Source organism: Chondromyces apiculatus DSM 436 (assembly GCF_000601485.1).
Taxonomy (GTDB): Bacteria; Myxococcota_A; Polyangia; order Polyangiales; family Polyangiaceae; genus Chondromyces; species Chondromyces apiculatus.
The window spans coordinates 1-57,671 of sequence record NZ_ASRX01000009.1; the positions used below are offsets into that span (position 1 = coordinate 1).

A 57,671-nucleotide genomic window follows, 5' to 3' on the forward strand; every position below is an offset into this window, starting at 1 on the left:
AGCGCTCGTCCTGCGTACCCTCGGTTCGTCCCGAGCCCTCGGCTCGGCATTCGAGCGACGTCACGGTGGGTACCCAGTACCTAGAGACCTGACCAGTTAAGCCGCAAGCAAGAGCTGCTGGTCAACTACCGCCACGTTGCTGAGCGCGGCGTGGCGTCGCAGGTCGAACAGGTTTTTGCGGGTGTTTCGATAACGAGCCCGGTCACCTTGGCGGTTATGTAGCTTCGCCAGTCCGTGCTCGACCACCACACGCTTGCGTAGCTCGGCACGTCCTTCAGGAGTTTTGGCCTGGGTGCGCAACTCGGCCAGGAACGGCTCGTTGGGATGGATCGTGAGGCTGCGACCTCGACCGCCTTGAGCCCGAGTGCACTGCACCCGCTTGGGACAGACCGAGCATGTGGACGGGGGAAAGCGCACGGTCCGACCGAGTTCGAGCGGTCTGACCACATCGTTCGGGCAGCGCACCATGCCGTTTTCGAGGTCCAGTGTGAATTCCCCCTTGGAAAACAGCTCGCCGTTACGCAGGGGAAACGGTTTGCAGTGCACACGCATCCCCTCCTTGCGACGCGTCTCGATCGCTTCATCGCCGAGATAGCCTCGGTCGATGTATAGCTCCTGCACTTCGGCCCCTTGTCGGGTGATATCCGCGAACAGCTCGACCGCAGCGAGGTGCTCAGGCCTGTTGGCAGGAGCGATGGCGACGGCACAGACAAGGCCTGGTGCATCGAGATCCACCGCGATGTGCCTCTTGTATCCGTCGATGCGTTTGCTCTTGCTCTTGCGGCCGTGACGCATGTCCGGCTCGCTGACGCTGATCCTACGATCCTTGGCGACTCCGCGTGCGATGCGATGCCCTCCGTCATCCGGGTCAGGCTCGGTATCTTGTGCGATGAGCTGCTCTACAAGCTCCCATTGCTCCTTGAGCGGAGGGTTGCCGAGCTGCTCTGACAGCTCTCCTTGAAGCCAGTCCCCAAGCGCACGGACTTGCACCAAGAGCTTCTCCAGTCCGAGCTTGCGTGCCTTCGGGTTGTCCCAATCGAGGTCGAGTCCTGTTTTGATGCTGGTCGCGGTGACGACCGGGATCCCAGCCTCTTGAGCCACTTCGGCGAAGGCTCGCCCCGTCATCTCCGCCGCTGTGCGCACCACATGTTTGGCCGCACGTCCGATCAGGTTGAAGGTGTCCTCCACCCGGCCTGCGCCCCACAGAGGGCTTGAATCGAAGGCAGCGCGAAGGTGTGTGGCGCTGAAGCCGCCAGTCTCTCGGGCCAGTTGCACTGTCTTATCGAACAGCTCGCGGTCCAGGTCATGGTCGATGAGACGCTGACGAAAATTGAAGAGCGTGCCCTGCGAAAAGATCGGCTCCGCGGAAGTGCTTGATCTTGCCTGGCTCTTAGCTGATCAAGTCTCTAGGACCGCGCCGACGTGCCCGCCAGGACAGCCGCAACCGCCCTCGACCGCGGCAACTTCGAGCGCCAGGGCGGCTTCACCCACATCAACAAGACCCTTCACCTCACGACACCCCGGCCCCGCTCCCGAAGATAGCGCTGGCGCTCTCGAACTGCGCCCGGCAGCCCGCGAAGGCCGCGCGCACCTCGTCGATCTGCCGGAACAGCCGCTGCACCATCGCGTCCACGCCCGTCACCGCGGCGGTCGCCACCAGCACCTCGTGGACCTGCTGCATCATCCCTTCGGCCTGCATGAACAGCGCCTCCAGCTCCGCGGCCATCGCCAGCCGCTCCTCGATGGGCATCGCCTCCCCGGCGAGGTAGGCGGGGAGCAGCTCCCCGATGCGCTCCTGCAGGGACGCCATGGTGTGCTCCGCCTCATCGAGCGCCACGTCGTGCGCATCACGGACACGGCCCATCGAACGTACCGACATGACCGGCAGTGTAGGCGAGACGCCACGCCGTGTTCGAGGGTGCCGTGACCTGCTGTTTGTCGAACTCCGCATCCCCCCTGCCCGGCCCGCGTCGAGCAGGAAGATCCGCTCCACAGGGCGCCCGCGTGCGAGGAGCTGAGGCGCCCTCTCCACCAGCACTACCCCGGCCAGGGAGCAGCCAAAGAGCGCTGGCGCGTCGGCGAACCCCGGCGGGCAGAGCAGCAAGGCCCACGCGCCCTCGGCGCCGAGGTCACGTCGCTGGGCGCAGGCGCCCTGTCCCGCGGGGTGGGTGCCACGCCGGAAACCGATGCCGCCGAGTCCATCGTCTGGAGACATGAAGGAGGAAACCGGAACTTCCGCCGCCCCCCGCGGGAGAGGTGCAGTCGGTTTCCGACGGTCCCATGTCCGCCGCGGGAATACGTGCGTCGCCTTCCTTCGCCGACGTCCTCCCGCCCGGGGAGGCCTGCGGCTGGAGCATCATCGTCCATGTTCCGGCGGGGAAGGAGTGCCGTCGGGAGGCTGCACCCGTTCCTCCCGCGGAGAGGAGGCGTCGGCGCCTCCGGAGGCCTCTCGCGCCCGGAACAACGTCCGTCGGACATCTCCTCCCGCACCTCTTCCCGCCGGGGCAGGGCGCCGTCGGCGACCCACCGTACCCTTTCTCGCGGTGGATGAAGGGCTGACGGCAACCCCCGTACCTCTTCCCGCGCGGGGCGAGGGAGCGTCGGCAACCCCCGTACCTCTTCCCGCAGCGGACAGGGCGCCGTCGGAAACCGACAGCACCCCTTCCACGCTCCACGGCGGTGCCCTCTCCTTCCGACAGCACCCCTTCCACGCCCCACGGCGACGCCCTCTCCTCCCGACAGCACCCCTTCCAGGCGTCACGGCGGCGCCCTCCTCGCCCACCTTCCAGCAGGCGCGCGTCGTGGCCTCCGATCTGGCGGAGATCTTGCCCACGGAGCGGCGGGCGGGTCTGGTGGTGCTCGGCGACGCGCAGGGGAGGCCACTCTTGGCCATCGTGGTCGAGGTGCAGATCGGGCGCGATCAGGACAAGAGCGGGCCCCAGTCGCGCGGCGCGAGGAGCAGAGCAGGCTTGGGGAACTGCTCGGCGGTGCAGCCGATGTCCGGCTAGACGGACGAGTAGTACCTCGGCGCGGCTCCTGAGCAGCAAGCGTGCTGGGGTCGCATGGTGCGCGGACACAGGAGCGCTGCGGAGCTGCGGAAAACAGGCGCCGTTCTCCGCGAAGGGCCGCAACAAGGGTCTCCAGTGTCATGGGCGCGTGACAGCGACATGTCACGTCGTCGAGTAAGAGTGCCGAACAAAACTTGGCCCAGTCTTCGCGGGGGGGAGTAGGCGGGGCGAGCGATGGCCAAGCCTCTCGTCCCCGACAGCTTGTGGGAACGCATTCAGCCTCTGCTCCCGAAGCCCAAGCCGAAGCCTCGCGGGGGCAGACCAGCCCTGGAGGACCGTGCCGTTCTCGCGGGCATCCTCTTCGTCTTGAAAACAGGGATCCAGTGGGAGGAGCTTCCGCAAGAGATGGGCTGTGGTTGTGGGATGACGTGCTGGAGGCGCCTGCGGGCCTGGCAGAACCAGGGGGTGTGGGCCAGAGCGACTTTGCGCGGACCTACCTGGCGAGGGGGAAGGTCGAGGCCAAGGGGCAGGCCGTGATCGCGGTCCTGGACTGGACGTCGAGGGTCTGGGTCGGGGGGGGCGGGCAGGCAGTGCGCTGTTCGGGATTGGCCAGGGGCGGTCGCGCGGGCGCTGCGGGCGATCTTTGCCCGGCGGGGATGCCCTTGGTGGACGGGAGCCGGGGTTCCGGGGAGCGGGGGACCCGAGACTGTCTCCTCGGCGCTCGGGATGGAGCTGGCAGGCTGTTTGCGAGGGCCCTGGGAACAGGCAGCGCTGGAAACGCTCCGGTGTGCAGAACGCAACCAGGCCTCTGCCAAGGCACGTCATGGCTCGGCTCATGCCAGGCCACCGGGCTGCCGTACTTCTGTCACGAAGAAGAAAGGTGAACTCCCATGAGCATGCTCGAAGACAACATGAACGTCGCGCTGAAGGGTGTGGACTATGCCAAGGACTCGGTGGAGCACACCGTCGCCAAGGGGGTCTCGGTGGCTCTCAAGGGCGTGACGGCGGCGGCCGGGGTCCTGGCGGCAGTCCGGCACTTCAGCGCAGATGACGGGCTGGCCTGGTTCGGGCTGGCGCGCCGCCGGAGCCCGCTCCAGTCGGTGGCGCTGGTCGGCGCTGGCGTGATCGCCGGCGTGGGCATCGGCGCGGGCCTCGGCCTGCTGTTCGCACCCCGTCCGGGTGCGGAGACGCGCCGGGCGCTGCGGCAGCAGTCGGAGAAGATCCAGGGCGACGCCAAGAACCTCCTCGCCCAGGCGAGCACCGAGGTGAAGGCGGTGGGCGAGACCGTTCAGCAGAACGTGCAGCAGTTCGCCGAGAAGGCCCGCGATGCCGTCAAGCCGCCCACGACCGCCACGACGGAGCGCAAGCTGAACAACTGAGGGCAAGGGCCCGAGCGCAGGCCGTGTCGCCACGGTCAGCGCCCGGGCCTTGATCCCTGAACAGCCTCGCCAGGGCCCGGGTCGTGTACGTCACGGTCCGGGCTCGGGCGTTTTGTGGGCCCCGTGCGGGTCGCGGGCGAGGGCCTGGCGTCGCTCGGCGAGCCAGGTGCGCGCGAGGGCCTCGACGCTGAAGAACGCGAGGGGCGCGGGACGTCCCTTGAAGAGGTCGATGGCGCGGATCATGCTCTGGAGCAGAAGCCGGACGACGAAGGAGGCGCCGATGACGGCCACGCCGCTGTTCGGAAGGGGCTTCAGGCCTTCGGCGAGGCGGTGGCGCGCGCAGCTCGGTAAATCGCCGAGGTGGGTCACGTCAACGAGGTAGAGCACCTCGTCGTTGCCTTCGCACGAGGCCGCGAGCCACCTGCAGAAGAGGGGCACTTCGTGCTCCATGACGTCGCCGTGGGTCCGAATGGTGATGAGATCCCGGGACTCGCAGAGGACCTCGTGCTGGTTGATGCGCATGGGGACTGCTGTCGGAGGCAGGCGGAGGGGGGCTGCGCGGCCCCCGAAAGCTAGCGGCTTCCGGGCGCGAAGGCGAGGTTTCGAGGGACTCGGTCCGGATCGCCTTGCGTCCGCTGCGCGGCGCTGGCAACGGCGGAAGGTGGGTACGAAGAAGCGTGCGGGCGCGATGTCTCTCCTGGTCGGTGACATCGGGGGGACGAACACGCGGCTGGCGCTCTACGACAGCACCGGCCGCAAGTCGCTCGCGGAGGCGGTGTTCCCCAGCCGGGAGCACCAGAGCTTCGAGGAGATCGCGCTCGCGTTCCTGGCGCGCAACAACGCGCCGCACCCGGGGGTGGCGGTGCTCGGGATCGCAGGGCCGATCAAGGATCGCATCGCGACGGTGACCAACCTGCCCTGGCGGCTCGCGGAGGGGGAGCTGGCGAAGCGGCTCAAGATCCGGCGGGTGTCGCTGGTGAACGATCTGGTGGTGAGCGCGCGGGGGTGCCTCTCGCTGCCGAAGAAGTCGATCGTGGCGCTGACCGAGAAGGCGCCGAAGGTGACGGGGAAGAACGTGGCGGTGATCGCCGCGGGGACGGGGCTCGGGGAGGCGCGGCTCCTCTGGGACGGGGAGCGGCACCTGGCGTTCCCGACCGAGGGGGGACATGGGGACTTCGCGCCGCGGACGCCGATCCAGGTGGAGCTATGGCAGTTCCTGTGCAGCAGGCACCCGGATCACGTGAGCTACGAGCGGGTGCTGTCGGGGGACGGGCTGGGGGCGCTGTTCGACTTCTTCGTGTCGCGCGGGGGGCGGGTGACGCGCGCGGTGGAGCGGCGGCTCGCGCAGGGAGACCGGAACGCGGCGATCACGGAGCTCGGGATCTCGAAGGCGTTCCGGCCGGCGGCGCGGGCGGTGGATCTGTTCGCGGAGATCTACGGGGCGGAGGCGGGGAACATGGCCCTGCGGGAGATGGCGGTGGGGGGCGTGTTCGTGGCGGGGAACATCGCGCGGCACATCGTCACGGAGCGGAAGGACGTGTTCCTGAATGCGTTCCGGCAGAAGGGGCGCTTCGTGCAGTTCATGAGCGACATCCCGGTGGCGGTGGTGACCGATCCGCTGGTGGGGGTGCGCGGGGCGCTGGCGTTCGCGCGGGATCTCGCCGAGGAGCTGCGCGAGGCGTAGGTCCTGCGTCCCCCCGCGCACGGGGACGGGGTCCGGGGTATAAGTGGGGCACGCGGTATGGAGAGCACGCGGCCGCAAGGGGTTGGGCCAGAGGCGGGCGTGAGCGTCCCCGCGGTGGGGGATGTCGTCGCCGGCAAGTACCGCGTGGAGCGGGTGCTCGGGCGAGGAGGGATGGGGATCGTCGTCGAGGCGGTCCACACCTCGCTCAAGCAGCGGGTGGCGATCAAGCTGCTCTTGCCGGCGGCGCTCGAGGCGCCCGGGGCGGTCACGCGCTTCCTGCACGAGGCGCAGGCGGCGGCGGCGCTGCGGAGCGAGCACGTGGCCCGGGTGATGGACGTGGGCACGCTCGGGTCGGGGCTGCCGTACCTGGTGATGGAGCACCTCTCGGGGACGGATCTGCAGGCGCTCATCGAGGGGCGCGGGGCGCTCAGCGTGGCGACGGCGATCGATCATCTGCTGCAGGCGTGCGAGGCGGTGGCGGAGGCGCACGCGCTCGGGATCGTTCACCGCGATCTGAAGCCGAGCAACCTGTTCCTCACCGTGAGTGCCTCGGGGGCGCCGCTGGTGAAGGTGCTCGACTTCGGCATCTCGCGGATGCTCGACAGCGAGGAGATCGAGGCGGTGCAGCCGCGGCTCACCATCACCGGGGTGGTGCTGGGGTCGCCCTGTTACATGTCGCCAGAGCAGGTGCGCAGCGTGAAGAACGTGGACGCACGCGCGGACCTGTGGGCGCTCGGGGTGTGCCTCTACCAGATGCTCACGGCGAGGCTCCCGTTCGAGGGGCCGACGATGTCGGCGCTGTTCGCGACCATCGCTGCGGACGCGCCGATCGGGCTGCGGGCGCGCCGGCCCGAGCTGCCCGAGGAGCTGGAGGTGATCGTGCTCCAGTGCCTGGAGAAGGACGTGGCGCGGCGGGTGCAGAGCGTCGCGGAGCTGGCCGAGGCGCTGGAGCCGTTCGGATCGGAGAGGTCGCGTGGCGCGGCGGAGCGGGTGGCGTGGATCCTGAAGGGCAGCGCGGGGCGGGCACGGGGCGGGAGCGGGGACGAGGGTCACGCCGGGGCCACGCGCGAGGGGGAGACGCTGGCGTTCGACGCGACGGAGGTGACGCCGCCGCCTCGGCGCAGAATGGCCGGTGATCAGGGAGACGGGACGGCGAACGGCGCGGCGAAGCGGACGGCAGAGGGGACGGCGAACGGCGCGGCGAAGCGGACGACGGGAGGGGCCTCCGCTGACCGCGACAGGGGGGCGGGCACGGTGGCCGCAGAGGCGCTGCTGCAGGCGTCGTCGGCGCGGCGCGAGGGGTCGGGCAGCACCGTGGTGTCGGGCGAGGCACCGGTGGACGAGGAGCACCGCAGCCTGGCCGCGTCGATGCGCGAGGTGCAGCCCCGGAGCGCGCGGCCGTGGGGGAGGTTCGTCGCGGGCGGGGCGGTGCTGATCGGCATGGCCGGGCTGGCGCTGTGGACCCTGGGGAGAACGCCGGTGCCGGCTGCGGAGGGGACAGGAGTCGCGCAGCACGGCACGTCGACCGCCGGGGCGCCGTCGCCAGCAGGGCAGCCCGAGGGTGTGCGCGCGGGGAGCGAGGCTTCCACGGGGGCGTTCCAGGAGAGCGCGGCGCCGGAGGGACAGCTTCCGGGGGCGGCGCCGTCGAGCACGACGCTCCCGGCAGCGGCAGGACAGGGGGATGCCACGGCGCTCCCGGGCGCGGCAGGACAGGACAGTGCCGCGGCTCCCTCGGCGGCAGCGCCTGGCGCGGGTGCCGCGTCGCACGCGCCCACGCCACGTCACGCGGCGCCGGGCGGCGATGGCACCCAGCGCGCCACACCGGCTGCGCCAGCGCCTTCCTCGCGCGCGGCACCTGGCGCGTCGGCCTCGGCCTCGGCCACGTCACCGCGCCTGCGCGAGCGCCGGTAGAATGCCGAACGTCGACGGCGCGCGCCGCTCTCCTGACCCGCCTTCGGCGCCTGAGTGGAGGTACGCGTCCCGAGGCTGGCTCCCCTGCCCTGCGCGGATGCGCTGGCCAGGCGCGCGGGCGCTGATCGTGGCGGCGGCGCTCTCGGGGGCGGCGCTCGCGCCCGGGGTGGCGCGCGGGGACGGGCTCGCCGACGAGGCCGAGATCCACTTCGATCTGGGGCGCGAGGCGTTCAAGCGGCGCGACTACCTGGCGGCACTCGATCACTTCCTGCACTCGAACCGGCTGGTCCCGAACCGCAACGTCACCTTCAACATCGCGCTCGCCTACGAGGAGCTGGGGCGGTTCGCGGACGCGCACCGCTACTACGTCGACGTGCGCGCGGCCGAGGACGATCCCGTCGTCGTCGCGGAGATCGACGAGGCCATCGGGCGCATCGCGCCGGAGGTGGCGGTGCTGCGGGTGGAGACGAGCCCGCCGGGGGCGACGCTCTACCTCGACCGGAGGGATCTCGGGTCGCGGGGGCAGTCGCCGCGGCCGCTCGGGCTCCCCGAGGGGCGCTACCGGGTGATCGCGGAGCTGCCAGGGTACGAGCCCGCCGAGATCGAGGGGGTGGAGGCGCGCCGGGGGCAGGTCGTGCCGGTGGTGCTGGAGCTGCGCCCCATCGTCGGCACGCTGGAGATCGCGGTGCGGGGGGCGCCGTCGGCTGCGGTGCGGGTCGACGACGAGGAGGCGACGCCCGCGTGCACGGCGCCCTGCGCGCTGAAGCTCTCGCCAGGGCGTCACCTGCTCCACGTGTCGCGCGAGGGGTTCCAGCCAGTGACCCGGGAGGTGAGCCTGGCCGCGCACGCGACTGCCACGCTCGCGGTGCGGCTGGAGGCGCTGAGCGGGTCGCTGCTGGTGCGCACCGACGAGCGGGACGCGCTGGTGGAGGTCGACGGGCGGCCCGCGGGGTTCACGCCCACGGTGATCCAGGGGGTGCTGGTCGGGAAGCGGCGGGTGCGGGTGAGCTTGCGGGGGTACGCGCCGGTGGAGCGCGAGGTGGAGGTGCGCGCGGGGCAGCAGTCGCGGCTCCTCGACATCCAGCTCGATCCGCAGCCCGAGGTAACCACGGCCTCGCGGTACGCGCAGAGCCTCGACGATGCGCCGGCCTCGATCAGCGTGGTCGATGGGCGGGAGATCCGGGCCTTCGGCTACCCCACGGTGGCGGAGGCGCTGCGAGGGGTGCGGGGGGTGTACCTCTCGAACGATCACGACGTGGTGTACGTGGGCGTGCGGGGGATCGGGGAGCCCATCGACTACAACACCCGGGTGCTGCTCCTGTCGGACCGGCATCCGCTCAACGACAACGTGATGAACAGCGCGTTCCTCGGCTCCGAGGGGCGAACGAACCTGCACGACGTGGAGCGCATCGAGGTGATCCGGGGGCCAGCCTCGGTGATCTACGGTACCGGCGCGTTTGCGGGGGTGGTGAACCTGGTGCCGCGCGGCAGGGATGAGCCGAGCCACGTGGAGGCGTCGATCGGGGCTTACGACGACCACACGGCGCAGGCGCGGGCTGCGGTGTACTACCGGCGCTCGGCGCGCTCAGGGGCGTGGCTGAGCGTGGCCGGGGCGCGCTCGGACGGCATCGATCAGCCAGTGGAGCTGCGGGAGCCTGGGAGCGGTCCGCGGGTGCGCATCGCGCACGGGGTGGACGCGTTCCGCAGCGGGACCCTGGCCGGTCGCGCCTGGGACGGGGCGCTCACGGCGCAGTGGCTGCTCACCACCCGGACGAAGCAGGTGCCCGCGGGGCTCGCCCACACGGTCTTCGACGATCCGCGGACGGTCTACGAGGACGTCCGGATGACCACCGAGCTGCGGTTCGAGCCGAAGATCGGGGACACGTTGCAGATCATGGCGCGCGCGCACGCGACGGGCATGACGTTCCAGGGGGACTTCGCGCACGACCCGATGCTCCTGGAAGACTACCGGGGGACGCGCTTCGGGCTGGAGCTGCGCGCGGCGTGGCTGCCGCACCCACGGCTGCGGCTCACGGTGGGCGCGGAGGGGCAGGCGAACACGCAGGCGAGCCTGCGGGGGCTCCACGAGGGGACGACGCTCGGCGAGGAGGCGTACCTGAACGTCAACCAGCCCTACACGTTCGGCGCGGGCTACGCGCTCGCGGAGGGCTCCCTCACCCGCTGGCTGAGCGCCTCCGGGGGGGCGCGGGTGGACCTCTACGATGCGGTGGGTCCGGTCCCCACCTTCCGAGGGGCGCTCATCGCCAGGCCGGCGCGGCAGAGCACCGTGAAGCTGATGGGGGGCACGGGGTTCCGGGCGCCGAGCATCTACGAGCAGTTCTACGACGACGGGGCGCAGCAGCGGCCGGCGGTGGATCCAGCGCGCGGGCTTTCGCTGTCCGCAGAGTCGGTCACCTCGGGGGAGGTGGAGGTGACGCAGCGATTCCTGGAGATCTGGGCGCTGACCGCCGCGGTGCACGGCAGCCACGTGTCGGACCTGATCAGGGCCGTGACCGACGCCGCGGGGACGGTGCGGTACGTGAACAGCGGGTCGGCGGTGCTCGCGGCGGGGGCGGAGGTGGAGCTGCGGCGGGAGTGGCGGCAAGGGCTCCTGGTCGGCGCGACCTACGGCTACCAGCTCGCCCGTTACCTGGGCCTGGACGAGGCGAGCGCGCGGCTGGTGAACGTGCCGGCTCACCTGGCTTCGTGCAGGGCCGTGGTGCCGGTGTTCGGCGATCTCGCCGCGGCGGGCGTGCGGGTCACGGTGGAGGCGCCGCGGCGGATCGCGGCGGAGAGCGAGGAGAGCACGCGCGCGGCGCTGCTCGCGGACCTCACCCTGTCAGGGACGATCAGGACCTTGCACGCGCGGTACGTGCTCGGGATCTACAACCTGCTCGACGCCAAGCACGACACGCCGGCATCGGAGACGTTCTTCTCGCTGACGAGCCGGCAGAACCGGCGGACGCTGCTCGTGGATCTGCTGGTGTCGCTGCCGTGAGGGGCAGGGTCGACGAGGGTGGGCGCTACGCGAGAGGCGCAGCGGCCGGCGCGATCCAGAGCCCTGCGATCTCGGCGACGTAGCCGGCAGGGTCGTGATGAGGCTGCATCACCAGGGGACCGGCTTCCGGTCGCGGAAGATGCCACCCTGGTGGCGGTGCTCGGGCGCGGTGGCGAGCCAGACGGGGGTGTCGGCGCCCTCCTCGACGGAGCGGTTGGCACTAGGGCCGCCCATGTCGGTGCGGACCCAGCCCGGGCAGACGGCGTTGCAGAGAATGCCGTGGCCAGCCGCGTCGAGCTCGCGGGCGAGGTGGTCGGTGAGGGCGTTGAGGCCGAGCTTGGAGACCACGTAGGCGGAGCTGGGCCAGCCCTCGGCGGCGTGCTTTCCGGCGGCCACGGCGTCGACGAAGCGGCGCATGTGGGCGACGATTTCGTCGCGGGTGAAGGGCTGGTGGAAGCGCTCCTTCAAGGCGGGGCCGAGCTTGTCGCGCTCGGCGAGGCCGCTGGAGACCATGACGATGCGCGCGCCAGGGCGGAGGAGCGGGAGGAGCGCCTCGGTGACGCGCAGGGGGCCGAAGAAGTTGGTCTCGATGGTGTCGCGGGCGATGTCGGCGTTGAAGCCCTGGCGCATGGCGCCGGCGTTGTTGACCAGGATGTCGAGGCCTCCCTGGGCGGCCCCGAGGCGCTCGGCGAGGGCACGGGCGCTGTCGTCGCGGGTGACGTCGAGCGGTTCGTGGGTGACCTGCCCACCCTCGGCAGTGAGCTTCTCGGCGGCCGCCTTGCCCGCAGCATCGTCGCGGCTGGTGAGGATCACCCGCACGCCCTTCTGGCCGAGCTGACGGGCCACCTCGAAGCCGATGCCACGGTTTCCTCCGGTGATCAGTGCGGTGCGTTGCATGCGCGTCCTCCGGCCGCGGAGGGTAGCGTCCGGCGAGGCGAGGGCAAGGTCCGGAGGGCTCAGGCCCGAGGGCGGGCGGTGTTCGTGCAGGAGCTGGAGCGCGGCTCTGGCACGCGCTCAGCTCACATCACGCGGCTCTGCGACCGCGCGAGAGGGGCTTGAGGGCGGGGATGTTGAAGGGGCCCTGACCCCGGGAAGAAGCGACAGGAGCGCGGGGCGTGGCGACAGCGGGAGTCTGAGGAGCCACGGAGCCCTGGGAGGCTGCGAGAGGCGGAGGCGCGGCGGGCATCCTGAAGGCGGTGGGCGCCTTGAAGGCGGCGGGTGCCTGAGGCGCGGCGGGCATCTTCGGCGCGGACGCCTGGGGCGCAGGACGAGCTTGAGGGGCGGGGTGAGGCTGGGGTGCGGAGAAGACCTGAGGCGCTGCGGGGACCCGAGGAAGCGAGAGCCTGGGGAGGGGCGTCGCCAGAGACGATGACGGCAGAGGGATGCTGTCGGGGGAGAAGGTAGCCTGGAGGCCGAGGGTCATGGTGAGGGTGACGGTGCCGACGCGCACGAGGGGATTGCCGCCCACGACCTCGACGTCCCGGATGAGGGGCAGCAAGGGGCGGAGGCCACGCTGCCAGGCCAGGCGGGCATCGGCGTCGTAGCTGCTCATGCCGGTGAGATCCCAGATGACGTGGTGCGGGCCGCTCGCGAGCTGGACGGCGAGGGCCACCATGGAGGCCTGGGCTTCGAGGGCGCTGAGCTTGCCGGAGAACGTGAGGATGACGGTGCGCCCGTCGGCCGTGCGGCGGATGGTCCAGGGCCGCTCGGGACTCTGGGGACCAGAGACCACGGCGGTGGGCGCCGGAGTCGGGGAGCGGCGCTGAGACGCAGGAGGGTCCCAGGGGTGAGGCTGGAGCGTGAGGGGAGCGGCGAGCGGAACGGAGGCTGGCTCGCCAGTCGTCCTGACAGCGCGCGCACGTCGGGCGAGCAACTCCCACATGGGACCTGGAGGAATCGATGAGGAAGAGCTCATGGCGGGGGCGGTTTCGGCACGAGGTGTACCAGACACCCCTGTGCAAGCTCTGCCCGGGGCGCGCTGCTTGGTGAGCCGTGACACGAGGACAACGCACGGAGGCGATGCGTCTGGTGAGGAAGCTTCCGCCGGGGAAGGAGGAGGTCGACGCCCGAGGTGAAGGTTTGCAGCTCCGAGGTACGAGCGTAGGAGGGCTGGTCCACGCGCGCACACGCGCGTCAGGTTCAGGCACGGGTGGGAGCTGTCAGGAGGTGACGGCGGCGGTCTGATCGAGGAGCCAGCAGAGGTGGCCCTTCACGCCAGAGGCGAGGCGGGCGGGGACTTCGTCGGTGGCGCCCGGGGTGCGCGCGGCCTGAAGAGGGGCGCGCTTCTGGGCTCCCTGGACAATCATCAGGGCGAAACGGGCCTCGTGGAGGACCGGGGCCGTGAGGGTGATCCGGGCTTCGTGGCCAGGGGTCCGCTCGGCGGGGATGGCGGCGACGAGGCGGTCGTTGATGGCGACGGCGCCGGTGCGGGGGAAGAGGGAGGCAATGTGGCCGTCGTCGCCGATGCCGAGGGTCATGGCGTCGAAGGCGACCGCCGTGGCGACGCCGAAGTGGGCGCGGAGGAGGGCCTCGTAGCGCGCAGCAGCGGCGTCGAGGTCGGAGCCCTCACCCTCCATGCGGTGGAAGCGGGCCTCGGGGACGGGGGCGAGGGCGAGGGCGCGGCGGGCAGCGCCGTAGTTGGAGCGGGCGTTGTCGGGAGGGACGGCGCGCTCGTCGACCCAGAACCACTCGATGACATCCCAGGGGAGGTCGTAGCTGGCGAGCTTGACGTAGGCGGGGACCGGGGTGCTGCCGCCGGAGAGGGCGACGCGGGCGATGCCCCGGGCGTTCACCGCGTCGGTGATGGCGCGGGCGAGAAGCTCGGCGCCGAAGTTCGCGAGCTCGTCGTCGCCCTTGGCGATGACGGTCTCTTCATGCTCGGGGCCGTGAGGGGTCTTGCTCATGCTGGGATCCTCCGCGGGGGTCTGTGGGGTGCTGCGATTGCCCGGGTCATGTGGCGCTCCAGACGGCAGCCGCAAGGGACGCGTCGCGCAGGACGCGGTCGCCCTCGGTGGCGTCGATGGCCTTGGTGAGGACCCAGGCTTCATCGCGGCGGCCGAGGCGATGGACGTGCTCGGCAGTGCGGGCGCCCGAGAGGGTCCAGCGGACGGCGCCCTGAGCCTGGGGAAGGCGGGCGCAGGCCAGGGTGAGGGGCTCACCATCCAGCGTGGCCTCGAAGCGGATGGCATCGAGGCGTCGGAAGGTGTCGACGGCGGCGGCCGTGGTGGCGCCTTCGTCGCGGCCCTCCGGGGAAGTGGCGGCGGCCTCGGGCGCGTCGGTCTTGCCGCTGGTCGCGGGGGGGCCCGCCGTCGTCCTGGCCTTGGTGTCGGCGGGGCGCGCGGGGCGCGCGGGGCGCGCGGGGCGCCGGGAAGGGTCGAGGCTGCAGGGCGGGGCGTCGTTGAGGACAATCTCGATGGGAGAGCCTGCAGCGTCCGTGGCGCGGTGGCGGGAGGTGAAGGTCCAGCCGAGACGCGAGGCGAGCCAGCCGAGGAAGAGGGCCGCCGGATCGGGGCCCGGGCCCTCGGTGCGGGCAATCTCGACGCGCCGGATGGTGCGCAGGGCGGCCGGGGCATGATCGAAGAGGCGGGCGGTGAGGTCACGCCAGGAGTGGGTGCGGATGAAGGCGCGATCGGCGAGGGGGCCGCGGCTCCGGCGCGCGAGGGCGGCGATGCGCGGGGCCGGGAGCTCGGCAGAGTCGACGATGAGACGATCGCAGGAAGCTGCGAGGGCGTCGGCGACCTCGGGCGGTGCGCCGGGGGCGATCTCGACGAGGAGGGGGACGTCGGAGAGGGCGAGGGCCGATACGACGGAGGGGGCGCGGCTCTCGGCGCCCGCACCGAAGCAGAGCTCGACGCGATCGCGGCAGATGATCACGCCCCCTTCACGCCGGCAGGTGGCGGACCAGGAGGCCTCGACCAGATCGGAGGGGATGCTCGGGTCGGCGGTGATCATGAACGAGCGGCCCGCGTGGGTCTCGGCGAGCGCCTCGGCCTGCTCTTCGAGGCGCTCGACCTCGGCGCGCTCACCGAGAGCGACGTAGGTCATGGTGGAGGCGCGGGTCTTGGCGATGGAGCTGCCGTCGGGGGCCTTGTCCGGGGTGGACCAGAAGGCGTTGAGCTCCGACTCGACGCGGGCGACCTCCTTGGCGATGGGGCCCGCGGCGCGCACGGGGGACGCCGCGAAGGGTGCATCCTGGGACGCGTTTGCAGGCGCGTTCGCCGACGCGTTCGCCGACGCGCTTGCCGAGGCGGTCACGGGCGCCTCCAGCCGCGCGGGGCGGCGAGGGCGTCAGCTTCCTCCGGGCCCCAGCTCCCCGCAGGGTAGGAGGCGACCTTGGCGTGCTCGCTGGCCCAGCCGGCGAAGATGGGGTCGATGAAGCGCCACTGGGCCTCCACCTCGTCGGAGCGGGTGAAGAGGGTGGCGTCGCCGCGGAGCACGTCGAGGAGGAGGCGCTCGTAAGCCTCGGGGGTGCTGGAGCCGAAGGCGGCGCCGTAGCGGAAGTCCATGGTGACGCCGCGGAGGGCCATGCCGCTGCCGGGGACCTTGGCCGCGAAGCGGAGGGAGATGCCCTCGTCGGGCTGGAGGCGCATCACGAGGGCGTTGGGCTGGGTGCCGTCCTGGCCGCGGAAGAGGCCGTGGGGGAGCGGCTTGAAGTGGAGCACGACCTCGGCGACGCGCTTGGCGAGGCGCTTGCCCGTGCGCAGGGTGAAGGGGACGCCGCTCCAGCGCCAGTTGTCCACGTGGGCCTTGAGGGCCACGTAGGTCTCGGTCTTGGAGTCCTTGGCGACGTCGGGCTCCTCGCGGTAGCCGGGGACGTGCTCGCCCCGGACCACGCCCGCGGCGTACTGGGCGCGCACGGTGTGATCGAGCACGGCCTTGCCGGTGATGGGGCGCAGGGCGCGCAGGACCTTGACCTTCTCGTCGCGCACGGCGTTCGCGTCCCAGGAGGACGGGGGCTCCATGGCGACGAGGGTGAGGAGCTGCAAGGCGTGGTTCTGGACGATGTCGCGGGTGATGCCGACCTGCTCGTAGAACTTGCCGCGGCCCTCGACGCCGATGTCCTCGGCCACCGTCAGCTCGACGCGATCGACGTGCTGGCGCGACCAGAGCGGCTCGAAGATGGTGTTGCCGAAGCGGAGGACGAGGAGGTTCTGGACCGTCTCTTTGCCGAGGTAGTGATCGATCCGGTAGATCTGCGACTCGGCGAGGTGACTGCCCAGCTCGCGGTTCAGGTCGTGGGCGCTCTCCAGATCCTCGCCGAAGGGCTTCTCGACGACGATGCGCTCGAAGTGGTCGCCGTTGCGACCTGCGCCCGCCGGGGTGACGAGGTTCGCCTCGCGCAGGCCGCGCACGATGCCTGGCACCTGGTCGGGGGAGACGGCGAGGTAGAAGACGCGGCTCTTGCCGGTGCCGCGCTCCTTGTCGAGCCGTTCCAGCTCGGCGCCGAGGGCCTTGTAGGTCTCCGGTTCGTCGAAGTTGCCCTGCACGTAGGAGATGCCACGCTCGAGCTCTCCCCAGGCCGCGTCGTCGATGGGGCGGCGACGGGAGAACTTGTTCACGGCCTCGCGCATGTCGTCCGCGAAGTCGGGCTTCGGGCGGCGCGCGACGCCGACCACGGCGAAGCCACCAGGGAGGAGGCGGCTCAGGGCGAGGTTGTAGACCGCCGGGAGGAGCTTCCGTCGGGTGAGGTCGCCGGAAGCGCCGAAGATGACGAGCGCGGCGGGGGCTGCGGTGCGCTCCTCGGGCATGCCCTCGCGCAAGGGGTTGGCCTCGGTCGGAGCCTCCCCCTGGCCCTCGGCGGGCTTCTTCTCCTTGCCCTCGCTCACGAGCCCGCGCTCCATTCGGTGTGGAGGTCGCCGTCGCGATCGAGGCGCTTGTAGGTGTGGGCGCCGAAGAAGTCGCGCTGGGCCTGGATCAGGTTCGCGGGGAGGCGCTCGCGGCGGATGGTGTCGTAGTACGAGAGCGAGGCGCTGGTGGCGAGGGTGGGAAGCCCCGCCTCGGCAGCGAGGGAGACGACCTTGCGCCAGCCCTCCTGGCGGCCCCTGAGGTCCTCGACGAGGGAGGGGTCGAGCAGGAGGTTCGGGAGCTGGGGGTCGCTCGCGAAGGCGGCCTTGATGCGGCTCAGGAGGCGGGCGCGGATGATGCAACCGTCCTGCCAGATGCGCGCGATCTCGGGGAGGTCGAGGTCCCACTTGCGCTCGATGGACGCGAGGCGGAGGAGGTTCATCCCCTGCGCGTAGCTGCAGAGCTTGGAGGCATAGAGGGCGTCGCGCACGGCGGCTACGAGCGCCTTGCGGTCGATGCCGCGGGCCTGCGCGACCGCGGCTGCCTTCGCGGGATCAGGACCAGGGAGGACCTTGGAGATGCGGACGCGGCCCTGCTTGTCGGAGGAGAGGACGCGGGCGTCGACGGCGCTGGCGACGGTGGGGATGGCCGCGGTGAGGGTCGCCGCGTCCTGCACGGTCCAGGTGCCGGTGCCCTTCATGGAGGAGGCGTCGAGGATGGCGTCGAGGAGCTGGCCTTGGCCCTCGGGATCCTTGACGGTGAAGATGTGGGCAGTGATCTGGACGAGGTACGACTCGAGCTCGCCCTGGTTCCAGGTGGAGAAGGTCTCGGCGAGTTCCTCGTTCGACAGGCCGCCGATGTTCTTGAGCACGTCGTAGGCTTCGGCGATGAGCTGCATGTCGCCGTACTCGATGCCGTTGTGGATCATCTTCACGTAGTGGCCGGCGCCGCCAGGGCCCATGTAGGCGACGCAGGGGCCGTCGGGGTGCTGGGCGGCGATCTTGGTGAGGATCGGAGCCAGCTCCTCGTAAGCGGCGCGCTCGCCGCCGGGCATCATGGAGGGGCCGTGCCGAGCCCCGGACTCGCCGCCGGAGACGCCCATGCCGAAGTAGCGAATGCCCGCCTCGCTGAGCTCGCGCTCGCGGCGCTCGGTGACGGAGAAGTGCTCGTTGCCGGCGTCGACGAGGATGTCGCCCTTCTCCAGGTGGGGCTTGAGCGCGGCGATGGTGTTCTCGACGCCGACGCCGGCCTTGACCAGCATCAGGATGCGCCGCGGGCGCTTGAGCGCGCGGGTGAACTCCTCGACGGTCTTGCAGGCTGCGACGGGCTTGTCGCCGGCCGCCGCCGCGAACTCCTTCACGGGGTCGGGGTGCCGGTTGTAGACGGCCAGGGAGAAGCCCTTGTCCGCGATGTTCAGTGCCAGGTTGCGGCCCATGACCCCGAGCCCGGCGACGCCGATATCCATTTCTTTCGTCATGCTTTGCGCCCTCACGGATGGCGGTACCACACGAGGGGCTCTGGCTCCACTTGGCGGCGGAATCGGGAGGCGAGGCGCTGGCGGGCGCTGGACGGGTGGGCGGAAGGGTGACTAGGCTACGCGGCGATGGCGGTCCCTCCGCTCCCCCGTGTGCGCGTTCCTCACCCGCATGTCCGCTGCGACAACCAGGTGCTCGCCGGCAGTCCGCACGTTGCCGGCTCGCGGGTGCCCGTGCGCAGGCTCTGGGCATGGCACCGCGGCGGGGCCTCGGTGGAGACGCTGCTGAAGCGCTACCCGAACCTGGGGGCGGCGCGGCTCCTCGACGCGCTGGCATTCGCGCACGACAACATGGATCTCATCGAGGCCGACCTGGCCAGGGAGCAGGCGCTCTTCGAGCAGCAGGGCGGTCCGACGGTGGGGGCGAGACCGCTCGCGCAGCTCGCGCTGCCTTTTTTCGAGGACGACGGCGCAGGGGGCGGCAATGCGGGCAGAGGGACCACTGCGGCGAAAGCGCCGGCGCGGGCTGCGCGCGCCGAGGTCCCGAGCACGACGGCGGCCAGCGAGGATGCAGCGTCCACGCCGTCGCGCGACGGGGGTCCCTCCACCGGGAAGGGCTCCGGGGGTCAGCGCGCACGCGGTGGCCGACGGTGACGAATGAGGTGATGCGCCCGTCACCGCGCACGCAGTGCGCGTTGCTCCTTTACAGCCTGCTGCACTTGGGGCATACGGCCGAGCGCTGGGACCTGACGCAGTGCGAGAGCCGCTCGGGGTGAGCGCTGGGGGAAATGGGCGCCGTGATGCCGCATTCCTCACGCTCTGGGCACGCGACAGGGTTCTTGGCTGGATTCGCTTGTGTGGGGTGCCCATCGGGCGCCGGAGGGTTTAGGCAGATGAGCGTCAATCGTTGGAAGTTGGTGGCCACTCCCGTCGTCATGGTCGGCCTGGCATCGCCCATGCTCGTGAACTGTGGTTCGCTGCCCGCGCTGCCGGGGCCCCTGGGCGACGTGGCCGCCGCCGCCGGTGGCTGTCCCGAGATGGAGAGCGGCAGCTTCGCCGATCTCAAGTTCCAGGGCGGCGCCGAGGTCGAGGGCAAGGTCAAGGGCTTCCTCGAGGCAGCGTTCTCGCTCGACAAGGTCATCACCGAGATGGAGGCCAGCCTGATCGCGTCGTGCGGCCAGCTCGGCAAGGACCTCGGCATGGGCGAGGAAGAGCTGAAGGCCGAGGCCGGCGGCGGCAAGGGCGCCGAGAAGGTGTGCACCGCGGTGAGCGCCAAGGTGAGCGCGATGCTCAAGGCGAACGCCGAGGCGCAGCTCGCCGTCGAGGTGGATCCCCCGAAGTGCTACGTGCCGATCGACTTCATGACGAAGTGCCTCGGCGACTGCGGCTCGCCGGTGACGGGCGGCAAGCTCGAGGCGAGCTGCAAGGGCGGCGAGATCGCCGGCAAGTGCGACGCGGAGTGCAAGGGCTCCTGCGCCGTCGAGGCGGGCGGGTCGTGCACCGGCACCTGCAAGGCGAGCTGCGAGGGCAAGTGCGACGCCGGCTTCAGCGGCACCTGCGGCGGCAAGTGCGACGGCAAGTGCGACGGCAAGAACTCGAAGGGCACCTGCGCGGGCAAGTGCGAGGGCAAGTGCGACGCGAGCGCCTCGGGCTCCTGCACCGGCACCTGCGACGGCAAGTGCTCGGGCTCCTGCGAGCTCAAGGCGGGCGCGAAGTGCGAGGGCACCTGCTCCGGCGGCTGCTCGGCGGAGATCAAGGAGCCGAAGTGCACGGGTGACTTCGAGCCCCCGAACGTCAGCATCGACTGCCAGCTGCAGTGCACCGCGAAGGGCGCGGCGGAGTTCACCTGCGACGCGCCGAACGTGCGCATCGTGGCCAAGGGCAAGGCGAGCGCCGATGCCCAGAAGCTCGTCGCGGCGCTGCAGACCACGCTCCCCGCGATCCTGAAGATCCAGCTCGGCACCGGCAAGAAGCTGGCCGCATCCGTGGCTGGCGTCGCCAAGGGCGCTGCGGAGATGAAGGACGTGGCGCTCAAGGCCGGCGGGAAAGCCATCGCCTGCATCGCGGTCGCGGCCGAGGCCTCGGTCAGCGCGTCGGCGTCGATCGACGTCAACGTCAAGGCGAGCGCAAGCGTCGGCGGCTCGGTGGGCGCGGGCGGCTGAGCCTCCCACGCGGATGAACGGGGCGACGCCAAGCGGCGCACCCTGAACGCGACGACGGCGGTCCTCCGGGGCCGCCGTTTTCGTTTTGGTGGTAAAGAGGGGCGCTTGTCCCGCCTGCGCGCCCTCATCGATCTCCGGAGGGGAGACGGTCCCATCGTCCTGCCCGCCGCAGGGGTGGCCTTCCTCGGCGTGGGGGCGATGTCGCTCGCGGGGATCGCGGCGGACACGCTCTTCGTGTCGGCCTTCGATCTGGGGCAGATCTCGCGCTTCTACGTGGTGACGTCCGGCGTGCGGTTCGCGGCGGCGCTGGGTTACGCGGCGCTGCTCCGCCGCTACGAGGGGCCACGGCTCGACGGGGCGCTCCTGCTGGTGACGGCGACGTCGATAGGCGTGGCCGCGCTGCTGAGCCAGCGGGCGACAGGGGCGCTGCTCTACGCGATCTGCGTGAGCCTGCTCGTGCTGCCACCGCTCCTGCCGCTGATCACCTTCCGGGCAGTGCTGGGAACGCTGGAGGCACGGCAGGCGCGCCGGCTCCTGCCGCTCGTGGCCGCGGCAGCGACGGTGGGCGTCATCGTGGCGAGCGCGGCGGTGCCGACGCTGGCGGGCCTGCTCGGGACGGCAGGGGTGCTCTACGCGGGCGGGGTGCTCGCGGTGCTGGCAGCGCCGCTGCCGTCGGTGCTGGCGGAGCGCGCGCCCGCGCGGCAGGAGCCCATCGAGCCGCCCGGGAAGCTGCTCCAGGCGCTCGCAGACGCGCGGCGCGATCTGATCGAGGCGCCCGTGGTGGGGGTGGTGCTGGCTGGGGTGCTGCTCGGGGCGATGGCGGCCAACCTGGTGGACTACGCCCTGAAGGCGGCGCTGAAGGCGCGCTACGGCCGCGAGGAGATGGCGGCGTTCCTGGGGACGTTCGGGGCCGCGGCGAACCTGTTCATCCTGCTCGCGCAGCTCTTCGGGTCGAGCCGGTTCACGGCGAGGTTCGGGGTGCGGGTGTCCCTGCAGGCGCTGTTCGCGACGCTGGTGGCCCTGGGGGCGGCGGTGGGGCTCGCGCCTGGCGTGGCGTCGGCGGCGGTGGCGCGTCTGTCGGAGAACACGTTCCGCTACGCGATCTCGGCGCCGGTCGAGGATCTGCTGCTCACGCCAGCCCCCCCCGCGGCGCGGGTGCGGGCGAAGATCCTGGCGAAGGGGCTGGCCAACCCCCTCGGGGGAGCCCTGGCGGGGCTGCTGCTCGCGGCGTTCGGGGCCGCAGGGCCGTCGTCGCTGCAGCTCGGAGCGCTCCTGGCGCTGACGGGCGCGGTGGGAATGGTGGCCGTCGCCCGCGCGCGGCGGGCCTACACCCGGGCGCTGGCGCGGGCGCTGGGGGAGGGGCAGCTCGAGGAGGAGCTGTCGCCACAGGCGGCGCGGGCGCTGGGGCGGGAGCTGTCGCAGACGCTGCACCGGCGGGTGGGTCGCCGCGACGTGGAGGGCTCGGCGCGGCTCCTCGCGGTGCTCGACGACCGGTTCTTCTCGCTCGACGAGGTGGCGCACGCGCTGCGGGCTCCCCAGGCCGAGATCCGGCGGGCTGCGGTGGCGGCAGCGCTGCGGGTCGGGAGGCCCGGAGAGGGGCCGCGGCTGCTCGCGCTGGCAGATCCCGATCCGGAGGACGACATCGAGCAGAGCCTGCTCTCCGGCGCGCGGAGCCTGGGAGGCGGCGTGGACGTGGCGCGGCTGGGGCAGGCGTTCGCGCGGGGGCGGGCCGGGAACACGCCGAAGGCGGCGGCGCTGTGGGGAGAGGCGCTGGTGGGGCTCGCCGCCGTGGAAGCCTCGCCAAAGGGACGCGGGGTGCGGCTGAGCGTGCCTCCGCCATCCCACGGCTCGGCTCCTCTCTCGGCGCGAGGCGGCGCGGGTGGGACGTGGGTCGAGCCGCCGCGGGGCATGGAGGCGGTGGTGGCGTACCTGCAGCAGGAGGCGCTGGTGCCTGGGTCGCCACGGCGGGCGCCTGCGCTGTGGGCCATCGGGGAGCTGAGGGCGAGGCAGGCGCACCGGGAGGTGCTGCTCTCGCTGGGATCGTCGGATCGGGCGGTGTTCGCGGCGGCAGCGCGGGCGGCGGTGCTGATCGAGGCGCGTGGCGCGGTGGCGGCGCTGCTCGGGCGGCTGACCACCGGCTCCGAGGTGCGCGCGGTGACGGAGGCGCTCGCGCTCGCAGGGCCGGCGGCGGTGGGCGATCTCATCGCAGCGCTGCCCACCACGCGCGGGCAGGGGGCGGCCATGGCGACGTCCGTGGCCAGCGGGCCAGCGTTGACGGGCTCGGTGCGGGCGGCGCGGGTGCTGGCGCGGCTCGGGCCGGAGGCGTGCGCAGAGGTGCTGGTGCGGTACGCGGAGCTCGGCTACCGGGCGCGCAACGCCGTGGCGCGGGCGCTGGCCACGGTGGCGCGCCGGACGGGTGAGGCGGTGGATCCGGAGCTGGTGCTCCAGGCCATGGAGATGACGCTGGAGTACGCCGAGTCCTTGCTGCTGCTGTACCCGACGACGCTCTACGGGAGGCTCAAGCCGCAGCGGGAATCGGCCCCGGACGGGCTGCGGGTGGAGACGCGGGGCCTCCTGCGCCGGGAGATGCGGTTCCGCATCGAGGAGACGTCGGCCAGGCTCCTCGATCTGGCGGCGGTGATGGGGGATCGCGATCTCATCACCCGGGCGCGGGCGGCGCTGGCCGAGGGGGTGCGGGAGCGGGGGCACGGGCTTGAGTTGCTGGAGAACATCTTGCCCCGCTCGATCGCGGCGCGCGCCGTGGCGCTCCTGGAGATCGACTGGGGGACGCCGCTGCCCACGAGCGGAAAGCCGCCGCCGCTCGATGGGTGGCTCGAGAAGTGCCGGAACTTCGACACGGGCGCGCTACCCTCGTCGCACCCGATGGCGACGGTGCTGGAGAAGGTGGTGGTGCTGGTGGACTCCTCGCTCTTCAAAGGGCTGAGCGGTGAGGAGCTGTACCCGGTCGCGGAGATCGCCGAGGCGCTGGAGTACGAGCCCGGCGAGGAGGTGGTGCGGGAGGGAGATCCGGGCGACGCGCTGTTCGTGGTGGTGGAGGGTGACTTCAAGGTGATGCGCGCCGGGGTGGCGGTGCGGGAGCTGCACCGGGGCTCGGTGTTCGGGGAGGTGGCGCTGCTCGACGGGGCTCCCCGCGCGGCGACGGTGACCGCGGAGACCGAGGGGAAGGTGCTGCGGATCCCCCGGGCGGAGTTCGAGGGGCTCCTCGACGAGTCTCCGGAGCTCGCGCGGGGGGTGATCCGAACGCTGCTGGGGCACCTGCGCGCGGCGGGAGCTGCGGGGTAGCCACGGCCGCGGCAGGGGCCGACGGGGTAGCCGCGCTGCGGCGGGAAGGCTCACGGGCAGAGGGAAGGGTCCTCCAGGAACTCAGCGGCGGCAGGGTGGAGGGAGACGCCGGCGAGGCTCTCCGTGAACGTGCTCCAGGCTGCGCTGTCGCCCTGGACGAGGGTGTGGGCCGTGCAGACGGCGCGCCAGTGGACAAGGCGCGTCCACGGGGAACGAAGCACGCTCCCGAGACCGGCGAGGGCCTCGGCGTTCTCGGCCGAGGTGGGGGCCATCGTACCCGCCACGCCCCGGATAGCTTCGTTGAGGACGGAGGTGTCGTCGGTCTCTACGAGCAGCGCGGTAAAGAACGCCCGCCAGTCGGGCACCTCGGCGGGATCGAGCGAGGGGACACGGGTCCTGAGCTGCCGGGCGGCGACCCAGCGCGTGCGCATCGAGCTGGCGTGCCGCGCGACATTGCTCCAGGTGCCCAACTCGACCGGGGCCGGGGTTCGGAATGCCGACAGGAACACAAGACGCATGTAGGGAATTTCGCCATCAGGTAGCCCGGTCTCGAGCATCTCCCAGTCGGCGGCGAAGGTAGCTTCAGGATCGATCATGGAGCACCGCGCATGACCACCGTTCTGGAACAGATCCGCGGCGACGGGCGCTGGTGGCACCAGGACCATCGCCTCCGCCACGCTCGCCCAGGCTGCCGCCGTTGCGGGGTCGAGGTTCGGATCGGTGGCGATGCCGCAGAGAGCTCTCGTCGCGAGCGCGCGCGTCCACTCCGCTGGGAGGTCCTCGACGAACGCCTGGACGTCCTGCGGCGGGATGGTCGGCAGCACCGTGTAGAGCGCCTCCTCTTGGTGGGGCGCGGCCCCATCGAGAAAGCGCGCGCGCGCCGCCGGCGTGGTGGGGACAAGGAAGGGGAGCAGGGTGCCCTGGTAGACCTCCCAGGAGACGTCGTCTGCCAGGAACAGGTCCCAGAGGGGATGGCTGTCGCGTGGGTCCAGGATCAGGAAGTCGCCGTTCTGAGGCGGCGTCACCTCGAAAGGCACCTCCTTGGCGAGCGTGTCCGTGCGCATGGCGCCATCCTCCGCGACCCAGGCCAGCTCGAAGGGCGCGACCAGTGCACCATCGGGATCGTGCAGGGTCAACGTGAAGCCGCCCGATGCCGAGGGCCGCATCTCCAGGGTCGGGACGCCCACGGCATCGATCGCTTGCCGCACGCGCGCGCTCGCCTCCGGACCGAGGCCCTCCTCGAAGGCCTGGAGGAACGCCTCCGTACCGATGGCTCCCTCGCGGTGCTCGGTGAGGACACCGCGCAGCGTGCTCCAGAAGGCGTCCTCGCCGAGGAGGGTCCTCATCTGCGTGAGGAGCCAGGCGGCGCGCTCGTAGGGTCCCGAGTTGTAATTGTCCTCGGGAGCGCGGGATGTATCGTGAATCGCGTACCCCGCATCGGCCCAGGTATCGTTGCCATTCAGCGTCAGAGGACCCGCGCCGTCCATGTGGCCGCGGACTCCTTCCGGCGCCAGGAGCGTGGCCATGCCCTCCTTGATCCACAGGTCGTCCCAGCGCTCGACCGTCACCAAGTCGCCGAACCACTGGTGCGCGAGTTCGTGGGCCGTCAGCAGGAGATCCCCTCCCAGGGGTTCCGCACCGACACCTTCCAGCTGGAAGCTGATGCTCGCGTTCTCCATGCCGCTCGTGGGTAGCGCCGGCAGGTGCACCATCGCGTACTTCTCGAACGGGTACGGCCCGAGCAGCGCCTCGAAGCGCTCCATGATCCCGACGACCTCCGCGAGCGCCGCGTCGTACGACCCTTCGAGCCCCGGGCGGTGCCAGATGGAGACCGGAAGGTCTCCATGCATCGTGCTCTCCACCTCGAAGGCGCCAACGGCGAACGCCATCAGGTAGGTGGGCAGCGTGTACGCGGTCTCGTACGCCATGCGGCGACTCCCCTCCCCCGCCTCATCGGTGACCAGAGCGCCGTTCGAGATCAGCATCTCGCCCTCTTCCACGTGCATGTCGATGGAGAAGTAGGCGCGGTCGAAAGGCTCGTTGTGGCAAGGCATCCAGCGCTCCGCGCCGAGCGGCTCCGACGACGTGAAGACGACGCGCGATGGCAGTGGATCCCCCTTCCTGTCGCTGACTGCGATGAGGGAATCGCCCGGCGCGGCTTCGTAGTCGATCTCCAGAGTGACCTCCGTACCCCTGGCGAACCCGGGCACCGTGGAGAGGTCCACGACGAGCTGCGCCTGCGCTCCCTCCTCCACGAAGGGCAGCGCGCCGCCACCTGCGATCCGCACGGCGTTCACCTGGGAGACCGCACTGTCGAGCGCGATCTCGTTCGCTCCATCGGTGAGCGGGGAGAGGGTGATGCGCACCGTCGCCAAGAGGCGTCCCCGCTCCCAGTCGTACGCGCCGCTCAGCTCGTAACGCTGGACGTCCACCTCGGTGCGAACCAGGGGCAGGGGCGGCTCTTCCACGGGAGGCTCAGGAGGCAAATCCTCCGGAGAGCATCCCCCCCCGAGCGACGCGACAAGGAGACCGGCCAGCAAGAACACACCTATGCGCAAGGGCGAAGCTACGGACTTCATTTCATCCTCCTCGTGTCAGCGCGGCGCACCCCCTACCGTCGTTCAACGGTCCCCCCGCAGCGCGCGACCATGCCGATGCACCCCCCGTGCCGGCCTCCTGCTTCCGGGTGACGTTCACTCCCGTCGCGCGTATCCGGTGACTGCGCGCCCCCGCGCCGCAGTGACGCTCCGGAAGGCCCCTGCGTTCCCTCCACCCGGCCCCCCTTCACTCGCGCGGATCGAGAAACCGCTTGCGCAATTCGACGCTCTCGCTGCGCAAGTGGTCCTCCCGAGGCGCTCCCTGGCGTCGACGCCCCCTACCCCGAGGCGCCTTTCCAGGACCACCACGCCTCCCGTCGGGAGCCGGTGGGAAGCCCCCCCGAAGTGTCCTAGGCTGCGCGACCATGTCCGCAGCTCCCGAGACGGCTTCCCCCGAGATCCTCGATCGCGCCGAGGTCTCGGAGGCCCCCCCTTCGCACGCCGAGCACCAACCCTACATCCCGGCGTCCCAGAACCCCCGCGAGCTCACCCTTCGGGCCGTCATCCTCGGCGCCGTCCTGGGAGTCATCTTCGCGGCCTCGTCGGTGTACCTCGCGCTCAAGGTGGGGCTCACCGTCTCCGCATCCATCCCCATCGCGGTCCTCTCCATCACCATCTTCCGCGCCTTCGGGCGCGCCACCATCCTCGAGAACAACATCGTCCAGACCACGGGATCTGCCGGCGAGTCGCTGGCCGCGGGGATCGCCTTCACGATGCCCGCGTTCCTGCTGATGGGCTACGAGATGGAGGGCCTGAAGGTCGTCGCCGTCGCCTTGCTCGGCGGCCTCCTCGGCGTGCTGATGATGATCCCCCTGCGGCACGGGCTCATCGTCGAGGAGCACAAGAACCTCACCTACCCCGAGGGCACCGCCTGCGCCGACGTGCTCATCGTCGGCGAGACCGGCGGCACGAACGCGAAGACGGTGCTCGGCGGCTTCGGGATCGGGTTCCTCTACAAGCTCCTCGGTGACCCCGCGAAGCTCTTCCAGATGAACCCGGATCACCGCTTTTCGAGCTTCCGGGGCGCGAGCTTCGGTGGAGAGCTGACCCCGGAGATGCTCGGCGTCGGCTACATCATCGGGCCGCGCACCGCCTCGGTCATGATGGCCGGCGGCGTGCTCGCGTACCTGATCCTGATCCCACTGATCGCCTTCTTCGGGGAGGGGCTCGAAACGCCGATCTTCCCGGCTACCACGCTGATCCGGGAGATGGCCCCGAACGAGATCCGGTCGCGCTACGTGCTGTACATCGGCGCGGGGGCCGTGGCGACGGGCGGATTCGTGAGCCTGGGGCGGGCCATGCCGACCATCTGGAAGGCCTTCCGGAGCGGCGTGCGCAACTTCCGCATGGGGGGCAAGGCGAGCGCGGCGGCGGTGCCGCGGACGGCGCGGGACCTGCCGTTCAGCGTGGTGATCTACGGCTCGCTGGCGCTGCTCGTGATGATCTGGCTCGCGCCGATGCTGGAGATCCCGCTGGTGCCGGCGATCCTGATCATGCTGTTCGGGTTCTTCTTCGTCACGGTGTCGTCGCGCATCACGGGGGAGATCGGCTCTTCGTCGAACCCGATCTCCGGGATGACGGTGGCGACGCTGCTGATCACGTGCCTGCTGTTCCTGGCGATGGGCTGGGTCGGCGTCGAACACCGGGCAGCGGCGCTGACGACGGCGGCAATCGTGTGCGTGGCAGCGTCGAACGGGGGGACGACGAGCCAGGATCTGAAGACCGGCTTCCTCGTGGGCGCGACGCCGCGGCGTCAGCAGATCGCTCTCCTCGTGGGGGTGGCGACGAGCGCGCTGTTCATCGGCTGGACGCTCCTGTTCCTGAACAAGGCCTACACCACGGTGGTGGCCGAGGGGTACGACGCGCCGCTCCCACCTGCGGCGATCACGGCGGAGACGATGTCGGCGCCGAACGGGCAGCAGTACCGGGTGGGGTACATGGCCGATTCGGGGGGCGCGGTGCCCCAGGGGAAGTACCTGGTGGACGAGGCGGGGAAGATCGCGTTCCTCGTGGATCCGGGGATCGGGGGGCGCGCACCGCTGGTGCCGGAGAAGCTGGAGTCACCGCGGCCGGTGCCCGCAGGCGCCGAGGCCAAGGGATCTCAGCTCGGGCCGGATCGGCAGACGTACCAGGTGATGGAGGTGGCTGCCGGCGGCGGGCTGGAGAAGGGGCGCTACCTCGTGTCGGGGGATCAGGCGCTCTACAAGCTCCGGGAGGTGCAGAAGCTGGATGCGCCGAAGGCGAGCCTGTTCGCGCTGATCATCGACGGCATCCTGACGCGGAAGCTGCCGTGGAGCCTGGTGCTGATCGGGGTGATGCTGGCCGTGACGATGGAGCTGTGCGGTGTGGCGTCGCTGCCGTTCGCGGTGGGGGTGTATCTGCCGCTGTCGACGTCAGTGCCGATCTTCGTGGGAGGCCTCGTGCGATGGCTGGTGGACTGGAAGCGGCGGCGCGACCGCGGAGGGAACGCTGGCGCCGCCGAGGAGGAGTTCAGCCCGGGGACGCTGCTGTCGTCGGGGTACATCGCAGGTGGCGCGATCGCCGGGCTCGTGGCGGCGACGGTGGCCGGGTTCGGGATGGAGCGGCAGTTCGATCTCGGGGCGAAGATCGGAGAGATCGCGTCGAGCAACCTGTCCGGCATCGTGGCGTTCGGGCTGATCGTGGTGGCGCTTTACGTGGTGGGCACCAAGGCCCAGGACGCGGTGACCGGGGTGGAACCCGGGACGAAGTAGGGCTGCGTAGCCTGGATCAGGGGCCCGCGGGCCCCTGCGCTCCCGAGCGTACGGGATGCGTGGCGGTGAGCACGTCGGTGATGGCGATGCGCTCGCCGCGGGGGCGGCCTTCGGCGTCGGCATGGGCGGCGTCGAGGGCGCCGAGGATGGTGGAGAGGGTCGTCTGGTCGAGGATGGTGCCGGGGGCGAGGGTGTCCAGGGGCTGTCCGGTGAAGTTTCGGGGGCAGGCGTCGAGCACCGGGAGCTGGCGCGGCGCCTCGGAGGGTCCGGGGGCGCTGCCCGAGATGGCGCTGCTGAAGCGGATGGGCAGGCCATGCGTGCGGCAGATGAGGGGGCGAGCCGCATAGACGGCGCAGCGGCCACTGGCGTCGAGGACGGGACAGACGCCTGGATCCCCTCCCCTCGCCCGCGCGGAGAGCTCGGCACGCGCAGCAGGGTCGAGGGCGCTGACAGCGTCGGCGAGGGCTGCAGCCTCCAGGGAGGTGACGGTGAACCGGCGGTGGCAGCAGTCGTTGCAGCCGCTGTGGCAGGTCATGAGCGCGCCGTGGTGGTGGGCGGCGCGATCGAAGAAGGCATCCACCTTGGCGAAGAGGTCGCCGAGGCGCTCGCGGGGCGTGGGCGCGGCCATCAGCTCTTGATCTGGCGGAGGGTGATGACGGGGCGACCGGCGTCGCGAGAGCGGCCCAGGTCGACGAGGCAGTCGAGCATCCAGTCCTGATCGTCTTCCGGATCGACGAGGATCTGCTTGACGTTCCAGACGGCGCCGTCCTCGGTGGGCTCGACGAGGGTGTTCTGGGGGCGGCGGGCGACGGGGTCGGTGCGGATGGCCGTGTGCTCGGCGAAGTAGGGCGCGAGGGCGGCTTCGAGGCGCTCGGCGGTCCAGGGGTCTCCCTCGCCCTCGACCATCTCGGCGGCGACCTCGTAGTCGCGCGCGGCCAGGGCGCGCAGGAAGAAGAAGAGCGCGTTCCTGAGGAGCACGGTGAAGGCGCGCTCGTCGCGGGTGATGTCGAAGACCTCCGGCTCGGTGACGCCGCGGGCGGCCTCGATGACGCGGGGGGCACCGCCGGCGCGGAGGCGCTCCCACTCGTCGAGGAGGCTGGAGTCGACGCCGCGCACGAGGGCGCGGAAGTAGGCGATCATCTCGTCGACGTCCTCGTTCTTGGCGTAGTCGGGGACGGTCTGGACGAGGTTCTTGTAGACGTCGGAGAGGTAGCGGAGGAGGAGGCCCTCGACGCGCTCCAGGCCGTACTCCTTGATGAAGTCGGCGAAAGACATGTACTGCTCGTACATCTCCCGGGCGATGCCCTTCGGGCGGATGTTCTCCTGCCCGACCCAGGGGTGGCGCTTCGCGAAGTCGTCGAAGGTGAGGTAGATGAACTCGCGGTTGGGCTTGGGGTACTCGAGCTTGTCGAGGGCCTCGATGCGCTGCTCGTACTCGACGCCTTCGGCCTTCAGCTCGGCGAGGCGGAGCTGCTTCACCTTGTCGAGCTGGCGCTGGAGGATGGCGTCCGGATTCTCCAGGGTGGACTCGACGAGGGTGAGGACGTCGAGGGGATAGGTGCCGAGCTCCCGGTCGAGCTTGTCGACGGTCTCGAGGACGTAGAGCGAGAGGGCCTGGTGGAGGGAGAACTCCTCCTGGAGGCCGGAGCTGACCTCAAGCTTCTTGAGGCGCGACTCCCAGCGGGGGACGAACTCCACGATGCCCGCCTCCCAGAGGGAGCGGAGGAGCTGCATGGCGGTCTTGCCGATCTGGCGACGGACGGCGGGGCGCTCGTGCGAGGACCGCACCAGGTCCTTCATGGCCTGGCAGCCGCCTTCCTTGCGGCCCAGCACGTTGAGAAGCATGCCGTGGGAGACCTGGAAGCGCGAGACGAGGGGCTCGGGCTGGGAGGCGATGAGGCGCTCGAAGGTCTGGCGATCCCAGTGGACGTAGCCGCGCTCCGGGGGCTTGCGGCGCACGATCTTGCGGCGCTTGGCGGGATCGCTGCCTGCCTTGGCTTCGAGGCGGAGGTTCTCGATCACGTGCTCGGGCGCCTGGGCGGCCACGCTGCCCTGGGTGTCGAAGCCCTTGCGGCCGGCCCGGCCGGAGATCTGCTGGAAGTCGCGGACGCTGAGGATGGCGGTCTTCTCCCCGTCGAACTTGCAGAGGCGGGTGAAGAGGACGGTGCGGAGCGGGATGTTGACCCCGACGCCCAGGGTGTCGGTGCCGCTGATGATCTTGAGCAAGCCCTGCTGCGCGAGCTTCTCGACGAGCAGGCGGTAGCGGGGGAGGAGGCCTGCGTGGTGGAGGCCGATGCCGTGGCGGAGGAAGCGCTGCACCTCGCGGCCATAGGGGCTCGCGAACTTCATGCCGACCAGCGCTGCACCGATGGCGCGCTTCTCTTCCTTGGTGCAGAAGTCCTGGCTCATCAGGTTCTGCGCTTCCTCGGCGGCGGCACGCTGGGTGAAGTTGACGATGTAGACCGGCGCGCGGCCGTTCTTGAGGAAGTGCGCGACGGTCTCGTGGAGCGGGGTCTCGCGGTACTCGTAGTCGAGGGGGACGGGGCGGACGGTGGAGCGGACGATGGCCGTCTCGCGCCCGCTCAAGGCGGTGAGCTTCTCCTGGAAGAAGTCCACGTTGCCGAGGGTCGCGCTCATCAAGAGGAAGGTGGCCCGTGGCAGGGTGAGCAGGGGGATCTGCCAGGCGACGCCGCGCTCGCGGTCCGAGTAGTAGTGGAACTCGTCCATGATGACGTAGTCCACTGGGGCCTTCTCACCCTCGCGGAGGGCCATGTTGGCGAGGATCTCCGCGGTGCAGCAGATGATGGGTGCGTCGCGGTTGACCGTGGCGTCACCGGTCATCATGCCGACGTTGCGGGCGCCGAAGTCCTTGCAGAGGGCGAAGAACTTCTCGCTGACCAGCGCCTTGATGGGGCAGGTGTAGAACGAGCGACGGTTCTCGGAGAGGGCCTTGTAATGGAGGGCGGTCGCGACGAGCGACTTGCCGGAGCCGGTCGGGGTGTTGAGGATGACGTTCTTGCCGGCGAAGAGTTCCAGGATGGCCTCTTCCTGGGCGGGGTAGAGCTCGAGCTGGCTCTCGGCCACATGGTCGAGGAAACCGCTCAGCAGCTCGTCGCCGGTGGGGTTGGTGTAGCGGGTGAGGCGGGCTTCGAGCGGTCCGAGCGGGGTTTCCATGCGATCTCAGCGGCCGTGCCGGCGCGGTGGAGTCCGTGCAGCGCGGGCAGGGGCGGCCTCCTGAATGCAGTACCGGAGGCCCTCCTGCAAGTTCTGCTGGGTGGTGAAGGTCGAGAGGTCGACACCAAGCGAGGTCAGCGTCTGCGCGACGGCAGGGTTGATGCCGGTGATGATCGCCTGGGCACCGAGGAGTTGAACGGCCCCGACGACGCGGAGGAGGTGGTCGGCGGTGGAGGTGTCGACGATCTCGACGCCGGTGAGGTCGAGCAGCGCGAAGCGGGAGCCAGTGCGAACGATCTCGCCGAGGAGGCGCTCGGTGAGCGATGCCGCGCGGCGACCGTCGATGGTACCGATGAGGGGCAGCGCGAGGACACCGTCCCAGACCTGGAGGACGGGGGTGGAGAGGGCCTGGATGGCCTCGTCCTGGCGGCGGATCACTTCGAGCTTCTCGCGGAGGTCGTGCTCGGTCTGGCGGCGCTCACTGACTTCGTGGCGGAGCTTCTCCAGCGCCACCGCGAGGTCGGCGCGCGTGGCAGCATCCATGCGGACCAGGTCCTCGACCTCGCGCTCGACGGTGCCGTCCGAGGGGCGCACGAAGAACTCGTCCCAGGGGTCGCCGGCCACCTGGTAGGCGGTCTGCTCGGCCCAGCAGCTCATCCCGAAGAGGCGGCTGCAGATTCCGGCCAGCTTGCCCGCGAGGTAGCTCGATCCCCAGGTGACGCCGAGCGCCCTCTGATAGATGGACTCCCACGAGTTCACGACCCTGAAGCGGGCCTCCTGCCGGTCGCTGTCGAGCACGAGGAGGGACCAGTCACCCCAGTTCGCCTTGCGTGCTTCCTCGACCAGCAGGGCGAAGCCCTCCTCGAACGTGGGAGCGCTGCAGATGAGGTCCCAGTCTTCGCGGGTGCCCTCGCGACCGCCGCTCTGGAGACAGACATTGAAGCGCTCGGTGCCAACCATGCGCTGCATGCCCGCCATGAGGCCGGCCAGGGTGCTTTCCATCCAGATATGCAGGACGCGCGAAGGGTGCGGGCCAAGTTCGGCCCGGCCGTTGTCTCCCAAGTCGCGCGTCGCGTCGCCGTCTGCGTCGTCTGCGTCGTCTGCCGCCGTGCTGAGCCGCTCTGCCATCGGTTTTGCCGTTCTCGAATGCTCCTGGATGGGCCCCTCCCCAGGTGTTCGGATGTGGTCCCGTATACTGGTTGGACCGCCTCGGGTACAGCGCGGAGCGCGACGGAAGTGCAGTCCAAAGGGGCGAGGTTACAGGGTGTGCGGAGCGGCGAGGAAGCCTGTCGCGCGCACCGCGAAGGCTTGACTTCGTTCCACGATGGCCATGCCATGGGTCCCTTCTCAGGGGGGCGGCACCACGTCGCGCGAACGACTTCGTGAGGCCTCCCCATGCTCCGGGGGCCTCAGGCAGGCAGGGGGACCATGAGGATCAGCGACGCGGAGGCAATGCCGAGCACCTCGCGACCGGAGACGACGGCGCTCCCAAGGAGGATTGCGTCGCGGCTCCTGCTCGCCGCGGCACTCGGCTGCGGGACCGGCTGCGCGTCGGAGCCCCCCTCTGGCCCGCTCGCGCCAGGCGATGGGGGCGCGGGCGGTCAGGGAGGCATGCCGTCGGGCTCCGGAGGTCAGGGGGGACAGGGAGGGCAGGACGGCGTCCCTTGCACCACGGCAGACACCTGTCCGGGCGAGGACACGGAGTGCCAGACACGCACCTGCGAGGGTGGGACGTGCGGACTTCACCACGCTCCGCAGAACAAACCTGCCAGCCAGCAGGTCGCCGGGGATTGCCGGCGCACGGTGTGTGACGGCGAGGGCACTCTGATCAGCGTCGACGACACCCAGGATGTGCTCGACGATGGCGATGCGTGCTCCTCGGACCTCTGCGCCGGCGGCACGCCGGTGAACGAAGCGGCTCCCCCAGGGACGCCGTGCGCCGAGGGCGGGGGGCGCTTCTGTGATGGCGCGGGCGCGTGCATCGCATGCCTGGTGAATGGCGATTGCGCGACCGGGGTATGCGTGGCGAACGCGTGCGTCCCGGCGACGTGCGTGGACGGGGTGGTGAACGGCAGCGAGACTGACGTCGACTGCGGCGGGCCGGACTGTGCGCCGTGCGCGGATCTGAGCCACTGCTGGGCGCCTTCGGACTGTCAGAGCCACGTCTGTCAGAGCAACACCTGCCGGATCCCCACCTGCTACGACGAGGCGCCCAACGGGACGGAGACCGGCACCGACTGCGGCGGCGCGGTGTGCCCGGCGCGGTGCATGCCCGGTGACGGATGCGCGCAGGACTCGGACTGCCGGAGCATGGCGTGCTCGGGCACGGTGTGCCTCTCGACATGCACCGACGATGATCTGGGGGGGCAGGAGACCGACGTAGACTGCGGTGGCCCCGCCTGCGCCCCCTGCGACGTGGGTCAGAGCTGCCTCGTCGGCGCAGACTGCGCGACCGGCGTGTGCGCGGGGCTGGTGTGCGCACCGGCGGCGTGCGGCGATGGGGTGGTGAACGGCACCGACGCCTGCGATGACGGGAACCAGAGCAACGAGGATGCGTGCCTGAACGACTGCACCGCGAACACGTGCGGCGATGGGCACGTCCACGCAGGCGTCGAGCCGTGCGACGACGGGAACCAGAGCAACACGGACGCTTGTCTGGTCGGGTGCATCGTCCCGACCTGCGGGGACGGGTTCGTGCAGCTCCTCATCGAGGCATGCGACGATGGCAACGTCGTGGGAGGCGATGGGTGCAGCGCCACGTGCACCCTCGAGGGCTGCGGCGATGGGGTGGTCACGGGCCTCGAAACCTGTGACGACGGCAACCTGGACAGCAGCGACGCCTGCCTGAACAACTGCACGCCGGCGAGCTGCGGAGACGGCCACCTCTGGTCGGGCGTGGAGGTCTGCGACGACGGGAATGCTACCGACAATGACGGTTGCTCGGCGCGCTGCGTGGTGGAGGCGTCCTATACCTGCAGTGACGACCTCCCCAGTGCCTGCACCTCTACAGCCGAGATCAACTGCAACGATGGCGCGGACAACGACGGTGACGGGCTCGCCGACTGTGCCGATCCGGACTGCGCGCTCGGGTGCGTTGCGGCGGTAGGACCGTGCGATGCGGGTCAGACGCTGCTCGTCTACACCGCGGGCGACTTGCCCAGAGCCATCCCCGATCACGTCGCGGTCTCGAGCCTCGTCGAGGTGGGCGGCCTCGGCAAGATCGCCCGGGCAGTCGTGGGCACCACCCTCACCCACCCCTGGGACACCGATCTCGACCTGTCCCTGCAGAGCCCGGATGGGCTGACCCTCAACCTCTCGGACGACAACGGGGGCAACGGCGACAACTACGTGAACACCATGTTCCACAGCGGTTGCCCTGCGGCAATCACCGGCGGGGTGGCGCCCTTCACGGGGTGCTACGCGCCCGAGCAGTCGCTCGTCCTGTTGAACGGCACCGAGGCCAAGGGGACGTGGCAGCTCATCGCAGCCGATGATTTCGCCGGCTTCACAGGGAGCCTCGATGCGTGGATGCTCGCCCTGTGCACGACGCCCTCGCGGTGCGGAGACGGGGTGCTCGACGCCGGTGAGCTGTGCGATGACGGCGATCCGACGGGCGGCGACGGCTGCACGCGCTGCGATCTCCTCGAGCCAGGGTTTACCTGCTCGGGGTCACCCACGGTGTGCGCGGAGATCTGCGGCGACGGGATCGTGGTCGGCCAGGAGAGCTGCGACGACGGCAACGTCGTGGCGGGCGATGGCTGCGATGACGGCTGCGCGCGCGAAGGAGGCTACTTCTGTGGGGGGCAACCGAGCACCTGCTTCCCGGGAGACGTGGAGCCCAATGGCACCTTCGCCGACGCTGATACGCGGGCCTCGGATCCTGAGCCGGTCCTCATCGACCACACGGTGCTCTTCGGCGGCAGCATCGCCCCCGTCGCCGACAAGGACATCTACCGGATCCAGGTGCCGTCGGACGGGGTGCTGCGCTTCGAGACGTTCGGCACGGTACCCAACGACTGTCCGAGCGGGTTCACCACGACCTTGAGGCTGTGGAACGGTGCCCAGTCCCAGATCGGGACGGACAGCTCCAGCGGCATCGCGTCGTGCTCGCTGCTCACCGCCCACGTCAGCGCCGGGACCTACTACGTCCAGGTGGAGGAGACGGGGAACAACGCGATGATCCCCCAGTACCGTCTGAAGACGGAGTTCATCCCGTGCACCAGCGCCGAGAGCGAGGTCAATGACACGCCCTCGCTAGCCACGCCGATCCTGGCGGGAGAGACGGTATGCATCGCTGGAACGCACCAGAACGTGGCAGACGTCGACTGGTTCTCTTTCAACGTGCCCACCGCGGGCCTGAGCGTGCGGGCGGAGACCATCGAAGGGAGCACCGCGACGACCTGCGAGAGCAACGGCATCGACAGTGCGCTGGCGCTCCACGATGCTTCAGGGACGACCTTGCTCGGGTCCAACGACAACGATGGGCGCGGGTTCTGCTCGAAGATCGACGGCATGGGCTCGTCAGGGTTCGATGGCTTCGCGCACAACCTCGCGGCGGGGACCTACACCATCCGCCTCGCCTCGAACGTGACGACCTCGGCCGCGCAGTTCGACTACCGGCTGCTCATCTCCCTGCGCGCCCCCTAGGTACTGCGTACGGCAATTCAGGGGCCTCGCGGCCCCTACGCTCCCGATGGTCGCTACCCCCGTGACTTCGCTGGAAAGCCGAGCCGAGGGCCAGGGACCTTCGCTCCCCGCGCACGGCGTTCAGTACCCCGACAGCTCCCCTCGTTCCCCCGCGACGGCCCACGACATGGTGTCCGTCGAGCGCGCCAGCCCCCAGCGGCCCGTGGCGTCGAGGGCGATCACCCCGCCCGTGGCCTGCAGTCGGTCCCGGGTCCGCGCGATCTCGACACGCGCAGCTTCCTCGGGCGAGGCCCCTGCGCGCATGTGCTCGGCCACGGCGCGGGCCACCCCGAGGCGGATCATCGCCTCGCCGTGACCGGTCGTGGAGACCGCGCCAGCCTCGTCGTCCGCGTATGTCCCCGCGCCGATGAGGGGAGAGTCGCCCACGCGACCAACACGCTTGTTGAGGGTACCGCCCGTGCTCGTGGCTGCCGCACGGAGCCCGGTCGCATCGAAAGCGACGGCACCCACGGTCCCTCCGGCCCAGCCAGTAGGACCCTGACCCGACTGTGCAACGTGCAACGCAGCCCTGGCAGCCTCGGTCACGAGGGAAGCCTCGTCGACGGACGTGAACCCGCGCGCGAGCGCGAAGCGAGCCGCGCCGCCAGCGGCATAGAGCACATGACGGCCGTCCTCCAGCACCGCACGCGCGATCGCGACGGGGTTCCGGAAGCCGGAGAGCGCGCACACCCCACCGGCGCGCAAGGTGCGCCCTTCCATGATCGAGGCGTCGTGCTCGACCCGCCCCTCCTCGTTGAGGCTTGCCCCCGTACCGGCATTGAAGAGCGGATCGTCCTCGAGGGCCCGCACGGCGCGCTCCACGGCATCGAGGGCGCTCCCACCGGCCCCCAGAAGCTCGGCCGCGACCCGCGCCGCCCGCAGACAGCCTTCCACGTGAAGCGCGCGCCGCTCCAGGGGAACGTTGCCAGCGCCCCCGTGCACCAGGACGCAGTACCGTCCGCCAGCAGCGCCTTGGGTGTGAATGGGAGTGGCTTCCGTGACCACCGTCAGGGCTCCTGCTCGGGTCCCGCGATGCGGACCCCTTCGAGCGCATACGCCATGGAACAGGGCAGCGTCGCGAAGAGAGGCGCTTCTCCTGCGACGAGATCGATGCACTCCGAGTCGGCGGTGGGCGCGAACTGGTAGGTCATGCGCCCCGTGAACCCCGGGACAGGCTCGTCCCCCACAGCCTCGTCGAGCGTACCCGTGGCCGTGTCACGGCGCTCGATGGAGCACGGCGGATACGCGAGTGTCTCCTCGGTCCGCATGTCGACCACCGAGGTAGAGACGACCGAGAAACTCACCTCGTCGGCAGCGAGCACGCCGGCGGCGTACCCTGTACCGGTTCCCCAGTAGATCGTGCCCTCTTCGTGCGCGAGATCGATGTTGAATTCCCAGGTCGGCGTCGCCCCGAGCGCCCCTTCCCCGCATGTGTTCGAGGCACGGGTTCCGGTGACGTGGAACGTGCCGAGCTGCCCACCTGGCTGCTCGGAGGTCGGGCTGCCGAGCAGCTTGTCGCACCCGACGAGCGCTGGAAGCACGGCGAGAAGGAGCGTCAGCTTGCGCACGGGCCTTTGCCTAGCCCGCGGCCTGTGCACGGGCCAACTTCGGGGCGCGATGCGCAAGAAAGAACGCAAAAGAGAACGCAAAAGAGAACGCAAAAGAAGACACAAAAGAAAAACGGGCCGGGTGCTTCGTTTGCACCCGACCCGTCGCGCGGGCCTCACCGGAGGCCTCTGGGCGACCCTGGTCGCGTCGTAGGCTTCTCCTCGCATCCTTTCGGATGGCGCGCCGTCACCGGCTCGCGGGAGGTCTACGCTGCAACCTCGTGCAGGTCAGACGAGCCCAGCCTCCGCGTAAGAGCCACTGGAACGCTGCATGAGTCTCTCCCTCCTCCGGCTTGCCGGCACCCTGCGCCGAACGGATCGAGCCGCCCGGCAATGCCAAGGGTGTTCGTGCGTCGACCTCGCCGACCATCGTCTGCGTGGTCTATCAGGGCCTGGCGCCACGGTGCTCCGCAGCAGGACCATCCTGGAGCGTTTGCTCCCTCCCGGCCTCGAAGAGGAGCCTAACACCGCTGTTCAGACGAGCAAGGCGCTCCTGCGAGATTGGCGCCCCCTCGGGCGTCTTTTGGATCTCGGGATGCGTCCGTGAGTGACCGGGCGGAGACGCCGGAGACGCCTTCACCCCTGGATGAGCCAGCTTGCGTCGTCCTCGGGGCCTGCATGCAGCGCGGCCCCCAGCGCGGCATCGATCAGCGCTCTCGGGTGCACACCGCTCCGGAGCAACGCAGGGACTCCGTCGCCCGGACCCGTCGTGAGCGATTCAATCGAGATCTCGGTCTCGACACCAGAACCGAACGACGCGAGGGTCGCGACCGCGGTGATCTCGCGTTCGTCGAGCAGGCGCCGGATGGAGATGGTGCGCCGCACGCGCTCGCAGTCCTCCGCCCAGGCCTCGACCCACGCGTGTGCATGCTCGTCCAGGCCTCGGAGCACCAGCCTGGGAGGCAGCGAGAGCCGCGGGTCGTTGGCCGCAGACACTGCGCTGTGAAAGCCGCGCACCTCGCGGCAACCGATCACCTGCCCTGTGTCGACGCTCAGCGAAAACCGGCTCGGTTCGACAGCGGCGCTGGTCGACCTGGAGCCATCCTCCATGCCCGCATCATTCGCAGGCTGCCCGCAAGAGAACCACAGGACGTCATCCGGCACGATTGAGACCCTACACCAGCCTAGGAGTGCACAGGAAGCCTGTCGGCGGGCCCGAAACGCACAAACGGCGCGCACGCCCACGTCTGATTTCGGCTAAGGTGGCCGCGCCTTACCGGAACCCGCCCCTGCGGTAGCCGGCTTACCGGCAGAGTCTCCAGCACAGCCTCCACATGAAGCTTAACGCTCAGCAGCTCCAGGAAATCTTCATCGGCCTCGGTGTGTACCTCGTCGCTGCCTGGGCGCTCGCGACCCAGGTCCCTGCACGCTGGCGCACCTATGGCCAGAAGATCGCGGCCGTCCTCGGCATCGTGGTTTTCTTCGTGGGCGTGCAACGCTACGTCGCGGACCACGCGCGCGCCGTGGACGTCGCCAAGGCGGGCATCGCGATGATGGCCGCGAGCTGCGTGTTCTACGAGGCGCACCGTGCCGGACAGCGCCGCCCCGTCGCCGAGCGCTGGAAGAAATTCGTGGGCCTGACCCTGGGGGTCGCCGCGATTGTCCTCTACTTCAATGGTTTCCGCTTTGGCTACCCCAAGTACTGGCACCGCTGGGACCAGTACCATTACTACATGGGAGCCAAGTATTTCCCGGAGCTTGGTTACCGGAACCTCTACAAATGCTCCCTGATCGCGCAGGACGAGCTGGGGGTCGTCGAGTACACGAACGAGGACACCGGCAAGAAGGTGCGCCTCGACATGACGAAGGAGGTGCGCCACCCGGACAAGAAGATCCGGAATCTGAGCGGCGATAACCTCCTCAAGCCCGCAAGCGAATTCCTCGGCAAACCTGAAGAGTGCAAGGAGGGGTTCACGCCCGAGCGCTGGGACGCCTACAAGCGCGACGTGCAGTTCTTCCGCACGGTGTCCGACAAGGGCTACTGGGAGGACATGCAGAAGGACCACGGGTACAACCCACCACCTGTGTGGACCCTCGGCGGGAAGTTCTTCGCCGAGATCCTGGAGCCTGGACACCGCCTGTTCGGCTCGCTGTGGGTACAGCACCTCGCGATGCTCGACGTCCTCTACATTGCGGGCATCTTCGTGGCCCTCTACTGGGGCTTCGGGTGGAGGGTGTGCGCGGTCGGCGCAATCTTCTGGGGCTGCCAGTCGTCGGCGCCCTTCTACTGGACGGGCGGAGCTTTCCTCCGGCAGGACTGGCTCTTCTGGCTGGTCCTCTCCGTGGCGCTGCTGCGCAAACGCTACTTCGCGCTCGCGGGGGCCAGCGTGGTCTACGCCGGGTTGCTCCGCATCTTCCCGGGCATCGTGGTCGTCGGTGGGCTCACGGTCGCGGGCATTCACCTGGCGCGCCACAAGCGCATGCCCGCGCACCACGTGAGGATGTTGCTCGGTGGAATCGCGGCCGCAGCCATTCTGATCCCGGCGAGCATGGCCGTCGCTGGCAAGGACGCCTACCAGCAGTTCTACAAGCACACCCTGCAGGTGCACGACCAGACGCCGCTCACCAACCACATGGGCCTGCGGGTGCTCGTCGGCCAGACGACACCCATCGAGATCAACGAGCGCATCGGCCCGGTGCCGCTGCCTGGCGTGAAGCTCGGCGTCGGCGTCGAGTCCGGGCGCATGGAGTACACGCGCGACAACAAGCTGCAGGATCCCTTCGAGGTCTGGAAGCGGATGCGCAACGAGCGCTACGCGAAGTACAAGTGGGTTGCGTACGCCATCGTCGCCGCCATCTTCGCCTTCTTCGTGTACGTGTGCCGCCGCGTGAAATCGCTGTGGATCGCCACGTGCCTCGCGCAGATCTTCATGATCCTGGGCGCGCAGCTCACCTGTTACTACTACTCGTTCATGATCCTCTGCGCGCCCCTCACCCGGGTGAAGCCGCAGACGGAGGTGCCGCTCTTCGGGCTCGCCGCGCTGAGCCAGTTCATCTGGATGGCGTTCTACTGGAACGACGACAAGTACTACACGCTCACCGCCATCTCGCTGGCGTTCTGCGTCTACCTGCTGTGCGTGTTCTCGGGCCGTGGCCTCCCCTGGCGGAAGCAAGGCGACGAGGCGCGCACCACCCCCGCGGACGCCGCTGCGCCGCAGAGCTGAATCTCGCCGAGGACACGCGCATGAACGACGTTCTACAGAAGGGTTCTTCCACCTCGCCCGCCGCCCCTGAGCGCACCATCAGCGCCTTCCGCAAGGTCCCGCGCACGGGCGTCATCTACGTGACCACCGAAGCCTCGCGCCTCGGGTTTCGCCCTGGTGCCGAGGAGGGTGAGGACGGGTGGTGCAACCTCGGCCAGGGGCAGCCCGAGATCGGGCCTCTGCCCGGCGCCCCTCCCCGCTGCGAAGCGGTGAGCATCGCGGGTGACGACCAGGAGTACGCGCCTGTCGCGGGCCTCTGGGAGCTGCGCGAAGCGGTCGCCGATATGTACAACCGCACGTACCGCCGCGGCATGCCCTCGCGCTACTCGGCGGAGAACGTCTCGATCTCCGGCGGCGGCAGGGCAGCGCTCACCCGGGCCGCGGCATCCCTCGGGCAGATCAACCTCGGCCACTTTCTGCCCGACTACACCGCCTACGAAGAGCTGCTCGACATCTTCCGCCTGTTCTCTCCCATCCCCATCGTCCTCGAAGGAGAGCGAGGCTATGCGTTCTCCGTCGGCGACCTGCGCCGCGAGATCCTCGGACGGGGCCTGAGCGCGCTACTCCTCTCGAACCCCTGCAATCCTACCGGCAAGCACGTGCGCGGAGAGGAGCTCGCCGCCTGGGTGCACACCGCCCGGGAGCTCGACTGCACGCTGCTCATGGACGAGTTCTACTCCCATTACGTGTACGGGATGGGCGACGTGGCTCCCATGGAGAGCGCCCTCCGCTACGTGGAGGACGTCAACCACGACCCGGTCGTGGTCTTCGACGGTCTCACCAAGAACTGGCGCTACCCGGGCTGGAGGGTCACCTGGACCGTGGGACCTCGCGAGGTCATCGACGCCGTCGCGAGCGCCGGCAGCTTCCTCGACGGCGGTGGCTCGAAGCCCATGCAGCGCGCCGCCGCCCGGCTCCTCGACGCCGAGCCCACCCGGGCAGAGACCACGGCCATCCACCGCGTCTTCTCTCGCAAGCGGGAGATCCTGCTGAACGGCCTCCGCAAGCTGGGCGTCACCATCGACGTGGAGCCCGAGGGGACCTTCTACGTGTGGGGCTCCGTGGCCGACCTCCCCGAGGGGATCAATGACGGCCATTCCTTCTTCCGCGCCGCGCTGGAGCAGCGCGTCATCGTGGTGCCCGGCGAGTTCTTCGACGTGAACCCCGGCAAGCGACGCGCGCAGCGCCCCAGCCGCTTCCGCCACCACGTGCGCTTCTCGTTCGGTCCCAGCGAAGAGGTCCTGGTAAGGGCCGTCGAGCGACTCACCCGGATGGTCGCCGAGTACCGCCGCTAAAACCGGCTGAGCCCGGGGCAGTCACCCGAGGACTGCCCCGAGACACGCGGGGCCACACACCCCGTGGCGCACGTCGCTGCCTGCGCGACAGACAAAAAAAAGCACGCCGTAGACTCGCGGGGGGGGGGAAGCGAGCGACTACAGCGTGCCGAGTAAGCGCGCCACACGGGCCTGGGGGGGGGATAAGGCCTCCGTGCGACGCTGACCCCTACCTAAGCACCAAGTATGCCAGGCGTGTGGCAAAGGCTGTTCAATATCTTACGTGCCGCCCACGCCCCATGCCTTTCAGAAATGAAAACTCGTCTTTGCAACGTGAAGGGGATGAAGGCTCCTTCTTCGTCTGGAGGGGCCGTCTGGAGAAGAGGCTCTTCATGGACGTCTCCGGACGGCTGCGCTAGAGCCCGAGCACACACTGTACGGCGAGGAAATTCATGGGCAAGTTCACCATCAGCCACGAGATCAACTGCGACGCCGAGACCTTCTGGAAGGTGTTCTTCGATAAGACCTTCAATGAAGAGCTCTTCAAGAACCAGCTCGGGTTCCCCCGGTACGACATCGTCGAGCAGCGGGAGACGGACCAGGAGGTCTTCCGCAAGGTCGTCGGCCAGCCCAAGATGGAGCTGCCCGGCCCGGTGGCGAAGTTGATCGGCCCCGGCTTCAGCTACATCGAGGAAGGCCGCCTCAACCGCAGCACCAAGGTCTGGTCGTGGAAGATGACCCCCAGCACGATGGCCGACAAGCTGCGCCAGGAAGGCACGATGCGCATCGAGCCCGTCGGCGACAAGAAGGTCCGCCGCGTCACCGAGATGACGATCGAAGCGAAGGTGTTCGGCGTCGGGGGGCTCATCGAGAGCACCGTCGAGAAGCAGCTCCGTGAGGGCTGGGACCACAGCGCGCAGTTCATGAATCGCTGGATCGCGGACGGCAAGGCCGGCTGAGTCCCGCGCCTCTCGCGTCCTCTCGCGGGATCCCCTGGGTTCACCCGGGATCCCGCGAACTCACCGCGCATCCCGCTCCGCTCAGCCTGCGGCGGGCCCGCTCTCTCCAGCCGCGGGCAATTCGGGCGTCGCGCCCTGCTCGTCCATCGCAGTCACCGCACGCTTCGCGCGCTTGCGCACGTCGACGTGGAGCGCGTCGTCGAAGTTGAGCGCCGAGAAGCAAGCGCGGGCCTCGGCCTTCTTCTCCAGGCCCAGGTAAGCCTCGGCCTCGTTCCAGCGCAGCTTCCAGTCGCGCTTCTTCATGTCGGTGATCTTGGCCGCATCGTCCAGGATCTCCTGGTAACGCTGCTGCTTGCCGAGCTCACCCCAGTACTCGGCACGCAGCTCGTCCCGCTCGGGCGCGAGCGACACCGCCTTGGCGAAGTGGGCGAGCGCGTCGTCCTCGCGACCGATCGCGAGCTCGGCGCGCGCCCGCGAGCGCCACGCCCCTGCGCTGTCGGCGTGCGCGTCGACGAAGGCCTGAAGCGCGGGGAAGGCGGCGTGCATCTTCTGGAGATCGTTGGTGTCCTCCGGCAGGAACCGGATGGTGAGCGCCTCCAGATCGCCGGGGTCCACCTCGAGGGCCCGATCGATCGCCGCGCGCGCATCGTCTCCGCGCCCTGCGGCGGACAGCGCCTTCGCCAGCTCCACCTGGGCCCCCGCGGAGCGCGGCGCGCGCCCTGCGTAGTCCTCGGCCGCAGCCAGCGCCTCGGGCACCCTGCCCAGCGCCCGCAGCGCCGAGATACGCGCCAGCTCCGCCCGCTCGATCTGGGTGGAATCGGGGTTCTCGGCCTTCGCTGCCGCGGCGATGGCGCGCTCTGCGGCGTCGAGGACCACCCCATGGCGCAGCTCGCGCTCGTGGTAGACGATCTGCTCCACGTAGAAGCCTGCATCGCGTGGCTCGGCGTCCCACTGCCCCTTCAGGTACTCGCCCACGGAGTCGGCGCGCACGTAGAGGAGCGAGTTCGCGTCCCGCGGGTTCTCGTAGATCGGCGCGAGCACCCGCATCTGCACCATGGCGTCGAGCGCCGCCTGGTGGTCGGGCTTCGCCTCCAGGGCGAGGACCATCTCGTCCAGCGCCGCGTCCCGGTCCTCCATCGCGAGGTGCACGTGACCCAGCGCCACGTGGAAGTCGGGGTCACCCTCGAAGGTCTTGCGGATCGCCTTGAAGTTCTTCAGCGCAGCCTGGAAGTCTCGCTGGTTGGCCTGCGCGGACGCGAGGTTCAGCTTCGCGGCATGGTCCTCCGGATCCATGGTGGTGATCCGCTTCAGCGCGGAGAGCGCCTTCTCGTAGTCGTTCTCCGCGAAGGCCTTCTGCGACTTCTCCCAGAGGGGCGCCTTGTCGATGAACGCCTCCAGGCTGCTGACGACGTTGCTGTTCTGCTTGCGCCAGACACCGCTCTTGCCGGGCTCCGAGTTCGCGAGGAAGTCCTTGATCCACTTCCGCGCGTTGTCGATGCTGAGCCCCTTCTCCGCGAGCCCCTCGAACTCCCCCTTGGGGACGGGCAGCTTCGGTGGAAGGCCCTGCCGGCGCGCCATCTTCTCGTCCAGCCCGATGAGCAACCAGTCGTCCTGCTCCGCCATGCTGCGACGGTAGCTGTCGGGCCCTTCCGGGATCAAGCAAGGTGTGCCGCGGACGACGCCGAAGTCACGAGAAGACCAGGAACAGCAACCCGAGCACGACCAGGAACACACCGATCCCCACGAGCGCCGCGAGGAGTCTGGGCATCCCGAACAGGGTCGGCGCCAGCGACGCCTGCAGCTCCGCAGCACCTCCCGTCGACAGCGCGGCCGAGGGTAGCCCCCCGGGCATCGCCGGCCCCGACGGGAGGAAAGTTGCACCACCCGTCCCTGAAGGCCCGCCTGACTGGAGGTAGCTCGGCCCCGACAAACCGGACGCAGGACCCACCCCCGCATTCGGCGTCAGGCGGAGCGTGGGGTTCGGTGATGACGGCACCGGAAACCCTGGTGGTCCCGACAAGGGAGGGCCGCTCAACGCCGCAGGGCCATTCAGCGGCGCCCCATGGTTCCCACCGAGGCCGGACAGCTCCGGCGCCGCGTTGCCTCCCCGGAAGCCGAGGGCCAACCCCGCATCCCTGGCGAAGGGCGGAGGCTGCGAGAGCCCCGCGCCGGAGGGCGGCGGCGCCGGGATGGCAGAAGGCAGCGGTGTCGCGGAGGCCCCGGGAGGCGCCGACGATGCACCGGGTGCAGAACGTTCGAGCGTGAGCGCCTCCTCGAGCCGGAGCGAGGCATCCAGAGGGCCCGCGCTCGACAGGAGACGCACCGCCTCCGCTGCCACAGCCGCTGCCTGACCCATGGCCCTGGCCGACGCGGCGAGGCGCTCTGCTTCCTCACGCAGCCGCGCTGCCTCCCGGGCGAGGCGCTCGGCTTCGGCCACGACCCGGTGCTCGGACAGGCTGCCCATGCCCCGGGAAGCCGAGGTCTCCGGCGGAGGCGACGAACGCGCAGGCCCCTCGGCCGACGTGCCCCCTGTGGGAAAGGGCGCCCCTGGTCCCCTGGGAGGTGGCAAAGGCCCGACGGCCTGGGGTGAAGGAGCATTCCTCCCAGGCGCCGGAGGGGGTGGCGGCGGCGCACTCCGCCCCGGCAGCGGGGGCGGCGGCGGCGGCGGTGGCGCGCTCCGCCCGGGCAGCGGAGGTGCACGCAGCGGCGAAGGCATGGGAGGGATGGGCGCTTCGGCCCGGAGCGGCAGCGTCGGCAGCTCCTCCGACATCATGTCGCTCATGGTCGGCAACGCGCCCGGCAGGACCGGCGGCCCCGGGAGGCGCGGCGCCGGCATGTGCAGCGCCTTCACCGTCGTGGTGCGTGCATCGCTGTCCTCGTCGAGGAGCGTGTCGCGCGGCCCCCGGATCTGGCTGATGGCCGTGTCCCGCTCCACCGACAGAGAGCCTGGCTGCCCGGGAGCAGCCCCGACCGACGTGATGACGGGTGACCCGATCCGCGGCAGCGGCACCGTCCTCCCCTTCTTGATCAGCGTCGGCCCCTCTTCGCTCCACCCGCCGAGCGATCCTGTGGGCAGATCGTCGTCAATCCCGTCGTCGTGCAGGTTGCGGCCGAGGATCACCCGCCCGCCCACATCGGAGGTGATCTCGGTCCGCTCCTCGTCGTTCGGCGCTCCCGGCGCGCCCGACGCTCCCGGAACTCCTGCTCCCCCGCGCTGCTGCTCCACGAGGGGCACACCCTTCGCGCCGAGCACCGTGATCGGCCCACCCAGGAACGAGTCCGCGCGCGGCGGAGGCGGCGGGTTCGGCCGCCCCCCGACCGCCTTGTTCACCGGCATCGACTCGCCCGACGAGGCGAGCTCGCCGGCGATGGCCCGCTCGAACCAGCGCATCTGCCGCATGGCATTGCGCCGCACGAACCGCGCCAGCGCCTCCTGGCCTCCGTGCTGGTAGCCGTGCGCGTGCAGCCACTCGTCGAGCCGCGCCAGGATCTCCTCGGCGCTCTGGTAGCGCGCTCCCGGGTCCTTCTCCAGGCAGCGGTTCACCAGCGCGACCAGGCCCTTGTCGATCTTCGGCCGCAGCTCGCGCAGATCTGCCGGAGGTGCCGTGGCGATGAGGTGCACCATCTCGAACTCGGTCGGCGCCGCCCACGGGTGCTGCCCCGCGAACAGCTCGAACAGCATCACCCCCAGCGCGAACAGGTCGGCGCGCCGATCGATCTCGCCCCCCTTGGCCTGCTCGGGAGCCATGTACGTGGGCTCCCCCTTGAGCGTCCCGGTGAGCGTCCGGGTCATGCGCATCTTCGCCTTCGCCAGGCCGAAGTCGGCGATCTTCACCTCCCCCTGGAAGCCCACCAGCACGTTGCCCGGCGTCAGGTCCCGGTGCACCAGGTTGAGCAGCTCCCCCGAAGGCGCGCGCAGCCCGTGCGCCGCCGCCAGCCCCCGGCAGATCTCCGCTGCCGTGTGCACCACCAGCCGCTCGGGGAACGCCTCGCCTGTCTCGGTGACCGTCTTCATCAGCCGGACGAGGCTGACTCCCTGCACCAGCTCCACGGCCAGGTAGGACCCCTGCTCGTCGGTTCCCCACCCCGTCACCTCCACCACGTTGGGGTGCTTGAGCGAGGCGGTCATCCACACCTCGTCGAGGAACTCGGTGGCCACCCCCGGGTCCTCGGCCAGGTGCGCGTGCAGCCGCTTCACGGCGCCGAGCTCACCGACCCGCCGCGGCCCCAAGATCCTGCAGAGATCGACGCGCGTCGTGGCGCCCACCGCGATCTCGGCGAGGTACTGAAAGGAGAGCCCCGCAGGGGCGGGCTCGGGGAGCCGAGGCATGCGGCCGCGAGTCTACCGGGGCGGGGCTCCGTCCCGAAAGGGGTTTGGAGGGCCCGCGCGTACCTGGGGGACGGGGCTGCCCCTACACCCCGACCCCTGCCGCGCGGAGCGCAGCGCGGAAGCCCCTGGGCGTGGCACGGAGGTGCACGTCGAGGTGGTCATCCTTGGTCTTCAGCGCACGGACGCCGAGCACCGGCGTCAGCACCCGCAGCATCTGCGCCACCTTGGGATTGGCGGCCACCTGGGGGTCCTTCAGCAGGTCCAGCGTGATCCGATCGTCCTTCGCCTCCACCAGCGCGGCCGGGCGCTTCGGGAGGAAGCTCACCAGGTTCCCTGGCTGCGAGATGTCGAGTGCTCCCGAGCGCAGGAGCCCTGCGAGCGGCGAGTCCCCGTCCCCCAGCACCGTGAGCTTCAGGTCGGCGATGCGCAGCCCGACCAGCACCGCGTCCGCGCGCACATCGAGCTCTTCGGCGAACACCACGAGCGCGACCCGCAGCGGCATCCCCATGACCTTCACCGTCATGGACACCCGGAGGCCCGGCGGCGCCGCCTCCAGCACGATGTCCTTCGGAGCCTTCTTGCCACCGGCGAACTCGCGCACCAGGTACCTGAGGGCGTCGATCGGCACCCCGACGCGCAGACCAAGCGCGCCGCGAAGACCTCGGACGACCTCCTCGGGATGAGCCTTGAGGTAGGTGCTTGCCTGGCGCAGCAGCGCCCTGGGATCGGGCTTGGGCATGGGCGGGGCAGGCACGATTGCCCAGGAGCGCCCCCGCGCGCAAGAGGGCGCTGTGAGGATCGCGCCTGCTTCTCCAGGAATGGTCCTTGCGAATGCTGGGGCCGGAGGGAAGCACGATGCGGATCCATGGGATGGCGCTGCTCCTTGCGGCAGCCGTGACGCCTCTCGCTTGCGCGCAGGGAATGCAGCTCGACGAAAGCACCGAGGCGCTTCAGGAGAACGACGGGCAGGGAGAGGTCGACGAGGCGACTGCGGTCGACGCCGACACCGGCACGGACGCCGACACCGAAGAGGCGTCGACGGGCGACAAGCAGCTCCAGGGCGCGGCGACAGCCTGCACGCCGGGCCATGGGCGCGCCTGCTACACCGGCCTCGCCTCCACGAGGGATGTCGGCGCCTGCAGCGGCGGCATCGAGATCTGCTTCTCCGACGGCTCTGGCTACGGCCCCTGCGAGCACGAGGTGCTCCCCGCCGAGGAGACCTGCGCGAACGACATCGACGACGACTGCGACGGCGCGGTGAACGAGGGCTGCGAGTGCACGCCTGGCGACACCGAGCCCTGTTACAACGGCCCTCCGGGCACCGAGGGCGTCGGCATCTGCCAGGCTGGGATGCGCACCTGCACCGAGGAGGGCACCTGGAGCCCCGCCTGCGTGGGCGAGGTGCAGCCATCCCTCCGCGAGGACCTGAACTCCCCGTACGACGACGACTGCACGGGCACCCCCCACGACTCTCTCTGCGAGCAGAACGGGATCCTGACCTGCCCCAGCGGCAACTGCATGCAGGTTCCCCACTGCAGCAACGCCGGAGGCATCGTCGCGTGCGCCTTCCCCTGGGAGTGCCTGCCCTGAGCGCGAGGCGAGCGCGCACGCGGCCTGGGCCTGCGTGACGAGGCGCTCAGCTCTCGGCGACCGCCTCGGCAGCCGCGCTCGTGGGCAACTCCACGCCGGTCGGCGCTGCCTTCGGAGGCGTCCCACCGAGCGAGAGGTGCAGGTCCAGCACGGCGGCGTGGGCGCGGTCGCGGATGTCTGCCACGCTCACGGCCTCCTTCCCCTCGGCGCGGATCTGGAGCGGCGCGCCCACCCGCACGTAGACGTCGCGCATCCGCCCGTCGCCCGTGTCGGGCGCTCCCTTTTTCATCAGCTTGTGCGTGCCCTCGAGCGCCACCGGTACCACTGGCACCCCCGCGCGCACGGCCGCATAGAAACCGCCGCTCTTGAAGGGGCGCAGGATCCCGTCCTCGCTCCGCGTCCCTTCGGGGAAAATGAGGAGCGGCTTGCCCTCCTTGAGCACCTGCTCGAAGCGACCGATCACCTGGGCCGCCGCGCGCGACCCGCCGCTCCGGTCCACCGGGACGTGACCTGCGAGCTGCAGGTGCCAGCCGAGGAAGGGGATCTTCATCAGCTCACGCTTTGCGGCCCACTTGTAGTCGTTCGGCAGCACCGAGCCGAGCACCAGGATGTCGAGCAAGCTCTGATGGTTGGCGCAGTACAGGAACGCGCCGCTCGTCGGCACGTTCTCCAGACCGCTCACGTGGACGTCGATGTTGAGTCCACGCGCGCTCGACTGACACCAGCGCTGCATCGCCCACAGGCTCGCACGGTGATCCCGGGTCAGCGGCCCGAGGGAGAGAGAGATCGACCCGTAGCCCACGGTGCGCGCGACGAAAGGAACCCACTGGCGCGTCGCTCGCCATGCTTCCTTGAGATCCATGAGCGTCGGCATTACCACCGCCTTTATCGCGAGAAAACGCATAGCGTTTTGCGCACCATGCCCTTCTGGAGCCGTGGTTTGCCGAGTCACCGGGTCATGCACGCAGCGTGTCATGCAGACCGGACAAAGGCGACGCTCGCGACGCCGCGCGCTTCCCTCATCCCCCTTCGAGCTTGAGCACCAGGTGGCCCCATCCCACGCGGACAGGTCGGCCGGCGCGCTCGAATTTCACCGTGTAGAACCCCACGTCGTCGGCGCTCTGGAGCGTCGCTGGCCGGAGCTCTCCTACCCATGCCGCCCATACCTGGGTCCCGACTTTCTGGTTCTTGAACTGGATCGGGATCGGCTTCAGCGCCGCCTCCTCGACGATCCGCGCCGCCCCCCCGTAACCGAGCACGAACCACCGCGCTGGCGTCTCCTCGCCGAGCTTCGACACGAGCAGCACCTGACGCCACCCATCGCCCTCCCGGAGCGCCGCGTAGTTGCCCGGCACGAGCCCCTCCTGCTGGGGGACGAACCGCGCGTCCTTGAGCATCGCCTCCGGCGCCCGCCCATCCGCGTCGGTGAACTCCACGCCCACCCGGTCCTTGACGAAGCGACGGAGGATGCCGTGCTTCATGACCCCGTTCCACTCGGTGAGCACCGGTGCCTGCAGCGCGAGCCGCGGCTTGTCCGGCACCGCGATCACGTAGCCCGGGTGCACCTTGTACGAGGCCCCTCCCCTCCCCTCCACGATCAGCTCGTCTCCGTCGAAGCCCACCACCGTGGCCGCGTAGAAGACCAGCGTGGATCCCGGCTTTGCCGCCGCCAGCATCCGGTCCGAGAAGGTGAACACGCGCCGCCCCGGATCGAGGCGCATCCGCCGCACCGGCAACCCCAGCGGATTCGAGGGCGAGCCTGCCGCCGGCGCTGGCGCGGAGTCGGCCGGGGCCGCGCCCGCAGGTGGCTCCGGAGCAGCAGCGCTGACCGGGGTCGCGGGCGTCGGTGGTGCAGGCGGGGGCGCGCCATCGTCGCAGGCAGCAGCCAGCGCGATCGCGGCCGCCACGAAGGGTCTCCATCGGTCGGCCATGACGGGCGGAGCATGGGCCCTCGCCCGCAGGAGCGCGAGCAGAAATCCACCCCGCCGTGCGTTCACCGCGACGAGAGGGGCCGCAGCGCCCCTGCGAGCCGCGCCACGGCGCGCGCACGATCCAGCTTCCCCGCCGGCGTCACCGGCAGCTCCTCCACCACGGCCAGCAGGCGCGGGCGCTTGTGGGAGGCCAGGCGCCCCTGCAGCTCGGCCGCGAGCACCGCCTCCACCGCGGCCTGCTGCGCAGCCGAGGGCACGCCCCCCGCCGGCTCCGGCACCACGGCGGCCGCCACGATCTGCCCCCACCGGTCATCGGCGACGCCGAACACGAGCGCCCGTGACACCCCCGTGCACGCCTCGATGGCGCGCTCCACCTCCACCGGATAGACGTTCTCTCCACCGGTCACGATGAGATCTGTGCGCCGCGCGAGAACCTGGAGCCTCCCGGCGGCATCGGTGCATCCGAGGTCACCCGTGTCGAACCAGCCCTCGCCGTCGACCACGACCTCCGGAGGCAGGTCTGCGCCGCGCCAGTAGCCCCTGAACAGCGACGCGCTCTTCACCTGGATGCGCCCGACCCCCTCCCCGTCCACGCCCCCGATGCGCACCTCCGTCCCCGGAAGCGGACGCCCCGATCCCGCCTCCACGACCGCCGGGTCCCGCGGCTGCTGCGAGGTCACCTGCGAGCAGGCCTCCGTGAGCCCGTACGTCGTCAGCGCCGGGACACCGCGACCCGCGCACACCGCGAGCACCCGCTCCGGCGCGCCCGCCCCGCCCACCAGGATGGCCCGCAGCCGCGCGAGCACGTTCCCCTCATCCACGTCGAGCAGCGCCGTCAGCATGGTCGGCACCACCGAGAGCAGCGTGGCCCGCTCCCGCACGATCGCCGACAGCACCGCCTCCGGCGCGAAGCGGCCCACGAGGATCATCGTGCGCCGCGCCAGCAGGCACCGCGTGAGGATCGACAGCCCACCCACGTGGCACAGCGGCAAGCAGAGCAGCCACCGATCGTCCTCGCGAAACCCCAGGTTCTCCGCGCTCGCCGCCGCCGCCGCCACGAAGGCCCGCCGCGACAGCACCGCTCCCTTGGGGCGCCCGGTCGTGCCCGAGGTGTACAGGATCGCGAGATCCCCTTCCTCCGGCGACGCAGGCACAGGCACCGCAGGCATCACAGGCACCTCGCCGCGCGGCGCTCCCCCGGCTTCCCCCGCGAACGCCCCCGCGAACATCGCCTCCAGCGCCGCCAGATCGGCCTCGCGCACCACCAGCGCGGGCCGCGCGTCCTCCAGCAGCACCGCCACCTCCGCCTCCGTCAGGCGCGGATGGATCGGGACCAGCACCGCCCCGAGCGCGAGCAGCGCATGGATCGCCACCACCACCCCCAGCCGGTTCTGCGACAGGATCGCCACCCGCACCCCCGGCCCCACCCCCGCGCCCTGGAAGTGCCCGCAGAAGGCCGCCGTGGCCCGCGAGAGCGCCCCGTAGCTCAGCGTCACCCCCGGGGCGACCAGCGCGATCCGCTCCGCCACCCCCGGCTCGCCCGCGGCCTCGATCAGGTTCAGCCCGTCCATGGCGCCATCCCCAGCCCTGCCCGCCCCGTCCCCGCGACCACCGCCTCGCCCCGACGCTGCGGCACCTCCCGCGCGGGCCACGCTGCGAGCCCCGCGTGCGCATCGAGCCCGCACGCGAGTGGCGCCCGCGGCAGACCGAGCGCGAGCTCGCACGCTGCCGCGAGGCCGATCGGCCCGTCCATGAAGTGCGTCACCACCACCGCGATCCCCTTCTCCTGCGCCATCACCCCGAGCGCATGTGCCCGCAAGAGCCCCAGCGCTGCCGGCTTGAGCACGAACGCCGCGCACCCGCCCGCCACGCACACCCGCTCCGCCATGCCCTCCAGGCCCAGCGACTCGTCCGCCGCCCACGGCACCGCGCACGGCCCCAGCCGATCGAGCAGCTCCGGCGCCACCGGCTGCTCCACGAAGCGCACCCCGAGCGGCCCGAGCGGCGACCCCGGCGAGAGCCGCCGCCTCGCCTCGTCCTCAGTCCACGCCCCGTTCGCATCCAGCCGCAGCTCCAGCCCCTCCGGCACCTCCACCTCGCGCCGCAGCACCGCGAGCGCTTCCACCTCCGCGGCGAACGCTGCCTCGTCCCGCCCCCGCATCTTCACCTTGAGGCACCGCACCCCGCGCCCGACCAGCGCCTGCGCCGTCTTCACCAGCGCCGCCGCCCCATCCGCCGCCACCGCGAGCCCGTTCACCGGCACCTCCGCGTAGGGCCGAGCGCCCCCCAGGCACGCCGCGATCGACAGCCCGACCCGTTGCCCGAGCAGATCCAGGAGCGCCGTCTCCAGCGCGAAGCGCGCCGAGGGCACCCCGTCCAGCACCGCCGCGACGGGCACGAGCGCGCCCCGCACCACCGCGACCACGGACCCCGCCGTCCCCTGCGAGAGACCAGCGCCCTCCGATCCCGGTGCCGCTGTCTCCCCCAGCTCCCCTGCCCCCCTCAGCGCCTCCACGGCCATCCCCAGCGCACGCGCGCAGCTCTCCGCGTCCTCCCGCGAGAACCCCGGCAGCGGCGCCGCTTCTCCGATGCCGGTCCGCCCTGCCCCGTCGCCGAGCGACACCACGAACCCTCGCCGCCCCCGCGCGGCGTCGAGCACCGCCTCATCCACCGCCGCGGAGGCGACGCGCAGCCCGCGGGCGCGCTCGTACGTTTCCCCGCCCATGCCCCCGCGGGCGCGCTCTTGCGTGCCCCCACGCGTGCCCCCGCTCATGCCGCGGACAGCGCGATCCCGGCCGCAAACAGCACCGAGAACATCAGCAAGAGCTTCGCCGTCGCGGCCAGGCAGGCATTGAGCGGCCGCCCCTCCGCCGTGCGCAGCGTCTTCACGCACCGCAGCGCGACCGGCAGCGTCACGATCGGCAGCAGCACCCACGGCATCCCGCCCGCAGCGTGCGCACCGAGCGCCCAGCTCCGCACCGGCCCTGCCGCGAGCGCGACCGGCACCGCGTAGGCCACCAGCAGCAGCAGCACGTACTCCGCGACGCCGCCCTTCCTCCCCAGCCGCACCGCGAGCGTCCGCTTCCCCGCGCGCACGTCGGTCTCCCGGTCGCGCACGTTGTTCACCACCAGCACCGCCGTGGCGATCGCCCCGACGGGCAGCGCCGCGAGCCACGCCAGCGGCGGCACACCCCCGAGCTGCACGAACACCGTGCCGCACACCGCCACCAGCCCGAAGAACAGGAACACGAACACATCACCGAGCCCGTGGTAGCCGAGCGGGTAAGGGCCTCCCGTGTAGGCCACCGCGGCCAGGATCGACGCCACCCCGATCGCCACGATCGCCAGCCCGCCCACGCTCACCAGGTACAGCCCGAAGGGCAGCGACAGCGCGACGGCCACCAGCATCCCCATCCGCACCTGCCGCCCCGAGAGCAGCCCCGACTGCGTCGCGCGCGTAGGCCCCAGCCGCTCGTGCGTGTCGGCGCCCTTCTCGTGATCGAACACGTCGTTCGCGAAGTTCGAGATCACCTGGAACAGGAGCGCCCCGAACAGCGCAGCGAGCGCCGGACCGAGCCGCATCCCCCCGAGTGCGTACGCCACGGCGGTCCCCACCACCACCGGCGCCACCGCCACCGGCAGCGTCGCCGGCCGGCACGCGAGCACCCACGCCTTGAACGACCCCGGCGCGATCCCAGGTACGGCCACCTCGCTCATGATCCCTGCACCCCGCGCTCGCGCAAGAGCGCCCCGAGCCGCCCGCGCACCGCTTCCTGGAGCTTCGCCGCCCGCGCCGACCCGTCGGCTGGCGGCACCACCGCCTCGATCAGCGTCGCCCCGCGCCTCCGGTGCGCCTCGGCCAGCGCCGCGTCGAGCGCCCCGGCCTCCTCCACCCGCGCGTACGCCACCCCGAACATCGCCGCCGCCTCTCCGAACGCCACGTGCTGCGGCATGGTGAAGCACTGCTCCAGCATCTCCGCCGGGGCGCTCGACGCGATGGGCAGGTGCTCGAAGATCCGCCCCCCGTCGTTCTGCACCACCACCACCACCAGCGTCGCCCCTGCTGCTCCTGCCCGCGCCGCGAGCCCGAGCGAGGTCAGATCGTGCAGGAGGCTCAGGTCTCCGAGCACCAGCGTCACCGGCCTTCTGCCCGCATCACCCGCCCCGCGCGCGTCGCCCGCATCGCCCGCATCGTCCGCATCGCCCGCGTCGCCCGCGTCGCCTGCTCCGCGCGCCGCCACCGCGGCGCCCACCGCACCTGCCACGAGCCCGTCGATCCCGCTCGCCCCGCGCTGATGCAGCACCTCGATGGGCGTCTCGGTCGTCGCGCAGTACGTGTCCAGATCCCGCACCGGCCTGCTGTTGCCGATCATCAGCAGCGACCCTGCCGGGCATGCCTGCACCGCCGCCCGCACCACCGCGCCCTCGCACAGCCCCTCTCCGGCCGGGACCTCCACCGCGCGCGCCGCGAGCGTGTCCACCACAGCTCCCGCCTGCGCGAACGCCTCGCCCCACGCCCGAGGCCCCCCCGTCCCCTTGCCGAGGCGCGCCGTGATCGCCTCGCACGCTTCCGCCGGCTCCACGAGGAACAAGGCCGTCGCCGCGCTCGTCGGATCATTGAACCCGTGCGGCGCGATCACGTACCGCGCCGCGGTCGGGTGCTCCGCGAGGTACGCCGCGTAGCCCGCCGACGTCGGCGGCGCCCCCAGCTCCAGGATCAGGTCCGGCGCGTGCGCCGCGCGGAACTCCCGCGTCTTCAGGAACAGATCGAAGGCCCCGGGCGCCACCACCCCCGCGCGCAGCCCCCCGAACCGCACCTGGCTCGTCGCCTCGGCCAGCACCGGAAACCCCGTCGCCTGCGCGAGCGCCGTCACCGCCGCGCGCAGGCGCCCTGGCGCGCTCCCCATCGGCGCGGGCCCGCACACCAGGATCCCCCGCTCGGCGCGGCTCACCCGCTCGCACAGCGCCTCCAGCGCCGCCGCATCGATCCCCGCCTTCGGCGCGATCACCCGCGGCCCCCCCCGCCGCATCAGCGCTTCCCACTCCGCCTGCCACGGCTCCGGCCCGTCCACGCGCACCGGCTCCAGGGGCTTCCGGAACCGCGCGTTCACGTGCACCGGCCCCGGCGTCGGCCCCAGCGTCGCCGCGACTGCCTGCGCCGCCACCCGCGCCACGGCCCGCAGCGCGAGCGCCGACGGATCCGGGAGTCCCAGCTCGGCGAAGTGCCGCACGTGATCCCCGAAGAGCTTGAGCTGATCGATGGTCTGCGGCGCCGCCACGTCGGCGAGCTCCCAGGGCCTGTCCGCCGTCACCACGAGGAGCGGCACGAAGCTCTGGCTCGCCTCGATCAGCGCCGGGAATGCGTGTGCCCCCGCCGTCCCCGAGGTGCACAGGAACAGCGTCGGCTTCCCCGTCACCCGCGCCTGACCCAGCGCGAAGAACGCCGCGGCCCGCTCGTCGATGACCCCGTGGCACCGGAGCTCCCGCTCCCCTGCCGCTGCCAGCGCCAGCGGCGACGAGCGCGACCCGGGGCAGATCACGGCCTCGCGCACCCCCGCATGCACCGCCGCCCGCACGAAGAGCTCAGCCCACGCCATGTGCAGGTTCGAGCCGCTCACGCCACACCTCCCAGCGCGGCGAGCATCGGCCGCCGCTTCGCCCGCACCTCGGAGAACTCCATCTCCGGCTCCGACCCCGCGACGAGCCCCACCCCTGCGTAGAGCCAGGCCCGCGTCCCCTCCACCAGCGCCGAGCGCAGCCCCACCCACAGCGCCCCGTCCCCGCCCTCTCCGAGCCAGCCGACCGCCCCCGCGTACCAGCCGCGCGGCGCCGGCTCCCGCGCCCTGATCCACCCGAGCGCCGCAGGGCGCGGCGTCCCGCAGATC

40 protein-coding genes and 1 pseudogene (1 of these 41 running past the window's edge) are annotated in these 57,671 nt (G+C 70.8%); 15 read left to right on the forward strand and 26 right to left on the reverse strand.

The features are described 5' to 3' along the window. Window positions 1-96: 96 nt before the first annotated feature. Together CAP_RS06550 and CAP_RS06555 are read right to left on the reverse strand one after the other, a co-directional pair. Window positions 97-1,188 carry a transposase gene (locus CAP_RS06550; RefSeq protein WP_052374344.1) on the reverse strand — a complete coding sequence of 364 codons (1,092 nt, stop codon included), beginning with the start codon at window positions 1,186-1,188 and terminating at the stop codon, window positions 97-99. A gap of 322 nt (window positions 1,189-1,510) precedes the next feature. After that, complete coding sequence (locus CAP_RS06555; protein ID WP_044237441.1) at window positions 1,511-1,879, reverse strand: hypothetical protein; 369 nt, start codon at window positions 1,877-1,879, stop codon at window positions 1,511-1,513. 922 nt (window positions 1,880-2,801) lie between these two features. Between CAP_RS06555 and CAP_RS06560 the strand changes: the two genes are divergently transcribed. The 3 genes and pseudogenes from CAP_RS06560 to CAP_RS43865 all read left to right on the forward strand — a co-directional run bounded on the left by CAP_RS06560 (window position 2,802) and on the right by CAP_RS43865 (window position 4,387). Next, entirely contained in the window at window positions 2,802-3,008 is a 207-nt protein-coding gene (locus tag CAP_RS06560; RefSeq protein ID WP_044237443.1) for a hypothetical protein, read from the forward strand. 234 nt (window positions 3,009-3,242) lie between these two features. Further along, a pseudogene (locus CAP_RS47650) lies at window positions 3,243-3,485 on the forward strand (transposase); the annotation flags it as partial. Between the two features lie 413 nt (window positions 3,486-3,898). Further along, window positions 3,899-4,387 carry a YtxH domain-containing protein gene (locus CAP_RS43865; RefSeq protein WP_052374346.1) on the forward strand — a complete coding sequence of 163 codons (489 nt, stop codon included), beginning with the start codon at window positions 3,899-3,901 and terminating at the stop codon, window positions 4,385-4,387. A gap of 90 nt (window positions 4,388-4,477) precedes the next feature. On the opposite strand, the gene CAP_RS06570 is transcribed toward CAP_RS43865, so the two are convergent. After that, entirely contained in the window at window positions 4,478-4,909 is a 432-nt protein-coding gene (locus CAP_RS06570; RefSeq protein ID WP_052374348.1) for an STAS/SEC14 domain-containing protein, read from the reverse strand. A gap of 166 nt (window positions 4,910-5,075) precedes the next feature. On the opposite strand from CAP_RS06570, the gene CAP_RS06575 reads away from it, so the two are divergent. From CAP_RS06575 to CAP_RS06585, 3 genes are all read left to right on the forward strand, one after another. Next, the gene (locus CAP_RS06575; RefSeq protein WP_044237445.1) at window positions 5,076-6,071 is read left to right on the forward strand and encodes a glucokinase; all 996 of its coding nucleotides are present in this window, start codon (window positions 5,076-5,078) and stop codon (window positions 6,069-6,071) included. A gap of 99 nt (window positions 6,072-6,170) precedes the next feature. Next, window positions 6,171-7,982, forward strand: coding sequence for a serine/threonine protein kinase (locus tag CAP_RS06580; protein ID WP_197041045.1), 1,812 nt, complete (start codon window positions 6,171-6,173; stop codon window positions 7,980-7,982). Between the two features lie 97 nt (window positions 7,983-8,079). After that, window positions 8,080-10,980, forward strand: a complete 2,901-nt coding sequence (locus CAP_RS06585; RefSeq protein WP_044237450.1) for a TonB-dependent receptor domain-containing protein — start codon at window positions 8,080-8,082, stop codon at window positions 10,978-10,980. Window positions 10,981-11,088: 108 nt separating this feature from the next. Here the strand turns inward: CAP_RS06585 and CAP_RS06590 are convergent, their stop codons facing one another. The 6 genes from CAP_RS06590 to gnd form a co-directional block, all read right to left on the reverse strand. Then, a complete protein-coding gene (locus tag CAP_RS06590) occupies window positions 11,089-11,877 on the reverse strand; it encodes an SDR family oxidoreductase (RefSeq protein WP_044237452.1) in 789 nt (262 codons plus the stop codon). Window positions 11,878-12,004: 127 nt separating this feature from the next. Next, on the reverse strand, window positions 12,005-12,712 hold the full coding sequence (locus tag CAP_RS06595; RefSeq protein WP_044237454.1) for a hypothetical protein: 708 nt from the start codon (window positions 12,710-12,712) through the stop codon (window positions 12,005-12,007). A gap of 427 nt (window positions 12,713-13,139) precedes the next feature. Beyond that, the gene (pgl, locus tag CAP_RS06600; RefSeq protein ID WP_052374350.1) at window positions 13,140-13,883 is read right to left on the reverse strand and encodes a 6-phosphogluconolactonase; all 744 of its coding nucleotides are present in this window, start codon (window positions 13,881-13,883) and stop codon (window positions 13,140-13,142) included. A 46-nt stretch (window positions 13,884-13,929) separates the two neighbouring features. Continuing rightward, window positions 13,930-15,234 carry a glucose-6-phosphate dehydrogenase assembly protein OpcA gene (locus tag CAP_RS06605; RefSeq protein ID WP_063748649.1) on the reverse strand — a complete coding sequence of 435 codons (1,305 nt, stop codon included), beginning with the start codon at window positions 15,232-15,234 and terminating at the stop codon, window positions 13,930-13,932. Then, window positions 15,231-16,727, reverse strand: coding sequence for a glucose-6-phosphate dehydrogenase (gene zwf, locus CAP_RS06610; RefSeq protein WP_044237515.1), 1,497 nt, complete (start codon window positions 16,725-16,727; stop codon window positions 15,231-15,233). Before zwf ends, CAP_RS06605 begins: the two co-directional genes overlap by 4 nt. A gap of 74 nt (window positions 16,728-16,801) precedes the next feature. Further along, window positions 16,802-18,241 carry an NADP-dependent phosphogluconate dehydrogenase gene (gnd, locus tag CAP_RS06615; protein WP_044237456.1) on the reverse strand — a complete coding sequence of 480 codons (1,440 nt, stop codon included), beginning with the start codon at window positions 18,239-18,241 and terminating at the stop codon, window positions 16,802-16,804. A gap of 126 nt (window positions 18,242-18,367) precedes the next feature. On the opposite strand from gnd, the gene CAP_RS53360 reads away from it, so the two are divergent. From CAP_RS53360 to CAP_RS06630, 3 genes are all read left to right on the forward strand, one after another. After that, window positions 18,368-18,892, forward strand: coding sequence for a DUF433 domain-containing protein (locus CAP_RS53360; RefSeq protein ID WP_231511176.1), 525 nt, complete (start codon window positions 18,368-18,370; stop codon window positions 18,890-18,892). Between the two features lie 239 nt (window positions 18,893-19,131). After that, complete coding sequence (locus CAP_RS43870) at window positions 19,132-20,400, forward strand: hypothetical protein (RefSeq protein WP_052374352.1); 1,269 nt, start codon at window positions 19,132-19,134, stop codon at window positions 20,398-20,400. Between the two features lie 105 nt (window positions 20,401-20,505). Continuing rightward, complete coding sequence (locus CAP_RS06630; protein WP_044237459.1) at window positions 20,506-23,703, forward strand: cyclic nucleotide-binding domain-containing protein; 3,198 nt, start codon at window positions 20,506-20,508, stop codon at window positions 23,701-23,703. Window positions 23,704-23,753: 50 nt separating this feature from the next. Here CAP_RS06630 and CAP_RS06635 read toward each other — a convergent pair whose 3' ends face one another. Beyond that, window positions 23,754-26,171 (reverse strand): M1 family metallopeptidase, encoded by a 2,418-nt coding sequence (locus CAP_RS06635; RefSeq protein WP_197041046.1) that lies wholly within the window; start codon window positions 26,169-26,171, stop codon window positions 23,754-23,756. Window positions 26,172-26,665: 494 nt separating this feature from the next. Here CAP_RS06635 and CAP_RS06640 point away from each other — a divergent pair, with 494 nt between their 5' ends. Continuing rightward, window positions 26,666-29,032 (forward strand): OPT family oligopeptide transporter, encoded by a 2,367-nt coding sequence (locus CAP_RS06640; protein ID WP_052374355.1) that lies wholly within the window; start codon window positions 26,666-26,668, stop codon window positions 29,030-29,032. Between the two features lie 16 nt (window positions 29,033-29,048). Here the strand turns inward: CAP_RS06640 and CAP_RS06645 are convergent, their stop codons facing one another. From CAP_RS06645 to CAP_RS06655, 3 genes are read right to left on the reverse strand one after another with little or no spacing between them, the layout of a single operon-like run. Further along, the gene (locus tag CAP_RS06645) at window positions 29,049-29,660 is read right to left on the reverse strand and encodes a YkgJ family cysteine cluster protein (protein ID WP_044237462.1); all 612 of its coding nucleotides are present in this window, start codon (window positions 29,658-29,660) and stop codon (window positions 29,049-29,051) included. Further along, on the reverse strand, window positions 29,660-32,206 hold the full coding sequence (locus CAP_RS06650) for a DEAD/DEAH box helicase (protein ID WP_044237464.1): 2,547 nt from the start codon (window positions 32,204-32,206) through the stop codon (window positions 29,660-29,662). Before CAP_RS06650 ends, CAP_RS06645 begins: the two co-directional genes overlap by 1 nt. A 6-nt stretch (window positions 32,207-32,212) precedes the next feature. After that, window positions 32,213-33,175 (reverse strand): STAS domain-containing protein, encoded by a 963-nt coding sequence (locus CAP_RS06655; RefSeq protein ID WP_231511178.1) that lies wholly within the window; start codon window positions 33,173-33,175, stop codon window positions 32,213-32,215. 459 nt (window positions 33,176-33,634) lie between these two features. Between CAP_RS06655 and CAP_RS53365 the strand changes: the two genes are divergently transcribed. Then, window positions 33,635-36,853, forward strand: a complete 3,219-nt coding sequence (locus CAP_RS53365) for a DVUA0089 family protein (RefSeq protein ID WP_156040553.1) — start codon at window positions 33,635-33,637, stop codon at window positions 36,851-36,853. Between the two features lie 120 nt (window positions 36,854-36,973). Here the strand turns inward: CAP_RS53365 and CAP_RS06665 are convergent, their stop codons facing one another. The 3 genes from CAP_RS06665 to CAP_RS06675 all read right to left on the reverse strand — a co-directional run bounded on the left by CAP_RS06665 (window position 36,974) and on the right by CAP_RS06675 (window position 39,549). After that, a complete protein-coding gene (locus CAP_RS06665; protein ID WP_231511180.1) occupies window positions 36,974-37,897 on the reverse strand; it encodes an isoaspartyl peptidase/L-asparaginase in 924 nt (307 codons plus the stop codon). Window positions 37,898-37,899: 2 nt separating this feature from the next. Further along, window positions 37,900-38,460: a hypothetical protein gene (locus tag CAP_RS06670; protein WP_044237467.1), complete on the reverse strand. Its 561-nt coding sequence runs from the start codon at window positions 38,458-38,460 to the stop codon at window positions 37,900-37,902. A 615-nt stretch (window positions 38,461-39,075) separates the two neighbouring features. Beyond that, window positions 39,076-39,549 (reverse strand): hypothetical protein, encoded by a 474-nt coding sequence (locus CAP_RS06675; protein WP_044237468.1) that lies wholly within the window; start codon window positions 39,547-39,549, stop codon window positions 39,076-39,078. 224 nt (window positions 39,550-39,773) lie between these two features. Between CAP_RS06675 and CAP_RS06680 the strand changes: the two genes are divergently transcribed. The 3 genes from CAP_RS06680 to CAP_RS06690 all read left to right on the forward strand — a co-directional run bounded on the left by CAP_RS06680 (window position 39,774) and on the right by CAP_RS06690 (window position 43,935). Beyond that, window positions 39,774-41,663 (forward strand): hypothetical protein, encoded by a 1,890-nt coding sequence (locus CAP_RS06680; protein WP_044237469.1) that lies wholly within the window; start codon window positions 39,774-39,776, stop codon window positions 41,661-41,663. Between the two features lie 20 nt (window positions 41,664-41,683). Beyond that, complete coding sequence (locus CAP_RS06685) at window positions 41,684-42,997, forward strand: pyridoxal phosphate-dependent aminotransferase (protein ID WP_044237470.1); 1,314 nt, start codon at window positions 41,684-41,686, stop codon at window positions 42,995-42,997. A 431-nt stretch (window positions 42,998-43,428) separates the two neighbouring features. Then, window positions 43,429-43,935 carry a DUF2505 domain-containing protein gene (locus CAP_RS06690; RefSeq protein ID WP_044237471.1) on the forward strand — a complete coding sequence of 169 codons (507 nt, stop codon included), beginning with the start codon at window positions 43,429-43,431 and terminating at the stop codon, window positions 43,933-43,935. An 81-nt stretch (window positions 43,936-44,016) separates the two neighbouring features. Here CAP_RS06690 and CAP_RS06695 read toward each other — a convergent pair whose 3' ends face one another. The 3 genes from CAP_RS06695 to CAP_RS06705 all read right to left on the reverse strand — a co-directional run bounded on the left by CAP_RS06695 (window position 44,017) and on the right by CAP_RS06705 (window position 49,004). Then, complete coding sequence (locus CAP_RS06695) at window positions 44,017-45,558, reverse strand: tetratricopeptide repeat protein (RefSeq protein WP_044237473.1); 1,542 nt, start codon at window positions 45,556-45,558, stop codon at window positions 44,017-44,019. 64 nt (window positions 45,559-45,622) lie between these two features. Continuing rightward, window positions 45,623-48,265 carry a serine/threonine protein kinase gene (locus tag CAP_RS43875; RefSeq protein ID WP_052374357.1) on the reverse strand — a complete coding sequence of 881 codons (2,643 nt, stop codon included), beginning with the start codon at window positions 48,263-48,265 and terminating at the stop codon, window positions 45,623-45,625. A gap of 82 nt (window positions 48,266-48,347) precedes the next feature. Then, the gene (locus CAP_RS06705) at window positions 48,348-49,004 is read right to left on the reverse strand and encodes a hypothetical protein (protein WP_044237474.1); all 657 of its coding nucleotides are present in this window, start codon (window positions 49,002-49,004) and stop codon (window positions 48,348-48,350) included. A gap of 116 nt (window positions 49,005-49,120) precedes the next feature. On the opposite strand from CAP_RS06705, the gene CAP_RS06710 reads away from it, so the two are divergent. Continuing rightward, window positions 49,121-49,855: a hypothetical protein gene (locus tag CAP_RS06710; RefSeq protein WP_197041047.1), complete on the forward strand. Its 735-nt coding sequence runs from the start codon at window positions 49,121-49,123 to the stop codon at window positions 49,853-49,855. Between the two features lie 46 nt (window positions 49,856-49,901). Here CAP_RS06710 and CAP_RS06715 read toward each other — a convergent pair whose 3' ends face one another. The 7 genes from CAP_RS06715 to CAP_RS43880 form a co-directional block, all read right to left on the reverse strand. Next, window positions 49,902-50,729: a lysophospholipid acyltransferase family protein gene (locus tag CAP_RS06715; protein ID WP_231511181.1), complete on the reverse strand. Its 828-nt coding sequence runs from the start codon at window positions 50,727-50,729 to the stop codon at window positions 49,902-49,904. A gap of 145 nt (window positions 50,730-50,874) precedes the next feature. After that, window positions 50,875-51,786 (reverse strand): hypothetical protein, encoded by a 912-nt coding sequence (locus tag CAP_RS06720; protein ID WP_156040555.1) that lies wholly within the window; start codon window positions 51,784-51,786, stop codon window positions 50,875-50,877. A 62-nt stretch (window positions 51,787-51,848) separates the two neighbouring features. Next, complete coding sequence (locus tag CAP_RS06725; RefSeq protein WP_044237477.1) at window positions 51,849-53,357, reverse strand: class I adenylate-forming enzyme family protein; 1,509 nt, start codon at window positions 53,355-53,357, stop codon at window positions 51,849-51,851. Next, window positions 53,345-54,511 carry an enolase C-terminal domain-like protein gene (locus CAP_RS06730; RefSeq protein WP_081864638.1) on the reverse strand — a complete coding sequence of 389 codons (1,167 nt, stop codon included), beginning with the start codon at window positions 54,509-54,511 and terminating at the stop codon, window positions 53,345-53,347. The genes CAP_RS06725 and CAP_RS06730 overlap by 13 nt, the downstream gene beginning before the upstream one ends. A 44-nt stretch (window positions 54,512-54,555) precedes the next feature. After that, complete coding sequence (locus tag CAP_RS06735; protein ID WP_044237479.1) at window positions 54,556-55,503, reverse strand: 1,4-dihydroxy-2-naphthoate polyprenyltransferase; 948 nt, start codon at window positions 55,501-55,503, stop codon at window positions 54,556-54,558. Further along, window positions 55,500-57,404, reverse strand: a complete 1,905-nt coding sequence (menD, locus tag CAP_RS06740; RefSeq protein WP_052374359.1) for a 2-succinyl-5-enolpyruvyl-6-hydroxy-3-cyclohexene-1-carboxylic-acid synthase — start codon at window positions 57,402-57,404, stop codon at window positions 55,500-55,502. The genes CAP_RS06735 and menD overlap by 4 nt, the downstream gene beginning before the upstream one ends. Next, window positions 57,401-57,671, reverse strand: partial view of an isochorismate synthase gene (locus CAP_RS43880; RefSeq protein ID WP_052374361.1) — the 3' end only. It continues 1,220 nt past the right edge of the window; 271 of the gene's 1,491 nt are visible here — the last part of the coding sequence; its start codon lies beyond the right edge, outside the window — the gene reads right to left on this strand; it ends in the stop codon at window positions 57,401-57,403. Before CAP_RS43880 ends, menD begins: the two co-directional genes overlap by 4 nt.

Bases quoted from the DNA above. Each gene is read 5' to 3' on its own strand.
- CAP_RS06555 (WP_044237441.1), bottom strand. From the start codon at position 1,879: ATGTCGGTACGTTCGATGGGCCGTGTCCGTGATGCGCACGACGTGGCG.
- CAP_RS43865 (WP_052374346.1), top strand. From the start codon at position 3,899: ATGAGCATGCTCGAAGACAACATGAACGTCGCGCTGAAGGGTGTGGAC.
- CAP_RS06570 (WP_052374348.1), bottom strand. From the start codon at position 4,909: ATGCGCATCAACCAGCACGAGGTCCTCTGCGAGTCCCGGGATCTCATC.
- CAP_RS06575 (WP_044237445.1), top strand. From the start codon at position 5,076: ATGTCTCTCCTGGTCGGTGACATCGGGGGGACGAACACGCGGCTGGCG.
- CAP_RS06585 (WP_044237450.1), top strand. From the start codon at position 8,080: ATGCGCTGGCCAGGCGCGCGGGCGCTGATCGTGGCGGCGGCGCTCTCG.
- CAP_RS06590 (WP_044237452.1), bottom strand. From the start codon at position 11,877: ATGCAACGCACCGCACTGATCACCGGAGGAAACCGTGGCATCGGCTTC.
- pgl (WP_052374350.1), bottom strand. From the start codon at position 13,883: ATGAGCAAGACCCCTCACGGCCCCGAGCATGAAGAGACCGTCATCGCC.
- zwf (WP_044237515.1), bottom strand. From the start codon at position 16,727: ATGCCCGAGGAGCGCACCGCAGCCCCCGCCGCGCTCGTCATCTTCGGC.
- gnd (WP_044237456.1), bottom strand. From the start codon at position 18,241: ATGACGAAAGAAATGGATATCGGCGTCGCCGGGCTCGGGGTCATGGGC.
- CAP_RS53360 (WP_231511176.1), top strand. From the start codon at position 18,368: ATGGCGGTCCCTCCGCTCCCCCGTGTGCGCGTTCCTCACCCGCATGTC.
- CAP_RS43870 (WP_052374352.1), top strand. From the start codon at position 19,132: ATGAGCGTCAATCGTTGGAAGTTGGTGGCCACTCCCGTCGTCATGGTC.
- CAP_RS06640 (WP_052374355.1), top strand. From the start codon at position 26,666: ATGTCCGCAGCTCCCGAGACGGCTTCCCCCGAGATCCTCGATCGCGCC.
- CAP_RS06645 (WP_044237462.1), bottom strand. From the start codon at position 29,660: ATGGCCGCGCCCACGCCCCGCGAGCGCCTCGGCGACCTCTTCGCCAAG.
- CAP_RS06650 (WP_044237464.1), bottom strand. From the start codon at position 32,206: ATGGAAACCCCGCTCGGACCGCTCGAAGCCCGCCTCACCCGCTACACC.
- CAP_RS06655 (WP_231511178.1), bottom strand. From the start codon at position 33,175: ATGCAGCGCATGGTTGGCACCGAGCGCTTCAATGTCTGTCTCCAGAGC.
- CAP_RS53365 (WP_156040553.1), top strand. From the start codon at position 33,635: ATGAGGATCAGCGACGCGGAGGCAATGCCGAGCACCTCGCGACCGGAG.
- CAP_RS06675 (WP_044237468.1), bottom strand. From the start codon at position 39,549: ATGGAGGATGGCTCCAGGTCGACCAGCGCCGCTGTCGAACCGAGCCGG.
- CAP_RS06680 (WP_044237469.1), top strand. From the start codon at position 39,774: ATGAAGCTTAACGCTCAGCAGCTCCAGGAAATCTTCATCGGCCTCGGT.
- CAP_RS06685 (WP_044237470.1), top strand. From the start codon at position 41,684: ATGAACGACGTTCTACAGAAGGGTTCTTCCACCTCGCCCGCCGCCCCT.
- CAP_RS06690 (WP_044237471.1), top strand. From the start codon at position 43,429: ATGGGCAAGTTCACCATCAGCCACGAGATCAACTGCGACGCCGAGACC.
- CAP_RS06695 (WP_044237473.1), bottom strand. From the start codon at position 45,558: ATGGCGGAGCAGGACGACTGGTTGCTCATCGGGCTGGACGAGAAGATG.
- CAP_RS43875 (WP_052374357.1), bottom strand. From the start codon at position 48,265: ATGCCTCGGCTCCCCGAGCCCGCCCCTGCGGGGCTCTCCTTTCAGTAC.
- CAP_RS06705 (WP_044237474.1), bottom strand. From the start codon at position 49,004: ATGCCCAAGCCCGATCCCAGGGCGCTGCTGCGCCAGGCAAGCACCTAC.
- CAP_RS06710 (WP_197041047.1), top strand. From the start codon at position 49,121: ATGCGGATCCATGGGATGGCGCTGCTCCTTGCGGCAGCCGTGACGCCT.
- CAP_RS06715 (WP_231511181.1), bottom strand. From the start codon at position 50,729: ATGCCGACGCTCATGGATCTCAAGGAAGCATGGCGAGCGACGCGCCAG.
- CAP_RS06720 (WP_156040555.1), bottom strand. From the start codon at position 51,786: ATGGCCGACCGATGGAGACCCTTCGTGGCGGCCGCGATCGCGCTGGCT.
- CAP_RS06725 (WP_044237477.1), bottom strand. From the start codon at position 53,357: ATGGACGGGCTGAACCTGATCGAGGCCGCGGGCGAGCCGGGGGTGGCG.
- CAP_RS06730 (WP_081864638.1), bottom strand. From the start codon at position 54,511: ATGGGCGGGGAAACGTACGAGCGCGCCCGCGGGCTGCGCGTCGCCTCC.
- CAP_RS06735 (WP_044237479.1), bottom strand. From the start codon at position 55,503: ATGAGCGAGGTGGCCGTACCTGGGATCGCGCCGGGGTCGTTCAAGGCG.